At 59.1% G+C, this 57,671-nt stretch carries 52 protein-coding genes and 1 pseudogene (2 of these 53 only partly in view); 26 read left to right on the top strand and 27 right to left on the bottom strand.

Annotation, left to right across the window (positions count from 1 at the left end; translation table 11 throughout):
- Together E1748_RS14740 and E1748_RS14735 are read right to left on the bottom strand one after the other, a co-directional pair.
- Positions 1-69: the 5' portion of an arsenate reductase (azurin) large subunit gene (locus E1748_RS14740; RefSeq protein ID WP_133647953.1), read on the bottom strand. Its footprint begins 2,409 nt before the window's first position; only the first 69 of its 2,478 coding nucleotides appear in the window; its start codon is at positions 67-69; its stop codon lies beyond the left edge, outside the window.
- Between the two features lie 13 nt (positions 70-82).
- Positions 83-616 (bottom strand): arsenate reductase (azurin) small subunit, encoded by a 534-nt coding sequence (locus E1748_RS14735; RefSeq protein WP_133647952.1) that lies wholly within the window; start codon positions 614-616, stop codon positions 83-85.
- 165 nt (positions 617-781) lie between these two features.
- Here E1748_RS14735 and E1748_RS14730 point away from each other — a divergent pair, with 165 nt between their 5' ends.
- From E1748_RS14730 to E1748_RS14720, 3 genes are read left to right on the top strand one after another with little or no spacing between them, the layout of a single operon-like run.
- A complete protein-coding gene (locus E1748_RS14730; RefSeq protein WP_133647951.1) occupies positions 782-1,669 on the top strand; it encodes a substrate-binding domain-containing protein in 888 nt (295 codons plus the stop codon).
- Positions 1,670-1,676: 7 nt separating this feature from the next.
- Positions 1,677-3,146: a sensor histidine kinase gene (locus E1748_RS14725; RefSeq protein WP_166653567.1), complete on the top strand. Its 1,470-nt coding sequence runs from the start codon at positions 1,677-1,679 to the stop codon at positions 3,144-3,146.
- Positions 3,139-4,485, top strand: coding sequence for a sigma-54-dependent transcriptional regulator (locus E1748_RS14720; protein WP_133647949.1), 1,347 nt, complete (start codon positions 3,139-3,141; stop codon positions 4,483-4,485). Before E1748_RS14725 ends, E1748_RS14720 begins: the two co-directional genes overlap by 8 nt.
- A gap of 128 nt (positions 4,486-4,613) precedes the next feature.
- Here E1748_RS14720 and E1748_RS14715 read toward each other — a convergent pair whose 3' ends face one another.
- Together E1748_RS14715 and E1748_RS14710 are read right to left on the bottom strand one after the other, a co-directional pair.
- Entirely contained in the window at positions 4,614-5,897 is a 1,284-nt protein-coding gene (locus E1748_RS14715) for an arsenic transporter (protein ID WP_133647948.1), read from the bottom strand.
- A 136-nt stretch (positions 5,898-6,033) separates the two neighbouring features.
- Positions 6,034-6,552 (bottom strand): arsenate reductase ArsC, encoded by a 519-nt coding sequence (locus E1748_RS14710; RefSeq protein ID WP_133647947.1) that lies wholly within the window; start codon positions 6,550-6,552, stop codon positions 6,034-6,036.
- Between the two features lie 198 nt (positions 6,553-6,750).
- Here E1748_RS14710 and E1748_RS14705 point away from each other — a divergent pair, with 198 nt between their 5' ends.
- Positions 6,751-7,092, top strand: coding sequence for an ArsR/SmtB family transcription factor (locus E1748_RS14705; protein WP_133647946.1), 342 nt, complete (start codon positions 6,751-6,753; stop codon positions 7,090-7,092).
- Between the two features lie 103 nt (positions 7,093-7,195).
- On the opposite strand, the gene E1748_RS14700 is transcribed toward E1748_RS14705, so the two are convergent.
- Genes E1748_RS14700 through arsH form a run of 3 tightly spaced genes read right to left on the bottom strand, consistent with a single transcriptional unit; the run spans position 7,196 to position 8,707 of the window.
- Entirely contained in the window at positions 7,196-7,669 is a 474-nt protein-coding gene (locus E1748_RS14700; protein WP_133647945.1) for an ArsI/CadI family heavy metal resistance metalloenzyme, read from the bottom strand.
- Complete coding sequence (locus tag E1748_RS14695) at positions 7,670-8,008, bottom strand: ArsR/SmtB family transcription factor (protein WP_133647944.1); 339 nt, start codon at positions 8,006-8,008, stop codon at positions 7,670-7,672.
- A gap of 9 nt (positions 8,009-8,017) precedes the next feature.
- Entirely contained in the window at positions 8,018-8,707 is a 690-nt protein-coding gene (gene arsH / locus E1748_RS14690; RefSeq protein ID WP_476703866.1) for an arsenical resistance protein ArsH, read from the bottom strand.
- Between the two features lie 951 nt (positions 8,708-9,658).
- Here arsH and E1748_RS14685 point away from each other — a divergent pair.
- From E1748_RS14685 to E1748_RS14675, 3 genes are all read left to right on the top strand, one after another.
- Entirely contained in the window at positions 9,659-10,921 is a 1,263-nt protein-coding gene (locus E1748_RS14685) for an MFS transporter (protein ID WP_133647942.1), read from the top strand.
- Between the two features lie 35 nt (positions 10,922-10,956).
- Positions 10,957-11,436: an arsenic resistance N-acetyltransferase ArsN2 gene (gene arsN2 / locus E1748_RS14680; RefSeq protein WP_133647941.1), complete on the top strand. Its 480-nt coding sequence runs from the start codon at positions 10,957-10,959 to the stop codon at positions 11,434-11,436.
- A gap of 827 nt (positions 11,437-12,263) precedes the next feature.
- The gene (locus E1748_RS14675; RefSeq protein ID WP_133647940.1) at positions 12,264-13,295 is read left to right on the top strand and encodes a hypothetical protein; all 1,032 of its coding nucleotides are present in this window, start codon (positions 12,264-12,266) and stop codon (positions 13,293-13,295) included.
- A gap of 362 nt (positions 13,296-13,657) precedes the next feature.
- On the opposite strand, the gene E1748_RS14670 is transcribed toward E1748_RS14675, so the two are convergent.
- From E1748_RS14670 to E1748_RS14660, 3 genes are all read right to left on the bottom strand, one after another.
- Positions 13,658-14,668, bottom strand: coding sequence for a hypothetical protein (locus tag E1748_RS14670; protein WP_133647939.1), 1,011 nt, complete (start codon positions 14,666-14,668; stop codon positions 13,658-13,660).
- A 96-nt stretch (positions 14,669-14,764) separates the two neighbouring features.
- Positions 14,765-14,983, bottom strand: a complete 219-nt coding sequence (locus tag E1748_RS31765; protein ID WP_133647938.1) for a hypothetical protein — start codon at positions 14,981-14,983, stop codon at positions 14,765-14,767.
- Between the two features lie 73 nt (positions 14,984-15,056).
- A complete protein-coding gene (locus E1748_RS14660) occupies positions 15,057-15,266 on the bottom strand; it encodes a hypothetical protein (protein ID WP_133647937.1) in 210 nt (69 codons plus the stop codon).
- 146 nt (positions 15,267-15,412) lie between these two features.
- Here E1748_RS14660 and imuA point away from each other — a divergent pair, with 146 nt between their 5' ends.
- The 4 genes from imuA to E1748_RS14640 all read left to right on the top strand — a co-directional run bounded on the left by imuA (position 15,413) and on the right by E1748_RS14640 (position 21,701).
- On the top strand, positions 15,413-16,120 hold the full coding sequence (gene imuA, locus E1748_RS14655; protein ID WP_133647936.1) for a translesion DNA synthesis-associated protein ImuA: 708 nt from the start codon (positions 15,413-15,415) through the stop codon (positions 16,118-16,120).
- Entirely contained in the window at positions 16,050-17,519 is a 1,470-nt protein-coding gene (locus tag E1748_RS14650; protein WP_205965248.1) for a Y-family DNA polymerase, read from the top strand. Before imuA ends, E1748_RS14650 begins: the two co-directional genes overlap by 71 nt.
- Positions 17,520-17,525: 6 nt before the next feature.
- Positions 17,526-20,675, top strand: a complete 3,150-nt coding sequence (locus E1748_RS14645) for an error-prone DNA polymerase (protein ID WP_133647935.1) — start codon at positions 17,526-17,528, stop codon at positions 20,673-20,675.
- Between the two features lie 63 nt (positions 20,676-20,738).
- Complete coding sequence (locus E1748_RS14640) at positions 20,739-21,701, top strand: SOS response-associated peptidase family protein (protein ID WP_133647934.1); 963 nt, start codon at positions 20,739-20,741, stop codon at positions 21,699-21,701.
- Positions 21,702-21,768: 67 nt separating this feature from the next.
- Here E1748_RS14640 and E1748_RS14635 read toward each other — a convergent pair whose 3' ends face one another.
- The 10 genes from E1748_RS14635 to E1748_RS14585 form a co-directional block, all read right to left on the bottom strand.
- Positions 21,769-22,503 carry a hypothetical protein gene (locus E1748_RS14635; RefSeq protein ID WP_133647933.1) on the bottom strand — a complete coding sequence of 245 codons (735 nt, stop codon included), beginning with the start codon at positions 22,501-22,503 and terminating at the stop codon, positions 21,769-21,771.
- Between the two features lie 46 nt (positions 22,504-22,549).
- Positions 22,550-23,770, bottom strand: coding sequence for a hypothetical protein (locus tag E1748_RS14630; protein ID WP_133647932.1), 1,221 nt, complete (start codon positions 23,768-23,770; stop codon positions 22,550-22,552).
- Between the two features lie 957 nt (positions 23,771-24,727).
- Entirely contained in the window at positions 24,728-26,983 is a 2,256-nt protein-coding gene (locus tag E1748_RS14620) for a Mov34/MPN/PAD-1 family protein (RefSeq protein ID WP_133647931.1), read from the bottom strand.
- Positions 26,976-28,085, bottom strand: coding sequence for a ComEC/Rec2 family competence protein (locus E1748_RS14615; protein ID WP_240766628.1), 1,110 nt, complete (start codon positions 28,083-28,085; stop codon positions 26,976-26,978). The genes E1748_RS14620 and E1748_RS14615 overlap by 8 nt, the downstream gene beginning before the upstream one ends.
- 336 nt (positions 28,086-28,421) lie before the next feature.
- A complete protein-coding gene (locus E1748_RS14610; RefSeq protein WP_205965247.1) occupies positions 28,422-29,348 on the bottom strand; it encodes a hypothetical protein in 927 nt (308 codons plus the stop codon).
- Entirely contained in the window at positions 29,345-30,424 is a 1,080-nt protein-coding gene (locus E1748_RS14605) for a ComEC/Rec2 family competence protein (protein ID WP_133647929.1), read from the bottom strand. Before E1748_RS14605 ends, E1748_RS14610 begins: the two co-directional genes overlap by 4 nt.
- A gap of 684 nt (positions 30,425-31,108) precedes the next feature.
- Complete coding sequence (locus tag E1748_RS14600; RefSeq protein ID WP_133647928.1) at positions 31,109-32,335, bottom strand: tyrosine-type recombinase/integrase; 1,227 nt, start codon at positions 32,333-32,335, stop codon at positions 31,109-31,111.
- A gap of 2 nt (positions 32,336-32,337) precedes the next feature.
- Positions 32,338-32,859, bottom strand: coding sequence for a hypothetical protein (locus tag E1748_RS14595; RefSeq protein WP_133647927.1), 522 nt, complete (start codon positions 32,857-32,859; stop codon positions 32,338-32,340).
- Positions 32,856-34,697: a hypothetical protein gene (locus tag E1748_RS14590; RefSeq protein WP_133647926.1), complete on the bottom strand. Its 1,842-nt coding sequence runs from the start codon at positions 34,695-34,697 to the stop codon at positions 32,856-32,858. The genes E1748_RS14595 and E1748_RS14590 overlap by 4 nt, the downstream gene beginning before the upstream one ends.
- 215 nt (positions 34,698-34,912) lie before the next feature.
- On the bottom strand, positions 34,913-36,862 hold the full coding sequence (locus tag E1748_RS14585) for a hypothetical protein (RefSeq protein WP_133647925.1): 1,950 nt from the start codon (positions 36,860-36,862) through the stop codon (positions 34,913-34,915).
- A 250-nt stretch (positions 36,863-37,112) separates the two neighbouring features.
- Here E1748_RS14585 and E1748_RS14580 point away from each other — a divergent pair, with 250 nt between their 5' ends.
- Entirely contained in the window at positions 37,113-37,406 is a 294-nt protein-coding gene (locus E1748_RS14580; protein ID WP_338119592.1) for a helix-turn-helix domain-containing protein, read from the top strand.
- A 49-nt stretch (positions 37,407-37,455) separates the two neighbouring features.
- Here the strand turns inward: E1748_RS14580 and E1748_RS14575 are convergent, their stop codons facing one another.
- From E1748_RS14575 to E1748_RS14565, 3 genes and pseudogenes are all read right to left on the bottom strand, one after another.
- Positions 37,456-38,289, bottom strand: a complete 834-nt coding sequence (locus E1748_RS14575) for a thymidylate synthase (RefSeq protein ID WP_133647924.1) — start codon at positions 38,287-38,289, stop codon at positions 37,456-37,458.
- Between the two features lie 167 nt (positions 38,290-38,456).
- A pseudogene (locus tag E1748_RS14570) lies at positions 38,457-39,038 on the bottom strand (thymidylate synthase); the annotation flags it as partial.
- 210 nt (positions 39,039-39,248) lie between these two features.
- Positions 39,249-40,649: a sigma-54 dependent transcriptional regulator gene (locus E1748_RS14565; RefSeq protein ID WP_133647923.1), complete on the bottom strand. Its 1,401-nt coding sequence runs from the start codon at positions 40,647-40,649 to the stop codon at positions 39,249-39,251.
- Positions 40,650-41,179: 530 nt separating this feature from the next.
- On the opposite strand from E1748_RS14565, the gene E1748_RS14560 reads away from it, so the two are divergent.
- The 9 genes from E1748_RS14560 (at position 41,180) to E1748_RS14520 (ending at position 49,738) form a co-directional block, all read left to right on the top strand.
- On the top strand, positions 41,180-41,695 hold the full coding sequence (locus E1748_RS14560; protein WP_133647922.1) for a hypothetical protein: 516 nt from the start codon (positions 41,180-41,182) through the stop codon (positions 41,693-41,695).
- A gap of 110 nt (positions 41,696-41,805) precedes the next feature.
- Positions 41,806-42,306 carry a hypothetical protein gene (locus E1748_RS14555; RefSeq protein ID WP_133647921.1) on the top strand — a complete coding sequence of 167 codons (501 nt, stop codon included), beginning with the start codon at positions 41,806-41,808 and terminating at the stop codon, positions 42,304-42,306.
- Positions 42,303-42,947 carry a hypothetical protein gene (locus E1748_RS14550; protein ID WP_420819325.1) on the top strand — a complete coding sequence of 215 codons (645 nt, stop codon included), beginning with the start codon at positions 42,303-42,305 and terminating at the stop codon, positions 42,945-42,947. Before E1748_RS14555 ends, E1748_RS14550 begins: the two co-directional genes overlap by 4 nt.
- A 30-nt stretch (positions 42,948-42,977) precedes the next feature.
- Positions 42,978-44,369 carry a hypothetical protein gene (locus E1748_RS14545; protein WP_133647920.1) on the top strand — a complete coding sequence of 464 codons (1,392 nt, stop codon included), beginning with the start codon at positions 42,978-42,980 and terminating at the stop codon, positions 44,367-44,369.
- Positions 44,370-44,457: 88 nt separating this feature from the next.
- On the top strand, positions 44,458-45,180 hold the full coding sequence (locus E1748_RS14540) for a C39 family peptidase (protein ID WP_133647919.1): 723 nt from the start codon (positions 44,458-44,460) through the stop codon (positions 45,178-45,180).
- A gap of 7 nt (positions 45,181-45,187) precedes the next feature.
- Positions 45,188-46,012 carry a peptidase C39 gene (locus E1748_RS14535; RefSeq protein WP_133647918.1) on the top strand — a complete coding sequence of 275 codons (825 nt, stop codon included), beginning with the start codon at positions 45,188-45,190 and terminating at the stop codon, positions 46,010-46,012.
- Positions 46,013-46,116: 104 nt separating this feature from the next.
- Entirely contained in the window at positions 46,117-47,571 is a 1,455-nt protein-coding gene (locus tag E1748_RS14530) for a hypothetical protein (protein ID WP_133647917.1), read from the top strand.
- Between the two features lie 171 nt (positions 47,572-47,742).
- Positions 47,743-49,176, top strand: coding sequence for a sigma-54 dependent transcriptional regulator (locus E1748_RS14525; protein WP_420819324.1), 1,434 nt, complete (start codon positions 47,743-47,745; stop codon positions 49,174-49,176).
- A gap of 61 nt (positions 49,177-49,237) precedes the next feature.
- Positions 49,238-49,738 carry a dihydrofolate reductase gene (locus E1748_RS14520; RefSeq protein WP_133649366.1) on the top strand — a complete coding sequence of 167 codons (501 nt, stop codon included), beginning with the start codon at positions 49,238-49,240 and terminating at the stop codon, positions 49,736-49,738.
- Between the two features lie 103 nt (positions 49,739-49,841).
- Here E1748_RS14520 and pmbA read toward each other — a convergent pair whose 3' ends face one another.
- Positions 49,842-51,212: a metalloprotease PmbA gene (pmbA, locus tag E1748_RS14515; protein WP_133647915.1), complete on the bottom strand. Its 1,371-nt coding sequence runs from the start codon at positions 51,210-51,212 to the stop codon at positions 49,842-49,844.
- Between the two features lie 290 nt (positions 51,213-51,502).
- On the opposite strand from pmbA, the gene yjgA reads away from it, so the two are divergent.
- Positions 51,503-52,108 (top strand): ribosome biogenesis factor YjgA, encoded by a 606-nt coding sequence (gene yjgA / locus E1748_RS14510; protein WP_133647914.1) that lies wholly within the window; start codon positions 51,503-51,505, stop codon positions 52,106-52,108.
- A complete protein-coding gene (mog, locus tag E1748_RS14505; RefSeq protein ID WP_133647913.1) occupies positions 52,089-52,709 on the top strand; it encodes a molybdopterin adenylyltransferase in 621 nt (206 codons plus the stop codon). Before yjgA ends, mog begins: the two co-directional genes overlap by 20 nt.
- A 9-nt stretch (positions 52,710-52,718) precedes the next feature.
- On the opposite strand, the gene orn is transcribed toward mog, so the two are convergent.
- Entirely contained in the window at positions 52,719-53,351 is a 633-nt protein-coding gene (orn, locus tag E1748_RS14500) for an oligoribonuclease (protein WP_133647912.1), read from the bottom strand.
- Between the two features lie 129 nt (positions 53,352-53,480).
- Here orn and E1748_RS14495 point away from each other — a divergent pair, with 129 nt between their 5' ends.
- From E1748_RS14495 to E1748_RS14485, 3 genes are read left to right on the top strand one after another with little or no spacing between them, the layout of a single operon-like run.
- Positions 53,481-54,740 (top strand): M48 family metallopeptidase, encoded by a 1,260-nt coding sequence (locus tag E1748_RS14495; RefSeq protein ID WP_133647911.1) that lies wholly within the window; start codon positions 53,481-53,483, stop codon positions 54,738-54,740.
- Positions 54,737-55,696: a ribosome small subunit-dependent GTPase A gene (rsgA, locus tag E1748_RS14490; RefSeq protein ID WP_133647910.1), complete on the top strand. Its 960-nt coding sequence runs from the start codon at positions 54,737-54,739 to the stop codon at positions 55,694-55,696. Before E1748_RS14495 ends, rsgA begins: the two co-directional genes overlap by 4 nt.
- A gap of 31 nt (positions 55,697-55,727) precedes the next feature.
- Positions 55,728-56,048 (top strand): putative signal transducing protein, encoded by a 321-nt coding sequence (locus E1748_RS14485; protein WP_133649365.1) that lies wholly within the window; start codon positions 55,728-55,730, stop codon positions 56,046-56,048.
- 82 nt (positions 56,049-56,130) lie between these two features.
- Here the strand turns inward: E1748_RS14485 and E1748_RS14480 are convergent, their stop codons facing one another.
- Together E1748_RS14480 and E1748_RS14475 are read right to left on the bottom strand one after the other, a co-directional pair.
- Entirely contained in the window at positions 56,131-57,069 is a 939-nt protein-coding gene (locus E1748_RS14480) for a CobD/CbiB family protein (RefSeq protein ID WP_133647909.1), read from the bottom strand.
- 113 nt (positions 57,070-57,182) lie between these two features.
- Positions 57,183-57,671, bottom strand: the 3' portion of a protein-coding gene (locus tag E1748_RS14475) for a CoA pyrophosphatase (protein WP_133647908.1). The gene runs 192 nt beyond the window's last position; 489 of the gene's 681 nt are visible here — the last part of the coding sequence; its start codon lies beyond the right edge, outside the window — the gene reads right to left on this strand; its stop codon occupies positions 57,183-57,185.

The following is a 57,671-nucleotide window of genomic DNA, read 5'->3' as shown; positions in this document are numbered from 1 at the left end:
GTGGCACGTCATGTTCGTGCGTTGTGCGTTCACCGGCGGCAACGTGATGCGGTCGCTCTGGTTGTCCATGTCGCTCCCCTAGTTAGAGTACGTTGGCCTGACGGCCATACAACATGCCATCGATGCCTGTAGCCGATATCCGCCCCGTCTTCTCGTCGTAGCTAAGCCTGATGCGCGGCAGATTCTCGGTGGCTTGTCCGGCAATCATCTGGCCAGACTTCTCCGCGTCAAACATGCTGTAGTGGCAACCGCACTTGAACGTGTTGGTCCCCGAGTCGAACGCAACGGGGCAACCCATGTGCGTGCACATCATGCTGTACGCAACGATGTCCTGATTGGGGCCAACGCCTCCCGGCGCTGCGACACCAAGCTTTACCGCGACGCACGGAGAGGCGGCGTCCGGATAGCTGAAAACTAGCGGCTGACCCTGCGTCATTTGGCTAGCGCTGGCTACCGACTTCGGTACGTACGGCAGCAACGTGTGACTCGTTTGCGGCGCAGCGGCCGGCGCCGCAGCGGCGGCGCAAGCAGGCTTGACTATCACCGCAGCTGTCGCTGCGACGCTCGTCCCGCTCACCTTAAGAAAGGTGCGCCGACTAAGTGTTTCTTTGGACATGCCTGCTCCTTGATACCCATATGGGCAACCGTTACTATTCGATGACAAGGGCAAGCTCTATGCCAAAACGACCAGAACGCCGTCTGGTGCGGCAACCGACGATTCGACGTCGCTAGAGACGTCGGAATGAGTTTCGGACCGGTAACGGCTGGAGGGGACGGGGTAATGTCAGGGTTACCGTTCAGTAACGGGAGACGCAAGGTGCTTTGCGCCGCTGGTGCAGGGCTGGTCGCGGCGTGGAGACCAGCGCGTGCTATCGATGCTGCATCGCCACGAAAAATCCTGTTTGGAACCACAGCGGTTTTCCTCGACAACCAAGTGCGCCTGCTCGGCAAGTGGCGCGCGCGTCTCGAAGAGCAACTGGGCATGGAGGTTCATTTCGTTCAGCGCGGTAGCTATGGTGAAATCACCGAGATGCTACTTGCGGACCAGTTGGATGTTGCATGGGTGTGCGGATATCCGTACGTCACACACGCCGACCGGATGAAGCTTCTGGTTGTGCCGCAATACCAGGGAAAGCCTCTATACCGGTCCTATTTGCTGGTCCCCGCTTCGGATACATCTACGACGAACATTGTGTCGCTCGGAAACCGGGTTTTTGCATACAGCGACCCGCAGTCGAACTCAGGCTACCTGGTGCCTCGGACAGAACTTATCCGGGATGGCATTGACCCGCGACGCTTCTTCAGCAAGACCTTCTTCACGTTCGCTCATCGCAAGGTTGTAGAGGCCGTGAGCAGCGGTCTCGCTTCCGCCGGCGAAATTGACGGCTACGTATTTGACACGCTCGCCAAACAGGTACCGGATGCCGTGACCGGAGTACGGGTTGCGTGGAAGTCACCGCTCTATGGATTTCCTCCTATCGTTGCAAGGCGAAGCCTCAGCGTTGACACGTTCGCGCCGTTGCAAGCGGCACTGCTTGGTATGACAGAAGACACGGTGGGACGCGACCTGCTGAATCGCCTGAACCTCGACCGGTTTGTTATCGGACCAGATGCGCTTTTTGACGACATCCGCAATCTGGTCAAGCTGTCCGACACCATGCCTGTGTGAGACGACTATGCTGGAAAACGTCAGCTACCGATACAAGATTCCAGCCGCGCTGACGTTGGCCATCGTGCTCACTGAGGTCGCCGTCACGGCAGTGCTGATTTCTTTCATGATTTCAGACGCCCGCCGCAACGTGGAGAGTGGCGCCCGCAACCTTGCCAATGTAACGGCACTCTCGGTCCGGGATTCAATCGTACGAGATGACCTGTTTCATGTATTCGAAGTTCTTCGTGCGCCAGTCGCCGCGAAGGAGCCTGCAAACCCGTTGAAAGAGCTGATTGTCTTCGACGCGAATGGACGCGTGTACGCCGCGACCGACCCCAAGTACTACGCGACGCTGACTGAAGCGGCCAGATTGGGCTACACCATCAGTCATGCAATTAGCTCCGTGAAGGCGCAGCCACGCAATTTCTATTTTAGTTTTCCGAGCTTGCTGGGAGCGGACGACATAGTTGCTGCGCAAGCTGTGACGGCCGAAGACGGAAGCCCGCTCGGCTATGTCACCATCACATACGACCCGCAGAAACTTCGCGACAGCGTAAACACGCTCGTTGAGCGCATGGTCCTGATTAACCTCGCGAGCCTCCTGGTACTTTTGCCCATTGGCTGGTGGTGGGGCAATCGAATGGCGAATCCGTTGCATACGCTCAGCAATGCGATGGCACGGGTGCACAAGGAGGACCCTGAGACGCTCAAGCAGGAGGTCTCGGCGCAGGGCAGTGACGAAATCGGCCGTTTGTCCACGAGCTTCCGTGAAATGCTGGACGACCTGGCGGAGAAACAGCAACTGGAGCGCGACATGGTTGTGTCCGAGCGGCTTGCTGCAGTTGGGCGCGTGGCTGCGGGCATCGTGCACGAAATCAATAATCCGCTTGGCGGCATGATTAACGCTGTTGACACGCTTGTCACGCACGGCAATCCCGATGGACTGACCACCCGTACGCTCGCTCTGCTTAAGCGCGGGCTTGCCCAGATTCGAGCGACAGTCGGAGCACTTCTCTTTGAGGCCAGGTTGGATTCGCCCGCGATGCGGCCGGCAGACTGGGACGACCTGAACATTCTGATACAGCCGCAACTGGCCACCAGGCAGATAGCTCTTGAGTGGTCGATGCCAACTGATGAGGTCCCAATTCCGTCCCATCTGGTTCGTCAGCTCGTACTGAACCTGCTGCTTAATGCCATCAAGGCAGCCGAATCCGGCGGGAGCGTTGGATGCCATGCCACGATGAATGCATCCGAGTTGCGGGTGACGGTGGTGAACTCGGGCGAGCACATACCAGCCGACCTCGTGGGTCAACTATTCGAGCCTTACTGGCCGAGCCAGAAAACGCATGGCCTGCGTAGTTACGGGCTCGGACTCTGGGTGAGTTATCAGATTGCCACGCAGCTCGGGGGGGCAATCTCGGTCAGCAGCGTGCCCGGTGAGACGACATTCGAAGCCGTACTACCAATCAAAAGTATGGAGACCTGTCATGAGTGAATCAGTGATTTGCCTGGTCGAAGACGACCCTATCATGGGTGAATCCATGGTGGAGCGCTTCCGGCTCGAGGGGTTTGGAGTCGACTGGCATACCGGCGCGGCTGCGGCGTTCGAAGCGATTCTACGTAAGAGCTACGCAGTCGTGGTCAGCGACGTGCGCCTACCGGACTTTCCCGGCGATGAGTTGTACACACGACTGAGTTCAGCGATGGCGAAGGTTCCACCATTCATGCTCGTGACTGCGTACGCTTCGATTGATAAGGCCGTGTCCATGCTGAAGGCAGGTGTGGCCGACTACGTGACGAAACCCTTCGACATCGCGGAATTGATACAGAAAATCCGCGTGCTCTCGACGTCAGACATTCCCGAAGAGGCAATGCCCGCGCATAGCCCGCTCGGTGTATCCATGGCGATGCGAAAGCTCGCGGACACGGTCCCCAAAATCGCGAGACGCGCATCCTCCATCCTCATAAATGGCGAGTCCGGTTCAGGCAAGGAAGTGCTTGCGCGATATATCCACGATGTCGCAGCTTGTGGGCAGCCTGAGCCATTCATTGCCGTGAATTGTGGTGCCGTGCCCGAGACGCTGATGGAGTCAGAGTTCTTCGGCTACGAACGGGGCGCGTTCACTGGCGCAGACCGACAGAAAAAGGGCTACTTTGAACTAGCCCACGGCGGCACTCTGTTTCTCGACGAGATTGGTGAACTGCCGCTTGCAATGCAGGTAAAGCTGCTGCGCGTCCTTCAGGAAAAGCGTGTTCGCCGTGTAGGCGCCGAGCGGGACGTGGAATGCAATTTCCGCCTCGTGTGCGCGACGCACAGGGACCTGCAGTCGCTGGTTTCAGGAGGGCAGTTTCGGGAAGACCTGTTCTATCGCCTGAACGTCGTCACGCTGCGAGTGCCGCCTTTGCGAGAGCGCAACGATGATGTCTTGTGGATTGCGCGCCGATTTCTGTCTTCGTATGCTGAATCGAACGACGAACCTGTGAAATCGCTTCACCCGGCCACCGAGGCAGCGCTCGTCGGGTTCGGCTGGCCAGGAAACGTTCGGGAACTGCGCAACCGCCTGGAGAGGGCTTGTCTGATGTCGGCGGGCAAGCTCCTGATGCCGGCCGATGTCTTCAGCGACCACGCTGCTTACGGAGACGTCGAGTCAACGGGCACGCCGAGCCTGTCTGCCTATATGGAACGGTGTGAGACGCTGTACATCAACAATGCGCTAGTTCAGCACCACGGGCGCATTGCGGAGACGGCTTCCTCGCTCGGCATCTCACGCAAGAGTTTATGGGAACGCATGCGGCGGCATCGGATTGCCGGGGGGGAATCATCGAACCCGTAAAACAAAGCGACCGTCGGTCAAGAAAGACGGTCGCTTTTTTTGTCACAATCGAACAGTATTCGAGGCGCTCGTCCGGGTGAACACGACTCTTGTCCCCGAGCGCCTAGGACCGCGCGCGGCGTTTTGTATTAGCCCTGCAGCCGCACGGCAAGCGCAGCCAGCGTGACAACCAGAATGGGAAGCGTTAGCACGATACCCGTCCTGAAGTAGTAACCCCATGTGATGGTTACGTTCTTGCGAGCCAGCACGTGCAACCACAGCAAGGTTGCAAGAGACCCAATGGGCGTAATCTTCGGGCCGAGGTCGCTCCCAATCACGTTGGCGAAGACCATTGCCTCCCTGACGATTCCGCTGGCGTTGCTTGCATCGATAGACAACGCGCCAACAAGCACCGTCGGCATGTTGTTCATGACCGACGACAGAAAGGCCGTAAGAAGTCCGGTGCCAAGGGCCGCCGCCCAGACACCGTGAGATGCCAGGTAGTTAAGAATCTGCGCGACATAGCCTGTGAGTCCCTGGTTACGCAACCCATACACGACCAGATACATGCCGAGCGAAAAGATGACGACTTGCCACGGGGCTTCCTTCAGTACTTTCCTTGTGGAAATAATGTGGCCTCGTCCTGCAACGGCTAGCAAAACGACTGCACCGAAAGCGGCAACCGCACTGATGGGGACACCGACGCGGTCGAGACCGAAAAAGCCAACCAGCAGCAACGCCAGAACCCACCAGCCTGCCTTGAAAGTCGAGGCGTCGCGGATGGCCTGGCCGGGCTGCTTCAACTCTGCCACGTTATACGCTGCGGGGATGTCGCGGCGAAAGTAGAACAGCAGCATGGCGAGGGTCATCGCGACAGCGACGATGTCGACCGGAATCATGACGCTTGCATATTCGGCAAACCCAATTTTGAAGAAGTCGGCCGACACAATGTTGACGAGGTTCGAAACGACCAACGGCAAACTTGCCGTATCTGCGATGAACCCCGCAGCCATGACGAACGCGAGCGTCGCAGCTGGACTGAACCGGAGTGCGAGCAGCATCGCCATAACGATAGGCGTCAAGATAAGTGCGGCACCGTCATTTGCAAACAACGCCGCAACAGCTGCGCCCAGCAAAACAAGAAACGCGAACAGCTTCCGGCCGCTGCCGTTTCCCCAACGCGCTACATGCAGCGCGGCCCACTCGAAAAAGCCTGCTTCATCAAGCAGCAAGCTGATGATAATCACAGCGACAAACGTGAGGGTCGCATTCCAGACGATGTGCCAGACCACGGGAATGTCTGATACGTGAATCACTCCGGCCAGCAGCGCTACGACGGCGCCTGCGGCAGCGCTCCAACCGATGCCGAGACCCTTTGGTTGCCAGATGACAAATACGATGGTGGCGATAAATATCAGTACAGCGATGAGCATTAACAGCTTCCTTTTTTTTTGGAGGCGCGGCCGCCTAGCCGGTCAGCCGGCTTAATCGACGCGCGCGTATCGCCGAGGCACCATCGAGCACGATTGCATCCATGCCGATGGCTTTTCGTGCCGTTGATGCCGCACTCTATCGCTGTTCCTGTTCCCGCAACGACGTGCCGATGTTCTGCATTTCCCGCTGTACCGCAACCCGGTCAAGCTTTTCGAACGGCAGATTTGTGAAGAGCACAATGCGCTTCTTCATTTGCACATAGGCCTGAAGGAAAGCCTTGCGCTTCTCTTCGTCCGAGCCTTCGACCGTCGACGGGTCAGGCACGCCCCAGTGTGCTTTTGCAGGGTGACCCGGCCATATTGGACAAACTTCCCCGGCAGCGTTGTCGCAGACGGTGAAAATGAAATCAATTTGCGGCGCACCTTCTTCGGCGAATTCGTCCCAGCTCTTGCTACGCAGGCCCTCGGTCGAAATGCCTTGCGAGCGCAGTAGGTCGAGGGCGAAAGGGTTCGGCGCTGTTCCCGGGTGACTGCCGGCGCTGTAGCCGACGAAACGGTCACCTGCGAGCTCGTTGAGTGCCGCTTCCGCGAGAATCGAGCGCGCGGAATTGTGCGTGCAGAGGAACAGCACGTTGTATTTTCGGTGTTCAGTCAAGGGCTTCTCCTGACGACGTTTCGTCGCGATTGAATTTATAACTCTATATCTCCAATATAATGGAAATATGGAGAGGCGACAAGCAAGGGCGACTGCGGGTCGTCCGCCCCTGCAGCCGCGATGTCAGGCAGCCGGTGTTCTACCCGCCATTGGTGGCGTCGCGTTAGAATTGGTCAATAACTTGGAAAGCAGACGGGTATGAAGGAAAAAGACGCCATAAAAGCTTTGGCCGCGCTAGCACAGCCGACGCGCCTGGCTATTTTTCGCCTGCTCGTTACGGCTGGGCCGGATGGCCTGAACGTCGGCGTCATCCAGGAGCATCTGGAACTAGCCAGCGCGACGCTCTCCTTCCACCTCAAGGAACTGACGCATGCAGGCCTGGTGACATCACGCCAGGAAGGTCGCTTCGTTTATTACGGACCCGAAATTGACCACATGAACGAGCTCGTCGGGTTTCTGACCGAGAACTGCTGTCAGGGAGTGGACTCCGCGGCATGTAAGCCGGCCAAGAAGGTGAAGTGCAAACCTGTGGCCGCATGAACATGCGCTGGAGCGCATAACTCTAGGCCTGGGGCCCGCCAACTGTATCAACATTAAATCGGGTGGCCGCTTATGGGCGGCCACCGTGTTGGACACCACGCATTCAACAGCAGCCGACCTTTTTCTCAATCATCGCTGGAATCGAGGTAGCGGGTGCACAGCAGGCCCCGCCCGCTTCGGCCGCGGCCGCCCCTCGGCTGTCCGCTCCGAACATCGGGATGCCGCCGAGCGTGTGATACGTTTCCCACGGCACGCCCGCCGGGTCCTGCGTCCAGTACTTGTTCGAGCTGGCGTAGCAGCACTGCGCGCCGGGCTGGTCCTGTACCGCGACGCTGCCGGCGACAACCTGCTCGCGAAGAGCTGTCAGCTCCTCGTCGCTATCGACTTGAAATCCCAAGTGATTGACACCTGCCTCACCGCCACGCGCCGAAATGGCGAAGTTTACGCGCGGGTCCTCAAGCATCCACTTTGCGTAATCGTCTTTAAGCACCGAAGGGTCCGCGCCGAACATGCTGCTATAGAAACGCACGCTTTCGTCGAGCTTCGGGACAACAACATGCACGTGAAATCGCTTCATTTACGCCTCCGTTTCATTGGCCGCGCAGCCGCATTGCTCTGTTTGCTCCGCCGCGCAGCAGTTTTCCATCAGGAAATCCATGAGCGTCTGCATGTGGTCATAGCTGGCGCAGTAGATGATGAACCGGCCCTGGCTCTTGCCCTCGATAAGCTCTGCGTGGGCGAGCTCCTTCAGGTGGAATGACAACGTGGGCGCAGGAAGCCCAAGCTTTTCGGCGATGGCGCCAGGACTCATACCTGAGCGTCCGGCTGTCACAAGAAGGCGGAACACCGCGAGCCGCGTCTCGTGCGCGAGAGCTGCGAGCGCCTTGACCGCTAACTTCGAATCCAGGGTTGCCATCACTGTCCTTTATTGGTTGCTCGCCTGCGCTTCTTCGCGGGAATGACCAGCGATTGCTCGGGAGGCCAGGTCGGTCGCGGGGTCGAGCGGCCTATCTTCCTTCACGCGCTCGCTGTAGCGGTCGACGAGATAGTCGGCACGACCGCGAAGCAGCAGCGTGAACTTCACGAGTTCTTCCATCACGTCGACCAGGCGGTCGTAGTAGGACGACGGTTTCATGCGGCCATCCTCTTCGAACTCTTCGAACGCCTTGGCAACCGACGACTGATTGGGGATGGTGAACATACGCATCCATCGTCCGAGCTGCCGCAGTTGATTGACAGAGTTGAACGACTGCGAACCGCCACTAACCTGCATGACGGCAAGCGTGCGTCCCTGCGTCGGACGGATGCCGCCGCTGACCAGCGGCAGATGGTCAATCTGCGTCTTTATCAGGCCGGTGATGGTGCCGTGGCGCTCCGGGCTGCACCACACGTGCCCCTCTGACCACAGCGACAGCTCGAGCAGTTCCTTCACCTTGGGATGGTTCTTCACGTCGATGTCGTCCGCGTGGGGCAGACCGCGCGGGTCGAAAATTCGCGTTTCCGCGCCGAACGTCTGCAACAGGCGAGCGGCTTCCTCGACGAGCAATCGTGAGTACGAGCGCTCACGGAGCGAACCGTAGAGCAGCAAAATCCTGACCGGCGGTTGCCCCTCCATATCAAGGCGTGCAGCAATATCCGTGTCGAAAAAATCTGTCTTGGCGGCCGGAAAGCTCCGGTCGCCATTGATTGCGTGAACTGTCATCTCATCACTCTGCTATTTGACATTTCCAATTATATGGAGGCATTCGGCCGATTCAAGGCGCTTTGTGGCGCCCAACTAATACGACCTTCCTCGCTTCGTTGCTTGCATTCTACAACATTTCCGGTATTCTAGAAATATGAAATCTTAGGAGGCAGCCATGGACTGCGTAGACCAGGTATCGACCGGTTCGCTCTTGCCAGTATCGGGAGGGTGGCATTGCCGTTCCATGCAGGGATTCATCATGCTGATGGCACACGGGCGAACCGCTAACGCAGCGACACATCTTGGCAGCGGTCGCGCCACGACGGAGTCATGGCGCGGGTCGCTTCCAACCGACGTGGCAAGGGCGTTTGAATCTCAAACCGGATACGCGACCTCGGCGATTGCGTTGACAGCCGCAGTTGACGACAAACTCGAGCTAGCGCGATTCCTGGCTGTGAATGGCTCGGCTGCTGCTGTCCTTGTCATGGATGCACAAGTCCTGAGCCATGTATGGCCGCTGCGTGACTGGAAGACACCGTTGCTGCGAGTCCACAATCGCCTCGCCGACGAAGGGTCTAAGTTTTTTGTCGCATTGACCACGCGTCATGAGAAAGGCGATGTCACTCGGACGATTGCGCGCCTGAGAGATTGGCTCATCGCGCGACGTGTTCAGCGGTATTGCGAACACGAAGGAATCGGCTTTCTCGGCGCCGTCCAGACGATTCCGCCGCGGGCTGCGACACGCCGTAGCGGCCCCCTCCATGAGCGGGTCGGCACTGTAATCGCCCACAGACTCGCTTCAACTACATTCTTTTGCTGCGACGCCTTTCGCACCAGCGCTGCCGGCGTCAACACACTGAGCTAGATGAGAGGCTGAAGAAATTGAGCACGATTTCGAGTCAGGACGAGACCGCAAGTGGTGAGACCGCACCAACGGAAAGTCAGGACAGGCTTGTGACGTGGGCCTTGGCGGTGGCTCAACTTGTTTCCTGGGGTTCTGTCTACTATTCCTTTTCCCTATTGGTTGTGCCCATGGAGCAGACCATGAGCTGGAGCCGGACGGCAATGAACGCCGCCCTCTCGGTAGGGTTACTGGTTTCAGGATTCGCTGCCTATCCCATCGGGCGCTGGATTGACCATGGATTGGGGCGCCGCATCATGGCCATCGGGTCGGTAATCGCCGCGGCCATGCTGTTGCTCTGGGCAGGCGCGCATTCGCTGACGGTCCTCTTCGTTGTATGGATAGGCCTCGGGATTTCAATGGCTGCCACCTTCTACGACCCCGTCTTTGCCGTTGTAACGCACCGGTATCCACGAAGCTTCCGTAACAAAATTACCCTCATTACGCTGGTGGCCGGGTTCGCGAGCACGGTCTTTATTCCGTTGACCCAGTTCCTCGTTGGCTCAGTCGGTTGGCGCACGTCGCTTGTTGTCCTTGCTGCACTGAACCTCCTCGTCTGCCTGCCTATCCACGTGCTGGCAATCCGTTCGTCGAAGTCTGACGTGGGGTCACGGCCTAACAGTACCGAGGTCAAGCTGGCGAATGATGCGGCCACCCACCGCGCCCTTCGTTCGCCGATTTTCTGGGCGCTCGCCGTCTGCTTCACTGCCTACTACGCGACGTTCGCAGCGCTCACATTTCATCTGGTGCCACTCATGGTTGAACGCGGCGTGACGAACGCTGTGCTGGTAACGACCATGGCACTGATTGGTCCAGCTCAGGTAGCCGCACGGGCGATTTGGTTCACCTTCGGCCGAACGGTGCATGTCAGTACCGTCGGCATAATTATCGTGACGCTATTCCCGCTCTCGACCGTTATCCTGATAGGTGCTGGTCACTCGGCTGCGCTGTTATGGCTATTCGCGCTTTGTTACGGCGCCGCGAATGGCATGATGACAATCCTACGCGGCACCATCGTCCAGGACCTGATGTGGACCGAAGGCTACGGTGCAGTCAGCGGCATGCTTTCGTTCCCGTCGAATGTCGCCAAGGGAATAGCGCCGATTGCCGCGGCCAGCATCTGGAGCTTTACTCACGGTTATGTAGCTGTTGAGTGGACCGTGTTTCTCGTCTCGATACTGTCAGCAATCGCCTTCTTCGTGGCCGTCCGGGTCAGCCGCCACCCGGCAACCAGAGCGGCCTGACATTGCTTCAGAAATCATCAAAGACAACACCGATTATGAAAATACGTCCCGCGCGAAACGAAGACCTTGACGCCATCAAAGCATTGCTCGCAGAAAATGAACTGCCGGTCGCTGATGTGGATGAAGCCTTGCTGGTGGACTTCCTGGTGGCGGAAGACGCCGGTGGCAAGATTGTTGGCAGTGTTGGACTGGAGAGGTTTGGTCGCATCGCGTTGCTTCGGTCACTGGCTACCGCCAAGATGGCCCGAAAGGAGGGGCTCGGTACGAGACTGCTGGCCCACGCCGAGCTAATGGCGCGAGCGTCAGACGTGTCTGAGTTGTGGCTGCTTACGACGACAGCGGCGAACTTCTTTTCGAGGGCCGGCTATGCATCCGCCGAGCGGGCCACAGCGCCCGTCGAGGTTCAAGGCAGCACGCAGTTTGCGGCGTTGTGCCCAGCGTCTGCGGTTTGCTTCAATAAGGAACTGGACAATTTCTTGCCGCGAGGCGCCAATTCTGCGCAGAACTGCGGCTAGCACACCTAGAAATTCTCTGGGAGAGGCCGGCGCTATTGGGTGACCTACTTTCCAACAACCGGCCCTCCCCCGAACATCGCAGCGAGTGGTCGACGAACGGCCGGACCGGAGTTAGTCTGCGACGGACCTAATTAAAAACTCAGCCTCTTGCTACACGACCAGCCATCCTTCGCGCAAAAGCCGTACGACTTCCTCGACCACCTCATAGCTCAGTCGGCAGCTATCGATGTCCGTGACGCCCATTTACGCGAGTCCGAGGCCGAGGCCTCTCCGTTGGAAATTCTGAAGAACAGGGTATCAGCCATAGCGCCGGTATCGTCCGTCTCGCCGCTCAGAATGTCCTCGGCCAACAGGCCAGCCAAGCCGACGAGTATCTTCCAGTTCGCGGGTAGCTCGGAGCGGCAAATCCATGGTTCAATGCCGTCTTGCGCGTCACCTCAGGGCACGTGCGGGGACAGAACTGGCCGAGCCACGCAGTCCTCTGGATTCCCACTCCCGTTTTCCACACGACCGTGTCACCAGCGCCGCCGAAGCGCTCATAAAGCATCTTGTGACCCGCTTCGTGGTCGGCGGTGTTGCGGAGCTCTCTGGCTGCTATCTGTTCGTCCGTAAAATCAATCATGTTCGTTGAATGTGGTCGGTGTCGTTAGACCACGGTATAGCTCAGTGAAACGGCTGCGCTTCCGAAGGTGTCGTCTGTGTTGTGCTCACGGTGAGCATGGTCGGATAGTCGGCTTTGTACGCTAGGGCACGGACTACAACTTTTATGCAGGTCAGGCTGGCGAAACGCCGTCCATTGCAGCTTCTGCCAAGGTGGAGTCCACAAGATGAAATGGAACCACATTCATTCGGCCTGGCTCGTAATCATACTCACGGGCTGCGCGGTGCTGCCTGATGCGACCATAACTTACTACCTGCCCAAATCCCAAACTGCGATAACAGCCACGCAAACCATCGCGTGCGATTCACAGAAAATTCTAAGCGTCACGACGGTGCTCAACGCTAAGCCGGCCTATATGGCCGATTACACTAGGAAGGCGGAGCCCTTACACATTCAAAAGCTCGACGGGATGATGTCTGACACAGATGTGGCAGTGACGCTCACCGACGACGGCCGGCTTAAAAGTATCAATTCCACCCAGACCGGAGAGGCAGAAGCCGTCATTAAGGAGGCCGTGACGGTGGCGGCGGGAGTCGCCGCTGTGGCCTTTACGTCAACCAGGTGGTGCGACGGACCGAACTCGGAAAAGCCCGTGACAATCACTTATTCGGCGGGACCGCTCGATTACAAACAGATGGCAGTCGCGCAGGATACGAATAAGGACATGAAAATCGACGATGCAAGTCAGGCTCTTTATAAAACAGTAAGCGCCTCAACGCTCGACGGAGAACCCATTGGCGATAGCCTGATGCCAACCTTGGTAATTCACCCTGCACAGCCCATTCAGACAGTCGAGCAAACGGAGATAAAGGATGGTGTTCCGATAACCCTTCCGAAAATGCAGAAGATTCGGGTTGAATTGCTTTGGGGCCTAAAGAGCAAAACGAGTGTCGGTACCCAGGACCTGTACCTGCCTCGTGAGGGAGAGAACAGCACGTTTTCGCTTGACATCCCATCCTCTGCGTGGTTCGGGACCCAGAAGTTCATTCTCTCAATAGCAGACTCGGGCGGCATCACCAGCATCGAATACGGAAAAAACACTGGCACTGCGAGCGCGCTAACTGCGACGCAGGACGTCCTCTCGGCGAAGTCAGACGTGACTACTGACCGCATAGCCAATCTCAAGGCGCAAGCCGACCTCATTGCTGCGCAGCAGCGACTCGCGGGCTGCAAAACAAAGCCAGCCGAATGCAAATGACCGACTGAGCGGCCAACTCGTCTCGCGACTTCTCCACAGCCTTCCAGCCCGGGAGGCTTTTTCATTCTGGCACTCGGCGCGGTCCCCGCACATAGCAGAATCACGATAGATAGATGGAAGACCGCGATACGACGATGCCGATTGTCTTAGCGTGCACGTTGCGTCCGACCGTGAGCCATAACGCACGAGCCGCTAACCGAAACCTCGCCATAACGGCAACCGGGAGCTGAAAATGTCTCTTGAAAATGCGTTGGGGCGATAAAGTTCAAGTCAGCGTATGGCACCGCGAACTGACGTCAACCGGGTTACTAGCATCCATAAATTGCTATTACGAGAGTCGCGGACACCAATATGAAGACGGTCTATAGTTTGTCGAGAAAGCGAACAAACGCCTCCGACGTCATGAGAATCCTATGCTTTGGTTTCCACAGGTCATCGAATGCATGCTTGAGAAAACCTTGCTCGTTTGATACCAGAATGTCCGCGTGAAGGAGATGCGTCATCAAGTCAAGGTCCGCCTGTGCATTGAGGTCAAGCGGCTGATTCGCCTGGAGCATCGAGTAGCGTGCCATGTAGACCATGTTGATGACGAACATCGTAAAAAATGGGTACATGTGCTTCGCTCGTGCCCATCGTGATGCCACCTCTCGAGGATTGTGGGCCTTAATCAAGGCCATCGCGAACTCTCGCCCAGTTATCTCTACTTCTGTCCCAAACAGGTCCTGAACCGGCAGCGTACCGTGTCGCTTTGGTTGGTAGCGCGTCGCCTTACGCCAGTCAGCGACCTGCTCACGCATTTGCGCCGAGATTTTTCGTTGCGCGTCGCGTTTCGCATTTTCGCGAGCAATCTCAACCTGTGCCGAATGCCACGCACGCCACGAGCCGTCGAGAGGAATATTGGGCAGGCGACTGACCAGTAACGCGCGGTCGCGCTCCGGCATAAATATGCGGGCGTGTACGCCCCTTGCTTGAACGAGTTCCTCATGCCAAATAGTCAAGAAGTCGTTGCATAACCTATCAGCGCTTTTCACTATGAACGGCAACCAGCGTTGTACTAGGTCGTCGCGCCTTCTCAAGGAGCCGTACGCGCGCAGTGTTTCCTCAATGAATACGTGACTGTATATGGGAGTGACGCGGCCGCTGTGGCAGTGCCTAAGCATGGAGCTGCGCTCCAGCAGTTCGAAGGTTCCGGGCTGGAATGCGTTAGAGTCGAAGACTACGCGCAGGGCCGCCATTGAAGTTTTCCCGAAGAAGTTGCCTCGATTCTTGCTCGTCGCCAACCGGGCACTGGTGCTCGTGCGCGGTTGCCTTGGGATTTCACCAGCAATATGGGTACAACGTGAAAACGGAACGCCTGGTTCCGGCAAATCCATCGTGGTTCGGGTGATGACCGGGGCGCAGGCGCACGGGTGGCTGTCTACACCATCGCAATCTGGTGCAACGTGTTTTGCATGACAGTCGCCTCCGCCCTAGCCGTGGCTGTCGACCCACGCCCGACACCACGAGAGGCCTGTCGATTCTGCTTCTTCATCAGTATCGAAACTGCCAAGAACGCCAGACGCGTCTACCACCTTGTTGTCTCGCATGACTGTGCCGCTTCCTGCGAACCGTGCCGGTTGCAGGATGTCTTCCTGCTCCAGGATGGAATGACCCCACAGCGTATATCCACGATATTTCTCAGTTTGCATCTGCTGACCTCTGAAGGTCCTCCACACCGCTTCACATCCGTAATTGCCTCGACTTGAGCGGCTCGACAAGTATCTACTGCTTAAGGCGCTGGGTGTCGATTCCGGCCATCTTCAATGTAGCGTCAATCATTTTCAACTCCTGGCCAAAATCGAGCGCCCATTCCTCGCCGTCGCACCGCACGGTCATGCCATCGTGCATCGAAATAAGATGACGCGCCTTGTACAGGGCGTCGACAAGTTTCGATTCGCGTTCGGCCTCCCGAACCCATTCATCTGCTCTCATGTTGGACCTCCTTTGAGCAACGAAAGCAGGACATGAGGCCGAGCGATACACGTCGCACGACCCCGTTCCTTTGAAAAAAGTGACAGTTCACATCTACGGATTTGCGTGTAGGATACTGTATAAATATACAGGTTTTTCGATTCCACATGTCCAGCGCTACCGTTACGGCCGAAGAGATACATCCGTCCTTGTGGCGTGCGTCCCAGCTCGCGCGTGGCCGTGGCCGGGTGGTTGAGACTGGGTATCCCGCGTTGTCGGCCGAGCTTCCCGGCGGTGGCTGGCCGGTCGGAGCCCTTGTCGACCTGATGGTCCAGCAAGCCGGAGTCGGTGAACTGCGACTCTTGCGCCCGGCGCTCAGTGGTTCGGGCAGTCGGCCGGTTGCGTTCCTGCAGCCGCCGCATACCCCGGATGGGCTCGGACTCAGCTACATCGGACTTCCCATTGACCAGGTGTTGCGGGTGAGAGCGCAAAAGACCGCAGATGCTCTTTGGTCGGCTGAGCAAATTCTGCGGGCAGGCAGTTGCGGTGCGCTCATCTTCTGGGCGCAATACGCGCAGGCCGCATCGCTGCGGCGCCTGCATCTGGCTGCGCAATCATCCGAAACACTCTTCGTGATGGTCAGGCCTCTGGCAGCGGCACAGGATTCATCGCCCGCCCTGTTGCGGCTTGCTTTAAGACCATCAGCCGACGGTTTGACCCTCGACATTGTGAAACGACGAGGGCCAGCGCGCGCAGAGCCTCTGTCGATTCCCCTTCAACCCACTCCTGTATTGCTTTCCCGACATGCGCGTCTTTCTCGCCGTCCACTTGCCGAAGTTGCCGCTCGAGGTGTTCCGACCGAAGTGGTCATCTGAGGCGGCGCACGGAAGTGCTGTACTGGAGAAAGACAAAGTGGTCATTACAGACAGCACAGCTCGTGCAGCTGGCGTGCGCCTTGGGATGAAGCGCGGCGGAGTGCTGACACTGTCGCCGGAAACGGAAATGCATGAACGCGACGCCGGCAAGGAAGCGGCGGCGCAGCGCGAGGTGGGTGTTGCCCTGATGCGCTTCTCGCCTGAAGTCGCCTTGCTTGACGAAGCGACCGTCGTGGTGGAGGTGGGTGCGAGTCTGCGTCTTTTCGGCGGGTTGCTCGCATTGTGCCGGGAAGCGAAGTCTGTTCTCGGAACGCTTGGGCTCACGGCGCGCATCAGCGCCGCGCCCACCGGTCAGGGTGGATGGCTACTTGCGAAGTTCGGAAACCGCCGCGTGCTCAAGCTCGCATCGCTTGAGCAACGACTGGCCGCATTACCGATGCTGGCCGTTCCGGAAGTTCGTCCGTTCGGAGACTGGTTCTCCGGACTTGGCTGCGAGACCATTGCTGACATCAGGCGTTTGCCACGCGCCGGCCTGCAGCGGCGCTGTGGTGAACATCTGCTCGACTCGCTCGACCGGGCGTTCGGCACCGCGCCCGAACTCTTTGATTGGCTAGAACTGCCGCCGACTTTCTCCGCACGTATTGAAATGCCGGACCGGCTTGAAGATGCCGACGGCGCAGTCTTCGGCGCCCATCGACTCATCGTGCAACTGTGTGGCTGGCTTTGCGCCAAGCAACTGGCGGTCACGGCTATAAGGCTGCTGCTCGAACATGAACGTGGGCGCGACGCTATTGAGCCGACAACCATCGACATCGCGCTGGGCGAGCCGACCTGGAAGGAGGAGCATCTCGTCAGGCTGTTGAAGGAGCGGCTGCATCGGATTGAGCTGGCTGCGCCGGTTATCGCGCTACGGCTCGATGCATCGAAAGTGGAGTCTGCGGCACCGGCTTCCGACACGCTGTTCCCGGAACCGGGAGGTTCAAAGGAAGACCACGCCCGTCTTCTTGAGCTGCTCGTTGCGCGGCTCGGCGAAGACAACGTTCTTCGTCCCGCGCCGACCGCTGACCATCGCCCGGAGGTCGCCAACCGTTGGGTGCCGGTGACGCTCAAGTCGAAGCAGGAGGCACTTCCGCCAGGCCTTCCACGACCGACCTGGCAGTTGGACAGCCCGGTGCGACTCCTGATGCGTCAGCATCGTCCCTTCTATGGGTCCCCGCTGCGGATGGTGTCGCCAGGTGAACGTATCGAAGCTGGCTGGTTCGATGGCGAACTGGTGACGCGCGACTATTTCGTGGCGCAGGGGGAAGACCAGAGTTGCTACTGGATATATCGTGAGCGTGTCAGCAGCCGTGACGCGGAGGAAGAGCAGCGGTGGTTCCTTCACGGATTGTTCGGCTGATGCGCCATGGACACAACGTTCAACGTGCTGCCGGCGTACGCCGAGCTTTTCTGCCTTTCGAATTTCAGCTTCCTTCATGGCGCTTCGCATGCCGAGGAACTGTCTGAGCGCGCGGCACAACTTGGCTATTCGGCGCTGGCTGTCACGGACGAATGTTCGCTAGCTGGTGTTGTGCGCGCGCACGTCGCCGCGAAGGAAGCAAAGCTTCCGTTTATCGTCGGCTCGTTCTTCAGATTGGTCAATGCCGACGGCTCGCCTGCGTTCAAAATTATCCTGCTCGCCAAAAACCGCGAGGGGTACGGCAACCTGTCCGAGCTGATTACGCTTGCGCGCACCCGCGCAACCAAGGGCGAATATCGCCTGACGCCGCAGGACCTCTCCCGTCCCGAGAAAGAATATCGGCACCTTCGCGGGATGCCGGACTGCCTCGCCATTCATGTACCGGATTTCCCGGCCAACGAGGATGTCCTTGCTGCACAGGTCGAGTGGCTTGACGATACATTTACCGGCCGCGCCTGGGTAGGTTTGGTGCTTCACCAGCGCGCCATGGATGACATTCACCGTGGCTCGGTCGAGTTCGTCGCGCGCGGTCAGGATGTCCCTGTTGTGGCACTGGGTCACGTCGTCATGCACGTGCGCTCCCGCAAGCCACTGCAGGACACGATGACCGCCATCCGGGTCGGCAGGCCAGTACACGAATGCGGTTACGACCTCGCACCGAATGCCGAACAACATCTGCGTTCGCGGCTCCGACTTGCGAATCTGTACCCGGCCGAAGCGCTCGCAGCGACCGTCGACATCGCGAGCCGCTGCACGTTCTCGCTCGACGAGCTGCGCTATGAATATCCGGACGAACTGGTGCCTGCGGGCATCACCCCGAAAGCTTACCTTCGGCAGGAAACATACATCGGAGCGCAGCGACGCTTTCCTTCTGGCATCCCGCACAACGTGCAGGGGCAAATTGAGCACGAGCTTGAGCTCATAGCCGAGCTCGAATACGAGCCGTACTTTCTGACTGTGTACGACATCGTTCGCTTCGCGCGCAGCCAGCACATCCTTTGCCAGGGGCGCGGCTCCGCCGCTAACTCTGCGGTGTGCTACTGCCTCGGCATTACCGAGGTCGACCCCGCGCGCGGCAACATGCTGTTCGAACGGTTCATCAGCAAGGAGCGCGGTGAACCTCCAGACATCGACGTCGACTTTGAACATCAGCGACGCGAAGAGGTCATCCAGTACATCTATAGCAAGTACGGTCGCGACCGCGCGGCAATCGCGGCGGCAGTCTCAACCTACCGGCCTCGGGGGGCATTGCGTGAAACTGGCAAGGCACTTGGCGTCGACCCACAGATTGTCGACCTCGTCGCGAAGAGCCATCACTGGTTCGACACGAGCCAGGACCTGCTCAAGCGCTTCGCCGAATCTGGGCTCGACCCGGAGAAGCCGCTCATCCAGGCGTGGGCGCGACTCGCGTCCCAGCTCCTTGGCTTCCCGCGCCACCTGTCCCAGCACTCTGGCGGATTCGTTATCAGTCGCGGCAAGCTCACACGGCTTGTCCCCGTCGAGAACGCGGCAATGGCGGACCGGTCCGTCATTGAGTGGGACAAGGATGACCTCGAGGCGCTCGGTCTCCTGAAAATTGATGTGCTCGCGCTTGGCATGCTGTCTGCCATCCGCCGCGCGCTGGACATCGTGTCGGAACAGCGGGGCGAGCGCTTCGAAATGCAGGACATTCCGCCGGAGGATTTGAAGACGTACGAGATGATTTCCGCCGCGGACACTGTCGGTGTGTTTCAGATTGAATCGCGAGCGCAGATGAGCATGTTGCCCCGGATGAAGCCCCGTACGTTTTATGACCTCGTCATTGAGGTAGCCATCGTGAGGCCAGGGCCGATTCAGGGTGGCGCTGTCCATCCTTACCTGCAGCGCCGTCAGGGATTCGAACCTGTGACGTATCCAAGTGAAGCGCTGAAGACAGCGCTTGGGCGAACGCTCGGGGTGCCTATTTTTCAAGAGCAGGTCATGCAGGTGGCCATTCTGGCTGCTGGCTTTACAGCTGGCGAGGCTGACCAGTTAAGACGGGCGATGGCCGCCTGGAAACGGAAAGGTGGTCTTGAGAAATACTACGACCGTATCGTCAATGGGATGCAGGAGCGCGGCTACGACCAAGTTTTCGCGGAAGGCATCTTCGAGCAAATCAAGGGCTTCGGTGAGTACGGTTTCCCTGAAAGCCATGCTGCCAGTTTCGCGCTGCTCGTGTATGCGAGTAGCTGGCTCAAGTGCCATGAGCCTGAGGCATTCCTTGCTGCCATGCTCAACAGTCAGCCGATGGGATTCTATTCGCCGTCGCAGCTTGTGCAGGACGCACAACGCCACGGCGTGAAGGTGCTGAAAGTTGACGTTGCTGTCAGTGGCTGGGACTCTGTCTTGGTGTCACTACCCGACAACGACCGCCCGGCGGTTCGGCTCGGCATGTCGCTCCTGCGCGGCATGAAGGACGGCACCGCAGAGCGGATTGAAAACGCCAGAGCCGTGCGTCCGTTCGATACCGTGGCTGACCTGGCTCGTAGAGCGCAACTGGACCGAAAGGACCTCCACGTTCTTGCGGACGCCAACGCTCTCGCTTCGCTGGCCGGCAATCGCCGCGAGGCGCTATGGCAATCGGTCGCCGCCGTGCCTGACAAGGACATGCTTGCCGTAGCGGTGGTCCAGGACGAGACACCGCAGTTGGGCGCGCCGACGGAAGCGAACGACATCGTTGCAGACTACAGGTCTGTCGGGTTGACGTTAGGACGGCATCCGCTGGAACTGCTCCGGCCGCAACTGCTCGCAAACCGGCTAATGCCCGCGTCAACGCTGCGCGCCTATCGCGACGGACGGCTCGCGCGAGGCTGCGGACTTGTAACCGTGCGCCAACGCCCCGGAACAGCCAAAGGGGTCATGTTTGTCACGCTCGAGGACGAGACAGGCAATGTCAACGTCATTGTCTGGCCGAGCTTGCTGGAGAAGCAAAGGAAGGAGGCGCTTGGGGCGTCGTTGCTTGCGGTGTACGGCACGTGGCAATGCCAGGGAGAGGTTCGGCACCTGGTCGCCCAGAGGCTTGTCGACATGTCCCATCTGCTCGGCGGGTTGACGAGCACGAGTCGGGATTTCTGCTGAGCCGGAGAAAACCAGGATGTGCTAGCTTCTGGATTGTGGCTCCGCTATTACAGGAGGACGGTGATGTGCTATTCGGCTCAAATTCAGGCTGACTACCGGAAGTTCGTGCGGACCTTTGGTGCTCTCATGGACATCGACGAATTTGCGCGGCTGTTCTTCGAGCGCGCGGAGGGTGTCAGCAAGGCGAAGATACCGAAAGCAATGGAGGTCGCCTTTGCCGCGCCGGAGACCGACGCCGAGCGTAAAATCAAAGGCTTCATCGACCAGTTCAATCGCGACCAGACGAATAAGCTTGAACAGGACCTGTTCAAGCAACGCAAAAGGCTAGCGGACGCGGAGCGGTCACTGCTGACGAAGGTGACCAAGGCAGCGACCGAAAGCCAGCGAATCGCCACCGATAAAATCGCCTGGATACGCGGCAAGCTTGACGACATGCAGCGCACCGAGTCCAAGCCGAGAGACTCGCGCATATTTCCCGGCCACTACGCCCCCGTTATGGTCATGGAAAACGGCCGGCTCGTCGTCAAACCAATGCGCTACCAATGTCGAATCGCGGGCAAGCCGGCGTCGTACGATGTGAAGTATCCCGGGACCTACAACGCCCGCCGCGACAATCTGGAAGGCTTCTGGAAGCCGTGCTTCGGCTACACGCATGGCGTCATGCTCGTCGATGTTTTCTACGAGAATGTCAGCAAGGCGAAGTTCGAGGGGACCCTGAGTGAAACTCACAAGCGAGATGAAAACGTCGTCTTGGAGTTCCGCCCGAGCAACGGTCAGTTGATGTTGGTCGCATGCCTGTGGTCTCGATGGACCGCCCCGGGCGAGCCAGACCTGCTATCTTTTGCAGCCATCACAGATGAACCGCCACAGGAGGTCGCGGCTGCCGGCCACGACCGGTGCATCGTGCCAATAAAGGCGGAAAATATGGATGCATGGTTAAACCCAAATCCGTCTCAAATCGCAACTTCTTACGCAATCCTTGACGACCGGGACCGGCCTTTCTATGAACACCGCCTTGCCGCATGACTACGATGTAGTTGCCGAATCGCGGCGGCGCCGCGCCCACCGTCAGTCCCTAAGATGAAAGCAGGACTTAGAAAGGCCGATGGGTGACCCACCGCCGCTTGATTTCCATTTGGGATGTGAGGTAAGTCAGGAGTGGAAGAGCAAGGCTGACTGGCTCAGGGAAGCTGAACAGATGCTCCCACACGGTCCCCCTTCCGTCGCCATTGACGTTTTGGTCTTTTGACTTCATGTGGATAATCCGGTCGCGCATCCCCTCGAGACGGCAGAATTTGTTCCAGCCTTTGTGCCCGACCGGGTTTGTCAGCGCAAGCGCAGAAGGCAAGACACTGCTGAGCTTTTCGTTCAGCGGAAACCGCCGCTCAATATCGCTCTTTTCGAAAACTTCGTTGACCCCTGCTTTGCTTCTTTCGAATTTAAAATCGTCCGGGATGCTTTGATTTACGAACGCCTCGACGGCCGTGTATGCAGAAACAATGGATGTCATCATATTCTCCAGCCAAGTGAACGCATCGGCGTCGGACCCGAACATGACAGTCGGCGTGTGCCCGGCAGAAATCTTGTGCCGCTTCAGAATCGCGGACGCGTCCGCGAAGGCGCGATGCGACGAATTCAAAAACAGCGCTGTTGCGTTAGGAACATGCAACACAAGTGTTTTTTTATCTGGAAGCTTAATGTTCGCAGCCTGCTTTATAACCGTTCCCTTCGCATACACCTTCCCCCAAAGATTTGCGTCCTCCGCCAATTCTGATGTCGCTTGAAGTCTCCAATCCTGAACGTTCATCTCGTTCGTTGCGCCGCCCATTCATTCTCCAAGTTCCATAGACATGTCTATAACGTTAGCCAGTCTGTTAGGCATGACAGCGTTCCATCATCTTTTCCAAAAACGGCGTATAAATATCAGTAATGTGCTTCGGCTGCTCCCTCAGACGATATGGCTCGTAGTTCAGCAGCTCAGAGAGCGCGAATAGTCTGTCGGCAGGCTTTTCGCGTCTCTGTGTAAAGTCGTTAAAGAAAGAGGCAAATCCGCACTGTCCAAGCCGTACCGCCTCAACGAGTCTATCCATGTGGTCGACGCTCATAATGAATACCGGCTCCTCCGACTGGAAGCCGCTCGATTGCTCGTCGAAAAAGTGGTCAGCCTCGGCAGCGAAGAGGTCGCCATATGTGACCGTGACCCGGTGGACTGAAGCAGACGGTAGAGCTCTATGAACAAAGCGCTCGGTATTTCGTAGCTGGTCTGCAGCTTTGAACACCGTGGTCTTCAATTTTGACCGATACGTCCGCACTGTGGCGGATGCTGGAAATGTGTGGGCTAGAGCCTTGTTCTTAACCTCAAGCAGGACAACGGCGTTGCCATCAAGAACAGCGTAATCACAGCAGGCACCGTCGACGCCGAATCGCGCACGCACCTCGTTTTCCTTCAGGACGTCAGTGCCCATTCGCACAAGACTCCGGCCCACGTATTCTTCGAACATGTCCTCAAACAAACGTCGCGCCGCTACGTCATCGCTGGCGCCAACGATGTCACTGAGAGCGAACTCCAGGTGTCGGTCCAAGCCGCATCGGCCCCAGAAAATCCACTTACCGTCGTAGACCGTGAAAGGCGACCGGTATAGCAGATTCGGCTGGAACCATTCGTCGGGGTCAACTTCGCGCATCTGTTTTGCTGTCGTTTCGCGAGGGACAAGCAGTGTGTTATAGAACTGGTCCGCTACTTTCTCTCCAAAAACTCCTCTCATCTCGCCGCGGTACTTGCCTGAAAAAACACGGGACATATCGTTCAAGGAATTCAATCGAAAAAGGACAGCCATTGCTAGATAGTCCATTGGCGGTATGCCAAGTTTTTGCTCAAACAACTGATACAGACGAGAGTTGGTCTGAAGCCTGTTCACGAGGTCAATTTGTCGACCAAATGGGCCCATCTCTTGACCTCTTTGATGCGGAATCTGCGCCAACAGGAGTGAGCGGACGGAAAGGTGCAACGGCGCGTTCGGAGAGAACCACTGGAACTCCGAGTCCATATCGTTCCATGCCATATTAAGACACTTGGCTAAGTCGTCAAACTGCATGGGACGACGCTCGTACATTCGAACATCGTCCCGGATGGCCCAAAGTGCCAAGCGCTCAGCAACCCAGGGCGCTCTCACCGTTTCGGTTTCTTGCGCCCTCGCGTAATGTATGTAACTTGAAAGCTGAAACAACACACTCGCGTATGAAAACTTGCGCATGTAGTTGCGAATCGGTCGTATAGCGTCCGCGTATGCCATTGCAATAATTGGGATGGTAGGAAATTCTCTGCGATTAGTGAGTTGCGACCGGCGCGTGGAATCCGCCTCGGTGACCGAGCGCGCTTTAAGGACCTGTATCACCATAGGACCGACTTTCCGCACGTAGAGCAATACGAGGCAGCGTGCAGCCAGCCCGACATATCCTCATGTGTTTATCAGGTACAAGTCATCTACAACGCCATCGGCAGATGTTGCCTCAAGCGTTTGTGCGCGAACTTGCGCTCTCTTCGTCCTCGACGAGGCCCCCCTTTCTTTCCTCATTAGAAGCTCGTAAGCGAGATTTCTCAATGCCCCATGTCGTCTGCGCAATGCCCTCAACTTTCCCCAAAAACTTATCGACGTTGAACCCCGCGATGAAGGCGAATGCGTAGTATCCTAAATGCGAGGCACCCGCCTTCGTTCCTGCATCCAGGACGAGCAGCCCCGCCTTCAGAAAAAGCAAGCTGAGACCACCACAGATTACGCTTGCCAAAGGCCTCAAAAAAATACCAGCAATGCCACTCGGGCTTCCACTCGTTACGGGCACTACGATTCACATATACGGCCCGCACGCAATACAAGGCTCCGCCCAGCGCACCAAAAAGGCCACACATCAGACCTAGTCGAGCGACTCCCATCCAAGCCGGCAGCAATCCAATGAGGATTGCCCCAATGCTAATTGCGCTCATCACAACCACGGTGAACAGATAGAAGATAATCAGAAAAAACATGCAGTGCTCCTAGACAGACCGCTTGAGTTCACTCCACCAGGCCCTCGCGGACGACAGCTGAATACCCTGTCGGATGGCGGATGAGCAACAATGCCGCGTGCCGCAACTGGCCGTCCAGAAGAGCCGCAGTATCCAGGTCCATCTGCGAGGGTCCGCTCGGCTCAAGGTGACTGTGCCATGTGCCGAGACACCAAAGCGTCCCGTGCGCCGAATCCTGGTAAGCTCGAATCGTTTGCGCTCTACCCTCAATGCCGAGGACAAAGCGGGCCGCCGACCGTGTGCTGTCGCTCGGCGCGGGCAACGTAGCAGTGACGAAAATTTCGCGGGTCAGCGTTGACACGCTTCCTACGATTAGGCCGCCAGTTTCCAAGCCGGGGTACAACGATACATCGGCAACCATCTCATCATGCGCCCGATTTAGCACACGAACTGTCCACCCTTCGGAGTGGTAGACACGCGCGACATGCGTGGCGCCGACGTTTTCGCTACGCCACTGAATCGACATACCATCGTCGCCGACGGTGGCAATCGCGACGATTCCGGCGTCGGGCGCACCATCAGAGTCGATGCGTAGTAATTTTTGGCCGACACCGCCAGCGACTAGCGAGACGGTTGCATCGGACATGGCAATCGTCACTGAGTGACACCCGACGCCGACATCGAGAATATGATTCTCGCGGCTCTCGATGGATGCCAGCAGTCCAGCCCAGCGCATCTGCTCGTATCCGTGGTACATCAGGTCGGTTGTGCTTGGAGACCGCCCTGCCCCCTCAATGGTCAGGTATGCCCCCGTACCTCGATTTACCAGTGCGGCTTCCACAACCCTAGCCGAGAACTGGCCCCGGGTCAGGTAATGGCGTACGGCAGCCGACCCGGTGGTGTTGACGACGAACGCGCCCTCGGACTCAAAATTCGTCCGGTAGCGCTTGTCTGCGAAGTCAAGTTTTCGCAGGTCATTTCCGAGGGTGTCTGGGGCTCCGACACCGAACGTTCTCACTATCGACGCCAGACGGTCAGCCTTTCCACACTGGGCATCGGCGTCAAGAGGCAAAAGAGCATGCCGGGCCGTGTTGTGCGGCACCATGATTTTGCCGTCTATCAACAGGCTTGGTTGGAGCCCCGCTCGGGCCACATGCATCACAACCTTTGAGCCCAAACTCCCGCATCCAACGAATGCGAACTTTGCCTTATGTGGCAGGTCTGCAAGGCCGGACGTCCTTCGTAAAAGAGCCGTGCCGAGAGGGGTCCAAAACGCAATTTGCGTGACAGGCTCCTCGCTAGTGACTTCGAGTTGCCCCGGCATAGGTAATTCGACACGGTACGCCAACAATTCGTAGGGCGTGTACTGCCCCATGACGTTCAACGGCCGTCGAATTGGAAAAACAAAAATGATGGGCAACGTTCCGCGTGAGTCCGACGACTTGGCCACCCGATTGAAATTGCTCAGAAAATCATCAAGGGCCACCCGACATCGTAATTCCAATGCGCGCTCAGCCATTTGAGCGAACGTCTGAACAGTATCAGCCTTATACGTGTCATCAATTCTCGCGCCGTCGACACCGTCTTGGGACGGCCAGCACACCACGAGAGACGCAACGCCCTTATGTCCAAATTCCCAGCGCGTTTGAGCCGCAAGCAACCGTTCGAGCCACCCCCTAGACAGTGCGGCAGCGATTCGCTGCCCCTTCGAGGTACGTGAACGTTCGCCGTCGTCAGTCGAGATAGTCGGACATGCATACATCCGCCAACCGCCCCAAGGCGGATTGGCTGGCACGAGTGAGTCCGATTCTATTTCGAGAAAGTTGTACTTGGCATCTCGCCGACTCGGCTCCCAACCCTGCTCATTGTTCGTTAGTTGCCCGACTGCAGCCTTGTCAAGCCAATCGGAGAGCTGCACAACTAGCCGATAGATGCCTTCTTCGTGCAACACATCCCGTTGGTCACCGACTGTTATGCACGGCGGAACAAGGTCGCCAGGCGCGTGGCGATATATATGCGGGAGGTTTGTCGGAAAATCTGCGCGCAGCTTGAACTGCGGTGCGGACACCGGGAAGTTCTTCGGAAAGAAAATGAAGACCTCCTCCGTCTCACGTACGCCGTTCTCGCTGTGACCTGCCGCTGCGGCGCGTGAAGGAAGGTTCACCGAAAAGTGTGCGACCACGCAAACCACCGCCTCGTGGTTACCTGCTATCTCGAGGCTGACAACTGCGCGGTGCGCTTTGATGGTTTCAATGGCCGCAAAAATTTCAGGCGTGAGCAATTCGTTTGCGCCCGCGTTAGCCATGCGACAGAGGCTTTGTTGCAAGGATGGAGGCAACGGCAGCGCGAGGCGTCGCTGAAGATTTCCATTTCGCTTTCGCTCCCCAAGACGTGACTTCAAATGTCATAGGCTCTGGCGACGTCGAATTTGGATGAACTGAAGTGTTCAAGAACGTGCCAGATACGCCCTTCACAATGGATTCATACTCACGTTTCGCACGAATACATGGTGGGTCATTGTCGTCGTCCTTGATGGGACAACTGCTCGCGACGACATATGCGCCATCCCTTGCTTGCGCCAACGCGCTACGAGCGTCCGCCGAGACCTTGGCATCCTCCTTCTTCCCGCTCCAGCTGTCGTAAGAGAGGGTGTGCCACGAGCAATGATGTGGTGTCGATAACAGGTCGTAAGTCAGGGCGTCGACGTTGTTCTTGTGGCGACCCCACTGCTTTTCCCAGATATAGACCTCGGCATCACCGCCAGACAAGAATTTGACAGCATCAAGCCTTGCGCCAGTACCAATCGAGTAATTCATGATGACGCTCGACTCGTTTTTGGTGAGTTCTTCAGCGTCATCAGCATTGTCTGCGTTCATCGGCGCTAGTAGAAGCGCACTGAAATTTTCTTCGGACCGGCCGGCCACTTTCGTGATTGTCGAATCTGTCCGAATGACAATCGCGCCCAGGTCGTCAGTCTTACCATCGGCATCTTCGCCCAAGATAAGGATACGGTCCCCGTCCTCGCCCAGACCTTCTTCCCTGTACAAAGCAACACGGCGCTTCGCTTCGCTGTTCCATGACCGGGCGTCATCCGACAGCGTGTGGTACTTCGATGCGCGCCGAAACACGAGCGGCGACGACCACATCTCGCGGATAACAATTTTCGAGGGCTCGCCCGTGGTTGGGTATTCCATAAGCGGACCGGTCCAAAAATGCTCTTTGAACCCGCGACAGTGGTCTTGGTCCGGATGGCTCAGCACCATGACGTCAACATATGGACGCCCCTCGTCGTCCACCTCAAGACGGTCACGCAAGTCGGCTAAAACATCGCGAACATCATCGCCGGGTTGGCGAACGTTGATGTCAATCAGGATTCGCCGACCGCTCGACAATTTGATAAGCGTCATATCCCCGTTCCCAACGGGGAAAAATGTTATTTCAGGTGTCATGTTTTTGGTCTCTCAGAACTGGTTCGTATATCCGCCGACGCGCATACCCCTGAGCGCGGAAACTGGATTTCTAATTATTGCCCACTTAGTATAGCGACAAAAACACTATATATTGTGTTTTTTCAACAAATAATTCCATATATGGTGTTTTAAACGTCTGGGCACCGGCAGCGAGGAGTCGCTGAGCGTGAGCCTCCGATTTAACCCGAGGGAGGTCCACCCACCACTTCAATAAAAATGCGCCGTGCATATGGATGTCACCGTGGACCTCAGGTGCTGCGCTGTTGGGCCTGCCTACTTATCTTGGGTCGCTCCGACCCGTTTGGAACGCGAACGTCGGGGAGCCGTCGCATTCTGGTCAGCGGCTGACGGCGCTGGCGGGTTCGATGTTGTTGCCTCCGCTTTCCTGGCCGCGCGCCCTGAGGTCGGCGCACTTCGTTGTGAAGTCGGAGCCGCGATGTGCTCACATGCGACTACGAGCTTTTCGGCATAAGAGAAAGCGGCGGTGCGTACAACTCCTTCAGTAAAGAAGCCTATCCAGGCGAGAAGCATGATGAGTGCAACGGCAAGCGAAACCCACTCGCCCCCCGAAAACATTCGCTCGACATCGCCGGCAACATGAAGGCGAGCCGCTAACGATGTGATGCCATGCCGCAGGAGTACCCAGCCGATGCAACCTAAGGACACTGTCATGCCAAGCCATCTCAGAGCGTGGCCGTTGCGGCGAAATCCGTAAGCGATGTTGTCGTTCTTCAGCAGCGGATACTTTTTTTCGTCGCGTGTGTGTTCGCGCAGCCAATTGCAAGCGGAGGCATATAACACATCGGCGGCCTCCGGGTCCGACGCCTCCGCTGCCTTCGACGCTGGAAACGGCCTACCAACTTTTTTCTGCAGCAATTTGTGATACCGCGACTTCGACAGGTCGTCGAAGGTCTCGTCTTTGTATCGCAGGACTTGGGTGCTAGGCGGCCCACCCCATTTTCTCCAGAGCGCCTGCTCCGTTGCCTTGCCTCGACTTCGCGCCCAATCCGCGAGCATTACCCAACCGCCGCAAAGCCCAATAGTCGACACCACTGTCCCAAGTATGCCCAGCGACTTCCCATACAACGCGATGATTGCAACGACTGCGGGCAGCAGGACAAGCAGCGCGGGCGCTAATCGCGCGTTGCGGTCGTACCGGTCGCCAAACTGCGTCAGAATTTTATCGATAGCGATAGTCACTCTTCCACCTCTTCATAGAATGGCACAGTTGATGCAGCCACCCACCCGCTACGAGCTGGCATGCCAATGAAGTGGCGGAGAGGCACGCCCTTCGTTTGCGCAACGTTGAATCCGCGACGCTTGAATGCGTTTGTCACCTTCCTTTTCGGATGACGCGGAGCACGCTCGGCCGCCGAAACGAACGCTGTCTTAGTCGGCGCCGCTTGCGAATTAGTCGACGGCGCTCCGAAAAGCAGATTCAGGGTTTCGGTCGAAACATTGTGGCGGCCACCGTGGTGAGGAATCTGGGCGAACGTAACCCGTGTCGGCAGGTCAATCCCGATGCTGCTCGCATACATTGCGCTTGCGCGCAATGTATCGACCCCGGCGTCACCGGTTAGCAAATAACCGCGCTCGCCAACTGAAGCAAAAAGCACGGCACTGCTTTCGTTTTCAGCCGATGTTGAAACCGTCTCGGGGAGGTTCTCCCCCGTCCACAACTCGGTTACGAAGCCCACAGCATCCATCACAAAGTTCGCTGCGGACTTCAGCATTTCCTTTGCAGCCCGGAGCTCCGGTGACTTTTCAAACTCCGGAATCAGTCCATGAACATAGCGGTGCTGCCCGGGCGAAAGGACAGTGAAAATACCAATGCGCGACCCGGCGAAGGGTTCAGATACGGGGATTTTCTTTTGTTCCGCAAGCTTTTCGAGCGCATACGCAGCTCCCATCTTGGCCTGCAAACGCTTGACCAAGCTTTCACTGGTGATTCGGCCATCGCGGAAGTAATGGCGAATCTCTTCACTGTAATTCCACGGCTGGTGCATCCACAGTTGCCCGACCGACAATTGCTCTAGCACAATCGAAAGACCACCCGCATGGTCGTTGTCCGGATGGGAGTTAACCACGAAATCGACATGGGTCGTGCCGTAGTGAACCTTCACATGGTCAACCAACACTTGGCCGGTTCCCCGGTGTCCGCCGTCGTACACGAGCACTTTGTATTGACCATCTTCGAGCCACCGGACGGCGATAGCATCGCCGCTATGCTCGCCATCACCGACCGGCAAAAAATCAATCTCAATGCCACTGGCCATCCTCTCTCTCCATCATCAAAATTTTTTTGAATCGCCGCGCACTCAGCCCTCACTGAGCGAAACAAACCGCACGGCCGATGCGCAAAGTACGCAACCGCCGACGTCATGTTGGGCGGACCATTCGCGCCTTCAAGAGAAAGGAACGGAAATTTTTTCCGCGCTGTGAATTGGGCGAGTAAGCACAATAACTTTTTTGCTCAGCGGGACAACCGCAAACGTTTGCTTTTTTACATTCAATCGTTCATGCGAGACGTGAACCCAACCACCGGTGTTCCTACCGGTTGAGACATGAGCCTACTACATCGGGACAATAGTGCTGGAGTCACCATCACGTCCGGTATGAGCATTTTGATTTATTGGACGTCCGGACCGTGCAGGTACACGACATGACGTCTACTGCTAAAGACGGGCTTTACCTGTGATGGAAGTGGTCACTTCCCGCCAGACTTTGCAAGCCACCTCCGTATGGGACAGTACCGCACGGTCGTCATGTGTATGCGAGTCAACAAACCCCGGCAGGACAAACTCTCCACCCGCCTTGATGCCCATCCGCGCCTTAGGTTCGGATTGGTCTCCAACAATTGCGATTCTCCCGTTCGGACATCGGCGGAAAATTGTGTTTGGCAGGTTACTTGCGCGAGAGATATAGCAATCTACATGCGCTAACGACCGGCGCGCTGATTCTTAGATGGATGCCTTCCGCGAATCGACTGACCTCCGGCGCTTCATATCTTCTTCGTACTTCATCGCGAGTTCTGTGTCGAGATAGCTCTTCAATGACCCCAAGTGCGTCTGCCCCATCAACTCCATCACCTCCGTGAGAATCTTTTCCTCTCTTACGTTAAATAAACCGCGTGCCTCAATCTCAGCTTTGAGTTTTATTTCTATAGCAACCGACGCGTATCTAGCCCGGACCCGGTGATATGTCAGCCCGCGTCGCTTCGGAGCATCTCGGAAAATGCGTGAAAGTCTCCTGCTCATGTACTGGCGATTCAGCGGAGCGCCCGAAGTGTGACTTACGAAAATGCGGTCATGGCCCTGCGCCTTGGCTCGCCCCTTAACTATAACCGCACGTACGTCATCAATGTAGTCTCGTAGAGCGTTCAGAATCCACGCAGGGAATGGAACTTCATGCTCTGCCCCACCCTTTCGAACGACCAGCAAGACGATTTCACGGTCAACGTCACTGGCGGCTTCTATTTCTGCTCTTGCAGGCAGTTGCCGTATTCTCAGGCTAAGAACCTCAGACAATCTCAACCCAGTTTCCTCGGCAGCGTTGACCATCAAGACGTCCCGATGAGCAATATGCCACTGCCCCTCAGACGCCCGAACGTAGGCGTCCTCCATCTCGTCGAGCGTTGGCACACCTTTCCGCCTGGACTTCACTCCCTTTCCTCGATACAGCAGGTCACTCACGATTACCTTGCGTCCATAGCGATAGCGCTTCTCGTACCATATCTTCACAGGAGCGTTCGGGTCTACCGAAACATCGGCAATCCGATGGGGAAACCCTTCCTTCCTCGAGCAATGCAACAAGAAACGCAACGCAGTTGAAACCTTTCCGTTCATAGTGAGAGAACGGCGCCCCAAACGCTCATCCCTGTCCCTCCACCTCTCAAGCTGCTCGTCATCAATTTGATGAAGCAACCTGTCGACGTCGCGCTCGACTGGCCGTCGCTCCAGCCTTGCCGAATCCTTCTCTTCTTCCTCGAGAAAACTGCAGAGATTCGTGAGCGTGTGTGAATTCTGACGAACGCTATCCGTTACCAGGCGTCTACTCCGCAGCGAAGCGCGGATGAAAGAATTCACAGCATCGACCGGTCGGTGTCGAGCTGACATAGCTACCGGAACGTTGTCGTATGGATTGTCATTGAGCACACACCCTGACTCAGATGAAATCAGATAGGCCATAGTCAAGATTCCTCCGGGTCAACAATACGCATTGCCCCAAACTTTTTACTTCCTCTCAGTTCACGGACCTCTTTCGTAAGTAGTGAATTCCGCTCGTGAAAAACTTTGAGTTTCCTGCTTTGACTTTCTATAACAGACTCCTGCTCTTGATACCGTCTAGCGAAGCCAGCAATAGTCAGCTTTTGCATCCTTATCGTTCGCCTAAGCCCTTTGTTTGTCTCGCTAAGCGACTTCTTCATCCTCTTCTTTGCGCAATGGCTTTTTGCCGCGTCAAGAAGCTCTTGAATCTCTTCGATTTTGTCGTGAAGTTTCGGCGTCTGCTTTGCATTGAGAGTGGACGGGCTTGATATACGAAATATTCCCAACTCAGGAATATTCATATTTCGGAAAGCAAGCATCGTCTTCGGCAGGAGGAAATCGACCGGTTTTCCCTCTTCCATGTACATTGCCATATGTCTAAGGCGGGCATCGATGGTCTTCAACAGCTCGTCTCGCCGCTCCGTATTCGACCCTGTGTTCTTCATGTAGGCTCCCTTTTCAGCGTGGAGGTGAACGAATCCAAGATTTTTTGGCGCTTCTCCAAGCGAACCATCCGGAGCAGTGCGACATGTGGCTCTTCCATTTCGACTCGATTGCCGGCGCAGGCGCCTTCCCAGTGCGGAACTCGCGTCGAATCCGCATAGAAAAAGAAACATCTGCTACACCGCTCTTCGTCGGAACCGGTTGGGTCTGGTCGTCCGTCAAAATCGATTGCTCGTGAAGCACAATCTTTTTGTTGACACGCTGCCCGTCGGCGATGCGATGGCGCGTTCGAGCACCCACAAAAGCCCCACGGGGTTGCCTTTAGGTGCAGCTTTTGTTCTTTAACCATGCGCGTAATCTTGCGCCCCAACTCTCGTTCTGTGGTCAGCTCGATACTGGGAATCATCCGTCGAATCAGTTTCGCCAGCTTCTTTCCGTACACTCCTGCAAAATTAACAAGTCCAAGTGCGATGTTTGCTATTTTTTGCTCGGTGAAGACCGCCGCCTGCACCCCGATTTCCTCGAACAAATCACGGTCCCCGCAGTATCGAATCGTCATTCGAAGTGCGAAGTGCCGAAGATGGTAACTCAGCGATTCGAGGTCTCCACCGTCGTAGCGCCAAACATAGAGCACCGCGAAACATTTTCGCAATTGATGCGGCGCAATTTTCCACGGCACGCCGTTGACTGCGCCTATTGCTGATGCACCGACAAAATCGCAGAAAGTTTGCAAGCTAGCTCGAGTGGCAAATGGTCTCGGTTTTGCTGAGCTGCTGAATGTTGGAAGCTCGAAAATCTGGCCGACTCGACCGTTAGGTCCGAAGAGCCGGTTGCGTTCCATGTTTTTTACTGCTTCGACTACAAGCGCAGAACACGGAGTCTCATCGGGTTTTTGAAGTGTCTTCCCAATGTCACTCGTTATCCAAAATCCTGTTTCAAACGTGCCCGTCCAAGCGCCAACGAGCATGCTCTCTACTTCACCGCAGCGACGCGCGGTCAACGAACCTATGACAACGAATGAGGCCGCGGGCATCAAGACGTTCCACATCTTCTTCAAGAGTATCCCTTCGTCCCGGTAAGAAAGCACGATGGGATAAGCCAAGATACCTTTCAATTTCTTGTTTGCCTCGGACACAGCCGCATGTCGTTCCACGGAAATTTTTCCGTCTCTCCAATTCTTTGTTTTGGACTCAATTTTTGAGAGCCTGTCGCGAAGGTCGAGCAGAACTGGAGCGACATGTAACGTCCAATAAGCGGCCTGCTCCATCAAATGTAGTGCCGCTTTTATCGGCATGAGCCGCGTCCGCCCTGCGTCACCTTTTGCTATTTGACTGACGGTGTTATAGACGTCGTCGGTGGGGTCAAACAGCAGTCGGGAGTCATCCGGATGTGCCAACCGTTGCAGAAGTAAAACGACGCTGCCTCGGCCATAAAGTACGTGACGGCCGCGACCCTTTTTGTTCCACGCACCATCAGCCTCGGCAATGCCATTTCGAATGTTTTCCAAAGTCGCACGGGCCTCTGGAAGTTTCGCTAGCGCCCCCGCTGCGCTTGGTAGATTGGCGTAGTCGAAGATTTCTCGTATCGGCGTCGTTTTTAGGTCAAAGCCTCTGTCCCTCAGAAGCTTGCACGTTTCGACAATCTTGCGCTTACTGTCGAGCACGTAGTCCCAACCATCGGCGCAGCTGCCGATGTATTCGATGACCTCGTCAGGGTCGACAGTTTCAAAGCGTTCGTGACCGTGGTCGATAAGCCAATATATCCACGTGTAACCATTTAACTGAATTGCCAGCAGATTGTTTGCGCTTTGCTTCGGAAACTCCTCCTCGTCTTGCCACATTCGGCGCAGCGCATTTCGCAGAGCTCGGTCGAAGCTCGCGTTACATGGCTGATAGAGGAACGTTCCATTTGGAAGTTTCCTATCGAAATTGAGAGCGACCCTTTCACCTTTCCGATTTAGGATGTACCAAGTCTTCCTGTCAGGCGACTCTTCGATGTCTCGATTGCTACGCGGAGGTTCGCTTGATTGGCCGCTCGACACTGCGTTTTTTTGGGTCATTCGGCAACCTCACGCTCAGAGTTGCACTTCTTTTGGACACGGCGCAGCAGAGATGCATGTGGAGAACGAGCAAGCTTCTGTATCAACGCCATCACAAACGCTAGCTCCGGCAGAATTTCACCTTCCCATCTGGCAGGCGACGTTGCTTCGAGCTCCTTCATCTTGCGCTCAAGGCGTAACTTTGTTCTGACCGCGTCTTCCACAGTGTCTTCGTCGACCACGAATAGGCGCTGCTTACAATCAACACAAGGCAGCCCCGCGTCTTCGCAAGTGTCTCCAACATGGGACGTAGGGCCTTCACCAGCTTTGGAATTGCGACAACGTAAGCCATTTCCTGTTCTCTCAGCCGCTGCGAGCATTTCAAGACCTTCAGCTCGAGTTCGCCCAAGGGCTTCATCAAGCTTGAGTCCATTGAATAGCAGGTCCGTTTCAAGGATGTGCTGGAAGGTGCGAATCCTTGCGGCGAGCAACAGCTTGACCGGAAATCTCGATGTGTAGATTCGCGTCGTTTGGCCACCACGCTCCTGATGCTTTGCGAGAATTTCAGCAGGCCGAGGTCTCGCGTCCGTGGCAAGCGTCCGGTCGATGATGTAGGACTGTCGAATCGAGCTCGGAAGCATTTCTTTCGCGACGTTATGACCAGCGTCGCGAAGCAGGTGACGCAGCCTATCGCCTATGAATTCGTAACCAACCGCGGACGGTCCTTCATCAAACCAGTAAAACATCAGCAAGGTTTCGGAAAACTCAGGAAAAATCTTGCGCATCTGGTTGGTCGTACGAATTGCGAACTCAAGGGCCTGTGGTACGGTGACCTGCACAGCGGGGTCCACAACGTCGAAAGTGTCCACAATCGGCTTCCAAGCGCTTCTACCCTTCTGTGACACCACCTTGACTCTGTTAGGCTCGTCAGTCGGCTCTATACAACGCGGAGTCAGTTCAATTGCTGTTGAAACGTTGTCTCCCGAATCAACGAGGTACAGCAGCGCCACGCCAGCAATTCCATCAGGGTCGCCGCTGAGCATCGACGTTAACCTGCGCCGACCGCCAAGCCGCTGACAGAGACGCAGCATGAAGGTCGCAGCGTGCTGTTTTGAGAACTCCTTTTTCCGTGGCACGCGGCCGCCGTGCGCGTCGACGCAGTATTTCAACAAGTTGGCCGTAGCCTGAGCATGGTCATCGAGAGGGAAAATCTTCGCCATCGCTACATCTCGTTGGGGCCCCGTCTTACGGACGGCGCGCTGAAATTTATCGACGATACGTGGGTCGCCCTGAGCGACTAGCGCTTTCCCCTCTTCGAACAGCTCGCTCGCCTTGATGACCGCCCGCTCAGCAACTGACCGAATAATTTCCAATCGCTTCCAGTTCTCGCGCTGAATTGCCTTTCTGAATACTTCTTCGTTCGGAAACTGCGAAAGAGGTATAGCCTCGGCGAGACCCGCAATGTATCCAGCAGCATCAGATGGCAACTCCATCCCCATCTCTTTAGCGAGTTTTCTCATTTCGGCAACAATCTCAACGCATAACGTGTCCCGCCTCCCGGTCTCCACGAGCGACGGCTTGTGCGAAGCGTAAGCATGATAGTTATGAGGCATCCTAGGGAATTTGACCTGCGCGATGAGGCCAATCGACTGCAACGGTCGGAGGACCGCTCTGAGCGAGCCCAAGTTCGCCGCTAGTGTCATCGCTTGAGCAGGGTAATATTTCTTCTTCTTCGCGGCGAACCACTGCCCTATAACTTCGCTTAACGCTGTCGAATCGGGGATTCTCTCCGACGACACAGAATTTATTAGTTTTACTAAATGTTCGTGACATGATTCAGCAAATTCTGCGAAGTCACGTAGAGCGAGGATTTTGTCCTTGTTGTAATCGACCGAATAGCCAGGGAAGGTTCGAGCTATCGCTAGCGCAGCTACAGTTCCAAACGCAGAGGCGAAAAGTGTTGCCAAGCATTCGAAGTCGTAAGTTGCTCGGAGACTCGGTATCTCGTATTGATACGGGCCCCTTCGTATGACCAGCGCAGACGTTACGCCGTCTTCAGACAGTGGGACTGGCGTGGGCTTTCTCGGCTGGGTCATATACCATGAAATGCGTCATTGCCACTAAAATGAGGAAGTCAGCCTCTGCCCACCAGCACAGAAGCTTTAACCAGCAACCGATGTGTCTCGCGCCTCACTGATACTTTAACGTATCATTTTGATGCCGAGCGTTAACATGCAAAAATTGCATGGAGAGATGAGATTGAGTACGAGTGCGCATGACGATAGCAACTTAGCGGCTAGACAGTTGCTCGCTGCGAATTTGAGGAGCGCTCGCGCGCACAAAGGCCTCAGCCAAGAACAACTCGGCGATTTGTCTGGGCTGCACAGGACATACATTGGCGGATTGGAACGTGCCGAACGAAACGTAACAATTGACATCGTTGCTCGCTTGGCACGGGCGCTCGGATACGAGGTGCATGAGCTTCTCAGCCCTACCCTGCTCATACGTTAAGAAAAGGGCCGCGTGAGGCGGCCCCATTTATATCGCGAGCAATCGGCGGTCAGACGGCAATCGGAGCCTTAATGGCTGGGTGATGCTGGTAGCCTTCAACTATGAAATCTTCGTACTTATAGCTAAAGACGTCCTCCGGCGTACGTATAAGTTTCAGCTTCGGTAGGGGGTAAGGGTCGCGGCTGAGTTGCTCGTTGACCTGTTCCAGATGATTGAGATAGATATGGCAGTCTCCACCGGTCCAGACCAACTCGCCCACTTCCAGATTGCACTGCTGCGCCAACATATGTACTAGCAGCGCGTAGCTCGCAATGTTGAACGGCGTGCCCAAGAACACATCCTGACTCCGGCAGTACAACAAGCAACTCAGCTTTCCTTCATTAACATAGAACTGGGCCAAGCAGTGACAAGGGGCAAGCGCCATCCGACCATGCTCGACGTTCGCCACTGGCGACATGCTTTCGTCGGGGAAGTCCGCTACATTCAGCGCCGTCAGCAAGAGCCGTCGCGAGTTCGGCCTACTCTTGACTTGTTGGACAAGCGACGAGATTTGGTCAACGGTGGTGCCATCCGGACGCGGCCAGAAGCGCCATTGGAATCCGTAGACAGGTCCCAAGTCTCCATTGGCATCGGCCCACTCGTCCCAGATGGTTACACCGTTCTCGTTCAGATACTTGATGTTGGTGTCACCGTTCAGAAACCACAGCAGTTCATGAATGACGCTTTTGAGGTGGATTCGCTTCGTTGTGACCAAGGGAAAACCCTCGGACAAATCAAAACGCATCTGGCGCCCGAATACACTTATCGTTCCCGTACCCGTACGGTCCATCTTGCGGGCACCGCTGGAAAGTATGTCTTGGAGGAGTTGTTGGTACTGAATCATCGCTGAAGTCGGGTTCGGTGTTGATATTCGCTGCCGCTATTGAAGCACATGTGGCGTCAGCCCAAGGCTGGCGCGCAGAAGCCCGTAACATTACGGGCTCGATTTTGGGCGAGATGCCCCACCAGGTATAGCTTCACACTGCGCGCGTAATCAGACAATGTCACAAAAACATGCCACGCAGGCAGCGCGATCTCTTCGAGCACAGCGGGGTTCCATGCATGAAACAAAATGCGTCGGTCCGCGGGGTTCTGCATGATCGTGTCGAGACATTGACGCAGCTGATCGACTGCCTTGTACAGCAGCACCTTCTGCTCACCGTCCTCTTCGAATGCGGTCACCGTGCGATAGCCGCGCGCGGTCGCGTCGGCGATCTGCGCGGACGCGTTCGCGTCCAGCACCTTGTACGCGGGCCAGCGGCGCCACTGCACGCCGTACACGTCGCCGAGATCGTCGGGGCCCGTGCGATACGGATTCGCGAGCCACTGCGGATTGTCGTTCGCGTTCGCGTCCCACACCTTGCAGCCGAGATCGCGGAAATCGGCGGCGCTACGGCTCGCGCGCAGAAACCCGACCAGCTCGCCGATCGCCGACTTGAACGCGAGTTTCTTCGTCGTGACAGCGGGAAAACCCTGCTGCAGATCGAAACGCAGCATCGCGCCGGGCATGCTGATCGTGCGGATGCCGGTACGATTTTCCTGCCACGCACCGGTGTCGAGAATCGAGCGGACGAGGTCGAGGTATTGTTTCATGCGAGCTTCCTTCGGCCGGGCGTGAAACGCCCATGGAGTGGCGACGGTCTGACGTCAAACCGTGATTTTACCAAGCGGGAGGAGGATGTGTCCGGGACGCATCCAGCGCAGCGCGCGACGTGAAACGAAGCGCGGGCTGAGACGACGCGAACGTCCATGCAGACACATGACAGGCACGCACGGATGACGACCCGTGCGCCACCCGTCACGTCACAGATGAGGCATCGGCGTCGACAGATCGTTGCTGTGTTGCGCGAGCGGTTCGGCTTCGATGTGCCGCATCCCGTGCGAACACAGCAGGCGATACAGCGTAACGCGCGAGATGCCGAGTTCCTGCGCGGCATCGCCGAGGCGTCCGCGATGACGCAGCAGCGCTAGTTCGATCGCTTGCCGCTCGGCGGCTTCGCGTGCCTGTGCGAGCGACACCGGCACGATCTCGACGTACTCCGCGAGTTCGAGATCGCGTGCAGTAATGGCACGACCCTCCGACATCACGATCGCACGACGCACGCGATTGATCAGCTCGCGCACGTTGCCCGGCCAGCTGTAGTTATGCAATGCCGCGATCGCATCGGGAGAAAAGCCGCGCAGCCGACGGCTTGCATCTTTTCTGAAACGTTCGAGCATGTGCCGCGCGAGCAGTTCGATGTCCTTGCCGCGTGCACGCAGCGGCGGCTCATCGATCTGCAGCACGCACAGACGGTGATACAGGTCCGAACGAAAACGCCCTTCGATCATCGCTGCCGTCATGTCGACGTGCGTCGCCGAAATGATGCGGACGTCGACCGGAATCGAGCCGTGACCGCCGAGCCGTTCGACCTTGCGCTCCTGCAGGAAGCGCAGCAGGCTCGCCTGGCTTTCGAGCGGCAGGTCGCCGATTTCATCGAGAAAGAGTGTGCCGCCGTTGGCCGCTTCGACGCGTCCGATCTTGCGTTGGTTCGCACCGGTGAACGCACCGCGCTCATAACCAAACAGTTCGGATTGCAGCAGATGTGGCGGAATCGCACCGCAATTGATCGGCACGAACGGTGCATCGCGCCGCGACGAACGCTCGTGAATCGCGACCGCCGTGAGTTCCTTGCCAGTACCCGATTCGCCCGAGATGAACACCGGCGCATCGGTCATCGCGACCTTGCGAATGGAGCGGAACAACGCGAGCATCGCGTCGCATGAACCGACCATCTCGCCTTCGGTGCTGCCCGGTGTGGTGGCGTCGTTCGATGCGGGTTCGCCGAGCGACACCATGCCGTACGCGTGGCCTACCGAATCGACGATGCGGTCGCCCGAATACGGCACCGTCACATAATCGAAACAGTAATCGCGCACGAGGCGGCGTAGCGCTGCGTCCTGCAATTGACCGGCCGTCGTTGCAGCAACCCAGCCGACGTTCGGCATCGTGAGGCACGCTTCGAATGCGGAGATTTCGTGCTGCTGGAAACGGCTCGTGAGATCGAGCAGGCCGCCCGCTGCCGTACCGGCGCGAACGGCGCGACGTACGTCGCGCGCGGAACCGACGACTTCGACATGCCAGCCGCGGTCATGAAACTGGGTGTGCAACTCCACGCTCGGGTCGCGCGAAACGTAAATCAATTGGCGCGTAACGGATTCCATTATTCAGATCCTTTCGTCAACGAACGTTTAGGATGACGGCACGTACCTGAACAGGTTTTCAGACACGCTGATTCGCATCGGATTCGCGCAGCGCGAAAACCGAACGGCCACTCCATTCGTGCGAACAGCGGATCCCCGAAAAGCGGCGTGTGTGTATCGAGACGGCCCAGCGAGGGGCGTTTTTAAATTGGAAGCTCTTTTCGAGAGCTTACTATACGCCTGCCGCTTCGAAAACACATATGCAAATTAAATACGCGGTAACCCACACAGCAAGGCCCGCGCAGCCTGACGGCAAGGCCGCGCAATCCGGTTAAAGTTTCCATAGTGCTATTGCGAGAGCGTTTCCATCGCCGTGTAATAGCCAATTGCTTCGCCATCGGTATTTTCTGCCTGCCGTTTCAGCGCTGAAACGTTTTTTCCCATTTCATCTTTTCGCACGCTTGCGAATCTCCCGCAAATCCAGACACATCAATGGATTGCGCGTCATGGCACACGTTTCGCTAAATGCCTCGCACCAAGGGAGAGACATCATGCGACTCGCTTTCCGCATTGACCTGAATGCCGCCGCACTCCGTACCGCACTGTATGTGGCATTGGCCGCCGGCGCGTTGCCGTGCGTCGGACATGCTCAGGATTTCAGCATCGGCGGCACCAGTGGCGTCGGCTTCTTCGCGATGAACGGGATGAATGCGGCGACGGCCACGAGCATGCCGGCAGTTGATGTCCCTGCAACGATTGCGGGTCTCGCCTGGTTTGCACACGGTAATGCGCGCAATACGTCAGGTGAAAGCGATTCCACTGCGGCGCGGGCACTGCTCGGCGCAGGCCATGCTGCATCGATGAACGATATTGCGCTCGACGATCAGGTGCTGTCGCATCAACGCGGCGGTGCTGCCGGAATGGTGATGGTCGCCGCGACGCCGCAGCTGATGCACGGCAACTCGGTGACGCTGTGGGACGAGATCGCACCACCGACACCGTTGCCGATACCGGTCGACGCCGCACGGGCCGCGCAAAGCAACATCGCGAGCTACACCCGAAAGTAGTCAGGCTTCAGTAACACGACATTCAGCTGGACGACATCCAGTTGCAAAGAAAGAACGAAGCAGAAACAAAGCGGAAGCGGCCACATAGCCGCCCGCAACCGGAGGAGACCATGACAACCCTGACCAAGTCGTCACGCGCGCGCGCATCGCTGCGCCCGCTTCTGCAGGCGATGCTCGGCATCGCCGCAGCGACCGGCGCAGGCGCCGCCCTCGCGCAACAGGTCGTAAACCCTGGCGACATCATCGTGCAACGGGAAATCACACCGCGCAGCGCGTTCGTGCCGGTTCCCGTCGATCAGGATCCGGTCGCCGTGCGGGCCACCACCTTCCCTGCCAACACGTTCAACCCCGCGATCGCGCAGGTCGTGTCCGACGCGGACCTGACGAGCGCGCACGGTTCGAGCGGCGTCGCACCGGCCGGTGCGATGGCAAACGGCATGCAGACCATCACGCGGATCCTGAGCGGCAACGCGACCGGCAGCAACGTCGCGCTCGGTGCGGGCATGGGTCAGGCAGGCCCCGGTATCGGCGGCACGATCGCGCAATCGGTGACGAGCTCGCTCGCGCCGCTGTCCACTGCATTGAGCGGCGCACTCGGAGGTCTGAAATGAGCGCGTCCCCGATCACACGCATTGCACGTCGCGTGCCGCATCCGCTGCTGTGCGCACTCTTCTTCGCGAGCGGCATCGCACTCGTCACGCTCCCGGCCCACGCGCAACGCGTGCCGGTGATCAGCGGCGACGCAACGATCGGTGCCAACGCGGGCGTCGGCGCGACCGGCGGTATCACGGTGAACGAAGCAGCCGGCCTCGACAACGCGCAGGCCAACCAGTTGACGATCACCACCGGCGGCGCCGTTGCGAACGACAACGCCAGCGTGCAGAGCGCATCCGCGGCCGCGAAGGTCACGAGCGCGCGTGCATCGATCGGCAGCAACGCATTTTCGAATTCGTCCGGAGCCCTGATGATCAATCAGGCTGCGGGCGCAGCAAATCTCCAGCGCAACAGTGTGCAGCTCGGCACTGCGGCGCCAGGAGTCTCGACCGTCTCGGATGGGGAGCTATCCGCGACGGCCGCGAACAACGGCGGTTTGGGGCCATCCATCGGGGTTCATCAGCAACGCGAGGCGACCATATCCAGCGACGCCTTCAAGAACGTCAACGGAATTGTCCAGATCAACCAGACAGCCGGTGCCGGTAATGTCACGGCCAACAGTTTTGTGCTCCGTCCCCCGGCGGGCACTCTTTTTTAACTGACCACACTCGTAAATCGGAGCGATATCATGAAGCGCACAATCATTGCAGCCGCTGTACTCGCTGTCGCCTCAGGCAGCGCATTCTCGGCCCCGCTGAAGAACCCGTTCATCTTCAACGCGACGCTCGTAGGCGAAGCGGTCGGCGTCGAAGGATGGGTCACCCTGTTCGGCTGTGTCGGCGTATCGAGCACGGCAGGCGCCGTCGTCAACAACAACCAGAACGTCTCGGTTCACGCTTCGCTCAGCCCGAACGCGCAGAACTACACGTCCGGTTACGTGACGACGACGATCAACAACAACTACTCGTCGATCAAGGGCGGCGGCGTTGCCTTCGCCACCGCGACGACGAACCACTCGTCGGCCTCCTGGGGCGCTCAGGGCTATCAGGAATCGTCGGGCTATTCGTATGGCAACCAAAGCAGCTCGATCACCGGCGGCGGCTATCAACATAGCGAGCAAAGCGCCGGCATCGCGGGCGGCTTCAGCAGCACGAGCCACAACGAAGGCGGCCACATCGCAGCAGGCGGCCAGATCGGCGGCAGCTACAACTACCTGGCTCTGAATACGCCGATCGCGGGCTTCGGCACCGCGCACGCGCAAGGCGGCTTCTCGGCCGGCTACAACGAATCGAACTACAGCAACTCCGCGGGACTCGCAGGCGGCTTCCAGGCCTCCGAAGGTTCCAGACAGGGTTCCGTCTGGGGCTTCCATGCCGATCAGGGTTCGGGCGGTCAGGCGTTCGCGGAACAGTCGTCCGGCTATCAGGCCGGCGCATCGACGACGACCAATAGCGCCTCCGCAGCATGGGGCATCGACGCCAGCCTCGCGACGACCGACGTGTCGGTAAACGGCAAGGTCACGCAGCACATCAACACGCAGAAAGCAGGCACGCTCACCGCGACGACTGGTACGAACGCCGCACAAAACGTGTCGGGCAACGTCGGCGTGAACGTCGCGGAAGGCATCGACAACGCGCAGAGCAACGAAGCGTCGCTGGCATCGGTCGATGCAGGCAACGTGTTCGGCAACGCGCAGGTCTTCAACAACCAGGCGTCGAGCGGTCTTGCCAACGTCAACAACTTCAATCTGAACGCTTCGGTCGGCGATAACTCGCTGCAGGGCGCGTCGGGCAACGTCGGCGTGAACATCGCGTCCGGCGTCGGCAATGTGCAGAACAACAGCCTTGCCGCTTCGACGTCGACTGTGTCGAACCATCACTCCGACGGCGCGATGGTTGCGACCGACGACAGCACGCAGCAAGCCAACCTCGCCTTCATCGGCACGTTCGAAGGAACGGCGTCGCTGGGAGCCGGCGCGCTTAGCGGTGCGAAGGGCAACATCGGCGTGAACATCGCCGGTGGCGCAGGCAACGTGCAGCACAACGGTCTCGCAATTGCTTCGATGAGCGTCAGCAAGTAACGACGGCGCGCGAAGCATCAGCGATATCGCTTCAAGGGGGAATGCGCCGGCGGCCACCACCGCCGGCGCACACAGGCAGGAGACCATCATGTCCGGTTCGAACCGGTCTTTCGCGCGACGGCTCGCGGTACGTTTCGCCGTTGCGCTGGGGGCTTGCACATTCGGTGCAGCGACACACGCACAGTCGACGATCGATACGTCGACGCTCGCGGGTGTACCGCTCCATAAGACCGTGCGCTCGATGCGCGACATCCGCTACAGCCACATCGTCAGCCAGCAGTTCGACTACAGCTGCGGCGCCGCCGCGCTCGCGACGCTGCTGAAGTACGGCTACGGAATCGATATTCCGGAAACCGAACTGATCCGCCGGATGATGGCGTTCTCGACGCCGGAAGTGGTCGTGAAGAACGGTTTCTCGATGCTCGACATGAAGAAGTTCGTCGAGACGATCGGCCTGCGCGGCAGAGGGTTCCGGGTCAATCCGGACGCGCTGTATCACCTGCAGATTCCCGTGATGGTTCTGATGAACATCGACGGCTACGAACACTTCGTGATCGTCAAGCATGCCGAGAACGGCCGCATCTTTATCGCGGACCCCGCGCTCGGCAATCGCATCGTGCTGGAAGAGGATTTCTCGAAGACCTGGAACGGTCTCGTGTTCGCCGTCCTCGGAAAGCCCTTCAGGGAGGATTCTCCGCTGCTGCAAAACAACGAGTCGCTGGCCTTGAAGTTGCGCGCGAATGCGCTCGCAAACGGCTCCGCTGCGACTCCCTTTGTCGAGTACGGCTTGATCAAGGCAGAACTGTTCTGACTCCACCATGAAACGCCAGATCTCACAGCTCGGCTTCGCGTTATGCGCCACGACGTGCAGCCTGACGAGCGGTGCGTTCGCCGCGGAAACCATCGGCTCGCCACCGATGCCCGAAAACCCTTCGGTCCGCGACGTCGCGCCGCTTCCCATCCAGTGGCAAACCGTCGACGACGACGTCCTCGCGCATCAAACCGGCAAAGGCGTCGGCGGAGACATGATCTCCGGGTTCGTCCTGAACCTGCTGTCGCAATGGCATCTGCCCAACGGAGCGACCGCCATCGCCCAGGGCACGCTTGCCGTCGCGCAGAACGCCGTCAACCAGCTGGGCGCGACCGTCAACACGCTCGCGAAGGTCGTCGACGGCAACGGCAACAGCGGTGCCAATCCGAATGCGGTCGCGACCGGCGGCCAGGGCATCTCGGTGAACGGCGTGTCGCAGGTCACGCAGGTGGCCGGCAACAGCAATAGCGGCTTCAACGCCGCGCAGATCGACTTCAGCAATAACCCGCTCGCCGGGCTCGCAGGCGGCAACAACGCAGCCAGCGCCAACGCATCGAACGCAGCCGGCACCATCAAGGCAGCCATCTCGTTCGGTACCGGCGGCGTCACGCTCGCGTTGCAGACGCCCGCCGGCCTCGCGACGCAGAGCATCGTGCCGAGCAATGCGCAACAGGCCGGTGCCATCGCCCAGTTACTCCAGATCGCAGGCAATAACCAGCAGGTCGCCAACCAGCTGCAACTGCAGCTGCAAACGCAGCAGATGTCGTCCGCCATGCTGCGGCAGACCGGCGTACTCCAAGCCCTGCAGAACGCAGTCAACGCCAGGAGATAAGGCGGGCCGCCACCCGCGAGGAAGCACAGGCAGTTTGCAATGAACGAGGCCACGCAACGCCAGGGAAAGACAGGCGTGACGCGGCCGAGACCGGGGGAACAAAAATGAACAACGTATCAGGGACCAGGACACCGCGCATCAGGCTCGCGGCCATTCCGGCCGCCGCACTGCTGTTCGCGCTGTCGCAGGGGGCGGCCGCGCAGGCGCTCGCCAGTCAATCGGTGGAAGATCGGCTCAGCACGCTGATGCGCGTCGTCGACGAGCAGCAGCGGCAGATCCATTCGCTCGAACAGCAGGTCACGAATCTCGAGATGGCGCAACGCGGCCGAGGTGTGCCGGGCTCCGGCGCGCCCGCCGGCAGCGAAGCGGTCGCGCAACAGCCCGGCGCCGACGGTCTGCCGATGCCGTTGCCGCCGCTCGCGCAACTCGCGCAAGTCAATCCGGGCTCGCTCGCGCCCGGCGGTGCAACCGGCACCGCGACCGGCGTGCCGGTCAACCCGCCCGCGCCCGGTGGTCCGAGCGAAGCATCGCCTGGCACGAGCGGCCCCGCGAGCATGCCCGACGGCACCATCGGCCAGACGCAGAAAGCGGCCGAACCCGTGCGCACCCAGGCCGAGGAAGCGGTCGTGCAGCGCGAACACGCGCCGCTCTTCGACCACAAGCTGACGTTCGACTGGGGCATCAGCGATACCTACTACGATCGTCGTCAATTGCAGCTGTCCGGCTTCCTCGCACTCGACGCGATCTTCCTCGGCAACATCAACCTCGGCGAGACGAAGTCGCACCAGGTGATGGCCGATCTCGACACGCGCTACGGCATCACCGACCGGATCAGCATCGACGTCGACGTGCCGTACGTGTATCGCCACAGCAGCTTCATCATCGGTGGCGCGGGCGGTGCGGCGAACACGTTGTCCGATGCCTCGCTGAATTCGAGCGGAATCGGCGACGCCAACTTCGGGATCTACTACCAGTTCCTGAAAGAAACGAACAACATGCCGGACGTGGTCGGCAGCCTGCGCGTGAAAGCACCGACCGGCTCGTCACCGTTCGGCGTCAAGCTCGTGCAGCTGACACCCGACAACACGAACCTCGTCGCACCGTCGAAGCTGCCTACCGGCACTGGCTTCTGGAACGTCACGGCCGGTCTGTCCGTGCTGAAAACCTATGATCCGATCGTGCTGTTCGGCAGTCTCTCGTACACGTACAACATCGCGCGCTCGTTCGCGGACATCTCGTCGGTGGTCGGCCAGACACAGCCGGCTTCGGTGAAGCTCGGCAACATCATCCAGTTCGGCGGCGGCGTCGCGCTCGCGTTCTCGGACAAGGACTCGGCCAGCATCTCGTACACGATGGCGCTCGAGCCCGAGTCGAAGACGAAAGCACCCGGCGAAGGGTGGGCAGGCGTACCCGGCAGCGAAACCACCGCGTCGGTGCTGAACTTCGGGCTCAACCATGTGGTGAACAAGCATCTGACGATCAACGGTTCGGTGTCCGTCGGCCTCACGCCCGACGCGCCGAACTTCGTCGTCGGCGTGCGTTTCCCGTACACCTTTTGATGCATCACCGACATGAGGCCGATCGTGCGCGATTCATCCCATCTGACCAGTGTCACACCGTTCGCGAGCCCGGGCGGGCATCTCACGCTCGCGAGTTCGCAGGACTTCGCTGCCCCGTGTCCTGCTTCGAACGGGCAGCGAACGGAACCAGCAGATCAAGCGGAGCAGGACATGCCGCAGGCACATGACGGCGGCACGCAGACCGCCGACGCCGGCCGTGCGCTGCTGTACGTGACGCGCGCGGCGGACAGCGCGCTCGTTGCTCATCTGAAGAGCCGTGGCTGGGTCGTATCGATCGCGCGCTCGCCGCACGAGATCGCGCGGCAGTTGAAGCCCGACGCGCCGTGCGCCGGCATCGTCGATCTCGCGAGTTTGCCCACGCGCGAGCTGGCTGCGTTCGAAGCGAGCCTGCAGCAGGAGCAGGTCGGCTGGATCGCGCTCGCCACCGAAGAACAGCTCGCCGATCCGCAGGTACGGCGACTGATCCGCCAGTACTGTTTCGACTACGTGAAGACACCGGTCGCCGACGCGACGATCGACTACCTCGTCGGCCACGCGTTCGGAATGGTCGCGCTCGGCGATCTCGATTTCATCGCGGGCATCGCGTCGGCCGGCGACGACGAGATGGTCGGGACCTGCGACGCGATGCAGCAGCTGTTCCGCACGATCCGCAAAGTGGCGAACACCGACGTGAGCGTGTTCATCTCCGGCGAGTCGGGCACCGGCAAGGAACTCACCGCGCTCGCGATCCACGAACGCTCGCCGCGTCGCAAGGCGCCGTTCGTTGCGATCAACTGCGGCGCGATTCCGCATCACCTGCTGCAGTCCGAACTGTTCGGCTACGAACGCGGCGCATTCACCGGCGCGAATCAACGGAAGATCGGCCGCGTCGAAGCCGCCGCCGGCGGCACGCTGCTGCTCGACGAAATCGGTGATCTGCCGCTCGAAAGCCAGGCGAGCCTGCTGCGCTTTCTGCAGGAAGGCAAGATCGAACGGCTCGGCGGACGCGAGTCGATCTCCGTCGACGTGCGGATCATTTCGGCGACCCACATCGATCTCGAAGGCGCGATGCGCGAAGGCCGGTTTCGCACCGACCTGTTTCACCGGCTGTGCGTGCTGCGCATCGACGAGCCGCCGTTGCGCGCGCGCGGCAAGGACATCGAGATTCTCGCGCATCACATCCTGCATCGCTTCAAGACCGACAGCGCGCGCAAGATTCGCGGCTTCACGCCGTCGGCGATCGAGGCGATGCACAACTACAACTGGCCGGGCAACGTGCGTGAGCTGATCAACCGCGTGCGGCGCGCGATCGTGATGGCGGAGAACAAGCTGATTTCCGCCGACGATCTCGACCTCGCGCACTTCAGCGAGCAGCAGACGATGACGCTCGCGCAGGCGCGCGAAGCCGCCGAGAAACGCGCGATCGAAGTCGCGTTGCTGCGGCATCGGCATCGGTTGAACGAAGCGGCGACGGACCTCGGCATTTCGCGCGTGACGCTATACCGGTTGATGGGCACGCATGGTCTGCGCGAAGTCACCGAGCAGGACGACCGGCTGCCGTCCGACGTGCCTGACGTACCCGACGTGCGCCACGGTCCCGAGTGATGCGGCAAGGCGCGGGAGGGCCGTCAGGTACAATCACCCGATGACTACTCCCGCCCTTTCGATGACGACGCTCACGCTGATCGTCGCCCGCGCGCGTAACGGTGTGATCGGCCGCGACAACCAGTTGCCCTGGCGACTGCCCGAAGATCTCGCGTTCTTCAAGCGCACGACGATGGGCGCGCCGCTGATCATGGGCCGCAAGACGCACGAGTCGATCGGCCGGCCGCTGCCGGGCCGGCGCAATATCGTCGTTACGCGCGATGCGAAGCGCCGCTTTCAGGGCTGCGATGCTGCGACGAGCCTCGACGACGCGCTCGCGCTCGCCGCGACCGATCATGCGCCCGAGGCGTTTCTGATCGGCGGCGCACAGCTTTATGTCGAAGGATTGCAGCACGCGGACAAGCTGATCGTCACCGAGATTTCCGCCGACTTCGACGGCGATGCGACGTTCCCGGCGCCGGATCCGCAGGACTGGGAAGAAACGGCGCACGAGACGCATCGTGCGCACGCGCCGAATGAATTCGATTACGCGTTCGTGACGTATAAGCGCAAGGTTCGCTGACCTGCTTCGGGTCGTTCTATCTCGCGCGTCGCTGCGCCGCGCCAATAAAAAAGCCGCGAGACCTTTCGGGTCCCGCGGCTTTTTTTGATCCAGACCAGCGGCTTTACTGCCCCGCGATCGTCATCCGTTCGATCAGCACCGAGCCGATCTGCTTCGTACCGCGCACGAGCGTATCCGCGCCGATCGCGACGATGTGGTGGAACATCTCCTGCAGCGTGCTCGCCACCGTGATTTCCTCGACCGGGTACTGGATCTTGCCGTTCTCGACCCAGAAGCCCGACGCGCCGCGCGAGTAGTCGCCGGTCACGTAGTTGACGCCCTGCCCCATCAGTTCGGTCAGCAGCAGGCCCGTGCCAAGCTTCTTCAGCATCGCTTCGAAGTCGTCTTCGGGGCGCGTGTTCGAGCTGCGCATCGACAGGTTGTGCGAGCCGCCCGCGTTGCCGGTGGTCTGCATACCGAGCTTGCGCGCCGAATACGTCGACAGGAAATAGCCTTCGACGACGCCGTCCTTCACAACCGAACGCTGCTTCGTGCGCACGCCTTCTTCGTCGAACGGTGCGCTGCCCATCGCGCGCGCGACATGCGGGTCTTCGACGATCTGGATGTGCGGTGCGAACACCGGCTTGCCGAGGCTGTCGACCAGGAACGTCGTCTTGCGATACAGCGCGCCGCCGCTCGTCGCCTGCACGAACGCGCCGAGCAGGCCGGCCGCGAGCGGCGCTTCGAACAGCACCGGCACCTTGCGCGTGTCGAGCCCGCGTGCACCGATACGCGCGAGCGCGCGCTGCGCGGCATAGCGGCCGATGGCTTCCGGTTCGGCGAGTTCGGACGCGCTGCGTTTCGACGTGTACCAGTCGTCGCGCTGCATGTTGCGGCCGCTGCCGGCGATCGGCGCGCACGCCACATAGTGACGCGAATACGGATAGCCCGACAGGAAGCCGCGTGAGGTTGCGAGCACGAACTGCGAGTGCTGCGCCGATACGCTCGCGCCTTCCGAGTTGCGGATTTGCGGGTCCGTCGCGAATGCCGCGTCTTCAGCGCGGCGGGCGATCTCGACCGCTTCGTCGGCGGAGAGATTCCACGGGTGATACAGGTCGAGGTCGCGCGGATCGGTTTCGAGCAGTTCCGCTTCGGCGAGGCCGGCGCAGTCGTCCTCGGCGGTGAAGCGCGCGATGTTGTACGCCGCGGCCACCGTGTCCTTCAACGCTTCCGTCGAGAAATCCGACGTGCTCGCGTTGCCGCGCTTGTTGCCGATGAACACCGTCACGCCGACCATCTTGTCGCGGTTGTGCTCGATCGTTTCGACCTCGCCTCGCCGCACCGAGACGGACAGGCCGTCGCCTTCGGAAATTTCCGTCGCGGCATCGCTCGCGCCGAGCGACTTCGCGTGGCGGAGGATGTCCGAGGCGATTTCCTTGAGTTGGTCCTGCGTGTGCGGGAAGAAACGCTGTCTGACGTCCGTGTCTGCTGCCATTGTCTTTGCCGTCCTGGATTGCCGTTCGGTCGGGGGCCGGTATTGGTGGTACTGGCCGGCCCGTCGGGAAGTCGGTTCGCCGGCGCGGTTTTCGGCGTCGAAGAGTTCGACGGACCGGGGCCGCGCTGCGCATCCCGCGATCATAGCAAGGTCCGCGCATGCGCACCTGCGATTCATTCGGCCGGGAATCTGCTGCTTGCGACAGGCGACGGCACCGGTGCGCGCGTGCAACTGAGGAGAACTCCCGCTGCGCCACCGGCCGACGGGACGCGGCACGCTACAATATCGGCATGACACGCAAAACCCGCACTCAACCGATGGAAACAGCCGTCGAAGTCGACGAAAACGGCTACGACCGTCCCAGTAAATCCCAGCTGAAGCGCGACATGCACGCGCTGCAGGAACTGGGCGTCACGCTCGTCGAGCTGCCGAAAGACGCGCTCAAGCGCATGCCGATGCCCGAGAAGCTCGACGAAGCGGTTCGCGAAGCGCGCCGCATCACCGATCACGAAGGCAAGCGCCGGCAGATCCAGTACGTCGGCCGCGTGATGCGCACGCTCACCGACGAAGAAACCGCCGCACTGCGCACCGCGCTCGATTCGTACAACGGCATCAACCGGGCCGAGACCGCGCGCCTGCACTGGATCGAGCGGACCCGCGAAAAGCTGCTCGCCGACGACGCGGCGCTGACCGAATTCATCCGCACCCATCCGGCCGCCGATCCGCAGGAAGGTCGTACGCTGATCCGCAATGCGCGCAAGGAAGCGCTGCAGAGCCGTGCGCCGCGCTATTTCCGCGAGCTGTTCCAGTGGATCAAGACCGCGAGCGGCACCGGCGAGGACGACGATGCCGACACGCCCGACCAGGAAGACGACGATGACGACGAGCGCGCCTGACGCCACCGCGACGCTGACCATCGGCCTCGTGTCGATCAGCGACCGGGCGAGCAGCGGCGTCTACGAAGACAAGGGCATTCCCGCGCTGCAGGAGTGGCTCGGCGCCGCGCTCACATCGCCGTGGCGCGCCGAAACGCGCCTGATCGCCGACGACGCGCCGACCATTTCCGCGACGCTGATCGACCTGGTCGATACGGTCGGCTGCGATCTCGTGCTGACCACCGGCGGCACGGGTCCGTCGCGTCGCGACGTGACGCCGGAAGCGACGCTTGCAGTGGCGACGAAAGAGATGCCGGGGTTCGGCGAGCAGATGCGGCAGATCAGCCTGCATTTCGTTCCGACCGCGATCCTGTCGCGGCAGGTCGCGGTGATCCGTGAAACGCCGGGACGCGCAGCGCTGATCGTCAACCTGCCGGGTCAACCGAAGTCGATCCGCGAAACGCTCGAAGGGTTGCGCGACGATACGGGCGCCGTGAAGGTGCCGGGCATCTTCGCGGCGGTGCCGTATTGCATCGATCTGATCGGCGGGCCGTATATCGAAACGAACGCCGCCGTAGTCGCGGCGTTCCGGCCGAAAAGCGCGCAGCGGCCGCCGCGCTGACTGCGGGCTTTATGCCGCAGACGGCGGCTCTGCGATCGGCACGCTCGCGGCCGGCACGAGGAAATGCTCGCGGTAGTAGCGCAGTTCGTCGATCGATTCGTGGATGTCCGCGAGCGCCGTGTGCATCGCGCGCTTCTGGAAGCCCTTATACGTGGCCGGCTGCCAGCGGCGGCACAGTTCCTTCAGCGTGCTGACGTCGAGGTTGCGGTAGTGAAAGAAGCGTTCGAGATCCGGCATCCAGCGCGCCATGAAGCGGCGATCCTGGCAGATCGAATTGCCGCACATCGGCGACTTGCCCGGCGGCACGTAGTTACCGAGAAACGTGCGGATCTGTTCGGTGGCTTCGGCTTCGGTCACCGTCGATGCACGCACCCGGTCGATCAGACCCGAGCGGCCGTGCGTGTTCTGGTTCCACTGGTCCATCTTCGCGAGCGTTTCGTCGCTTTGATGGATGGCCAGCACCGGCCCTTCGACGAGCCGGTCCAGATTCGAATTCGTGACCACGACGGCGATCTCGATGATGCGGTCGGTGTCGGGTTCGAGCCCCGTCATTTCCATGTCGAGCCAGACGAGATTCATGTCGCTGCGCACGAGCGTGGGAGCGCCGGCTGGATCGACGGGATGCGCGAGGGTGTCAGTCATGTGAGGCAACCTTGGTTGGCCGGGGCGCAGCGTACTCCGTATTCGCAATCGACCCGTAGGCCCGTACGCTCCCGCCCGGCTGACGGGAAGAAACATATAATTCTCGCATAGTTACCACGGATCCCCCGGATGCCTACCCTGTACTTCACCATCCTGTTTGCCGTCGCCGTGCTGGCGATGGTCGGCACCCGACTCTGGCTCGCGTCACGGCAGATCCGCTTCGTCGCGGCGCATCGCGGCCAGGTGCCCGCGCAGTTCGCAACCACCATCGCGCTCACCGCGCACCAGCGCGCCGCCGACTACACGGTCCAGCGCACGCGCCTCGCGATGTTCGAGATCGTCGCGAGCGCGGCCGTGCTGATCGCACTGACGCTGCTCGGCGGCATCGAGGCGCTCGATCTGTCGCTCGGCGGCTGGCTTGGTCGCGGCTACGTCGGCCAGATCGTGCTGGTCGCGGTGGTCCTCGCGGTCACCAGCATCGTCGATCTGCCGTTCGACTACTACCGGCAGTTCGTCATCGAAGAGCGGTTCGGCTTCAACCGGATGAGCAAGGGCATCTTCTTCGCCGATCGCATCAAGGGCGTGCTGCTCGGTGCCGCGTTCGGTCTGCCGCTGCTGTTTGTCGTGCTGTGGCTGATGAATCAGGCGGGCAGCCTGTGGTGGCTGTGGACGTGGATTGTGTGGGTCGTGTTCCAGATGCTGGTGCTGATCCTCTACCCGAGCTTCATCGCGCCGCTCTTCAACAAGTTCGAACCGCTGAAAGACGAAGCGCTGCGTTCGCGCATCGAAGCGCTGATGAAGCGCTGCGGCTTCGCGGCCAAGGGCCTGTTCGTGATGGACGGCAGCCGCCGCTCCGCACATGGCAACGCGTATTTCACCGGCTTCGGTGCGGCCAAGCGGATCGTCTTCTTCGATACGCTGCTGGCCCGGCTGTCGGGTAGCGAGATCGAGGCTGTACTCGCGCACGAACTCGGTCACTTCAAGCGCCGTCACGTGATCAAGCGGATGGTCGTGATGTTCGCGATCAGCCTCGTGATGCTAGCGCTGCTCGGCTGGCTGTCGCAGCACACGTGGTTCTACGAAGGACTCGGCGTGCGGCCGTCGCTGACCTCTGCAGACAATGGGCTCGCGCTCGTGCTGTTCTTCCTCGCGGTGCCGGTGTTCCTGTTCTTCGTGACGCCGCTCGGCAGTCTCAGCTCGCGCAAGCACGAGTTCGAGGCGGACGCGTTCGCGGCCACGCAGACGGACGCGCAGGATCTCGTCAACGCGCTCGTCAAGCTGTATGAGGACAACGCATCGACACTCACACCCGACCCGCTCTACACGGCGTTTTACTACTCGCATCCGCCGGCGTCGCAGCGCATCGACCGTCTGCTGCGGCACGCATGACGGGCCGCGCATCGAAGGCGGGGCGCGGGGCTTCTGCGTCGGGTAACAGCCGGGCTGTCGGCGAGCGGATGCATGGCCTCGTGGTCGCCGCGCATGGTCGTCACTATCTCGTGGTTCCCGAAGACGGCGGCGCCGCGTTGCAATGCTTCCCGCGCGGCAAGCGCAGCGAGGTCGCTGTCGGCGATCGCGTCGCGTATGAATCGACATCGGCGGACCAGGGCGTGATCGTCGAGATCGGCGAGCGGCGCAACCTGCTCTATCGATCGGATCAGTACAAGTCGAAGCTCTTCGCGGCCAATCTGGATCAGCTGCTGATCGTGCTCGCCACCGAGCCGCATTTCAGCGAAGACCTGCTCGGCCGCGCACTCGTCGCCGCCGAGGCGAATGAACTCAAGCCGCTGATCGTCCTCAACAAGATCGACGTCGAGGCGCAGCTGGACGGTGCGCGTGCGCGTCTCGAGCGATATCGCGCGCTGGGTTATCCGGTGCTCGAAGTGTCGATCAAGGCACAGCCCGATGCGGCGCACGCGATCCTCGCCGAGCATCTGCACGATCACTCGACGCTGCTGCTCGGGCAATCGGGGATGGGCAAATCGACGCTCGTGAACCTGCTGATCCCGGACGCGGAAGTCGCCACGCGCGAAATCTCGACCGCGCTCAACAGCGGCCGCCATACGACGACCTTCACGCGGCTTTATCCGTTGCAGGGCGGCGGTGCGCTGATCGATTCGCCGGGGTTCCAGGAGTTCGGGCTGCATCATCTGACCGAAGGACGGCTCGAGCGAGCGTTCCCGGAGTTCAGGCCGCTGCTGCCGCACTGCCGCTTCTACAATTGCCATCATCTGCAGGAACCGGGCTGCGCGATTCTCGAAGCGGTCGCCGACGGCCGGATCGCGCGCGAACGGCATGCGCTGTACACGCAGCTTGTGCATGAGGCGAGTCAGATCGTCCGCTGATGCGGCTCCTCCTTTTATTCTGCGACCCATGCTGAAGCTGACGCGCGCACCGAATCTGCTGATCGGCCAGCACTGGATCAACCTGCTGGCGACCGCGGGCATCGCGTGCGAGTTGCACAACCGCTATCTGAACGGCGCGCTCGGTGAAATTCCGGCGGATCAGTGCGCGCCGGAACTGTGGCTCATGGACGATCGCGACGAAGCGCTTGCGCGAAGATTGATCGACGCGGCGTCGCGCGGGCCTGCCGATGGTGCGCCCAGCTGGCGTTGTGAAGGATGCGGCGAGACGCTGGAGGCGCAATTCACCGTGTGCTGGCAGTGCGGGACCGCGCGCAATCCGCTGCGGGACTGAATTCGTTTGCACATTCGTTTGCAGAAAAGAGAGAGGCCGGACAAGCCGGCCTCTCTCTTTTTTTCGTAGCGCGTTGCGTGTTCTACGCGAGCCACACCGCGATGGTCAGCATCAGCAGCAGGATCATCCACAGGATCACCGCGCGCCACACAAGCCCGACCGCCGATTGCAGCGTGCGCGGCGTGCAGTCGTCGCCGACCTGCATCGGGCCGCCATCGCCGGTCGCGAGTGCATCGAGACTCGACTGCTCGGCGAGCGGGCCGGAGAGCCGCGCGCCGAGCGCACCGCTACCCGCCGCGAGCAGCACGCCATCGTTCGGATCGGGCCACTGCCGCGCGTGATTGCGCCACGCGTAAATCGCATCCTCGAAATTACCGACGATCGCGAAGCCGAGCGACGTCAACCGTGCCGGTATCCAGTCGATCACGAAGAACGCGCGCTGCGCGAACGTCGAGAACGCGGCGGTGCGATCGACCGCAGGCTCCGACCATGTACGCGCCAGGTATTCGGCGATCCGGTACAGCACCGCGCCGGCCGGTCCGATCGGCACGAGGAACCAGAAGAACACACCGAACACATGACGATGCGACGCGACGACCGCGTGGATCAGCGTGTGACGGACGATCTCGCTGACGGGCATGTCGACGGTATCGATACCGGTCCACTCGGCGAGAACTTCACGCGCACGCGGCACGTCGTCGTTGTTCAGCGCGAGATGGATGTCGGTGAAGTAATGGCTGAACTGCCGGAAGCCGAGCGTGAAGTAGACGATCACGACGTTCCACAAGAACGCCAGCACGAAATTGATCCGGTACAGCACGTAGTAGATCAACGCGACGGCGAGCGTCCACGGCAACACGACCACGAGCCACGCGAGAATGCCGTGCTTCGGCTTACCGGCATCGAACCCGTGCGCCGCCGACTCCGCGTGATAGTGAAGCAGCGCCGACACCGGATTGTTCGGCGACAGCGCACGCATCTGTTCGATGATGAGAGCCAGCAGTACGGAGAAAAAAGTCATGCGATGCGCCGTGCCATTCGAGTATTAGCGATTGTGTTGTAACGATAGCACAGGGTCGGATGCCGCTGAGCGGTGCACTTACAAACCTGTCGTACCCAGTCACACCGCACGGATCACGCGGCGAGAAAACGATAGAAATTGCGCAGCATGCCGGCCGTCGCACCCCAGACGAAGTAATGACCACCGCCTTCGCTGCGCGGATACGGCATCGCGAAAAAGCGGCGCTCGCCGCCTTCCCAGCGAAACACCCTCACCTCGTGATGCCCGGGGTCCATCAGGAAGCTGAGCGGCACTTCGAAGATCTCAGCGACTTCAAGCGTATCGGCTTCGACTGTGAACGGCGGATGAACGAGGCCGACCACGGGCGTCACGCGAAAGCCAGTGCCGGTCAGATAGTCCGGCAACGCACCTAGCACTTCGACGCGGGCCGGGTCGAGACCGACCTCTTCGCGCGCTTCGCGTAGCGCGGTCGCGGTTGCATCGGCATCGTGCGGTTCTTCGCGGCCACCGGGAAAGCTCACCTGGCCAGCGTGATCGTTTAGATGGTCGGCGCGCTGGGTCAGCAGGACGGTCAACCCGGTTTCACGGACGACGAGCGGCAC

Origin of the sequence: Paraburkholderia flava (assembly GCF_004359985.1) — a bacterium.
Taxonomy (GTDB): Bacteria; Pseudomonadota; Gammaproteobacteria; order Burkholderiales; family Burkholderiaceae; genus Paraburkholderia; species Paraburkholderia flava.
The sequence above is the reverse complement of the archived record's forward strand: the minus strand, read 5'-3'. Positions and strand labels throughout refer to the sequence as shown.

Bases quoted from the DNA above. Each gene is read 5' to 3' on its own strand.
- E1748_RS14575 (WP_133647924.1), bottom strand. From the start codon at position 38,289: ATGATTCAGTACCAACAACTCCTCCAAGACATACTTTCCAGCGGTGCC.
- E1748_RS14535 (WP_133647918.1), top strand. From the start codon at position 45,188: ATGAAACGCCAGATCTCACAGCTCGGCTTCGCGTTATGCGCCACGACG.
- E1748_RS14650 (WP_205965248.1), top strand. From the start codon at position 16,050: ATGCGCGTCTTTCTCGCCGTCCACTTGCCGAAGTTGCCGCTCGAGGTG.
- E1748_RS14540 (WP_133647919.1), top strand. From the start codon at position 44,458: ATGTCCGGTTCGAACCGGTCTTTCGCGCGACGGCTCGCGGTACGTTTC.
- E1748_RS14595 (WP_133647927.1), bottom strand. From the start codon at position 32,859: ATGAAGAACACAGGGTCGAATACGGAGCGGCGAGACGAGCTGTTGAAG.
- E1748_RS14635 (WP_133647933.1), bottom strand. From the start codon at position 22,503: ATGGGCGGCGCAACGAACGAGATGAACGTTCAGGATTGGAGACTTCAA.
- E1748_RS14645 (WP_133647935.1), top strand. From the start codon at position 17,526: ATGGACACAACGTTCAACGTGCTGCCGGCGTACGCCGAGCTTTTCTGC.
- rsgA (WP_133647910.1), top strand. From the start codon at position 54,737: ATGACGGGCCGCGCATCGAAGGCGGGGCGCGGGGCTTCTGCGTCGGGT.
- E1748_RS14640 (WP_133647934.1), top strand. From the start codon at position 20,739: ATGTGCTATTCGGCTCAAATTCAGGCTGACTACCGGAAGTTCGTGCGG.
- E1748_RS14605 (WP_133647929.1), bottom strand. From the start codon at position 30,424: ATGGCCAGTGGCATTGAGATTGATTTTTTGCCGGTCGGTGATGGCGAG.
- E1748_RS14735 (WP_133647952.1), bottom strand. From the start codon at position 616: ATGTCCAAAGAAACACTTAGTCGGCGCACCTTTCTTAAGGTGAGCGGG.
- E1748_RS14615 (WP_240766628.1), bottom strand. From the start codon at position 28,085: ATGACGCTTATCAAATTGTCGAGCGGTCGGCGAATCCTGATTGACATC.
- E1748_RS14530 (WP_133647917.1), top strand. From the start codon at position 46,117: ATGAACAACGTATCAGGGACCAGGACACCGCGCATCAGGCTCGCGGCC.
- imuA (WP_133647936.1), top strand. From the start codon at position 15,413: ATGTCCAGCGCTACCGTTACGGCCGAAGAGATACATCCGTCCTTGTGG.
- E1748_RS14520 (WP_133649366.1), top strand. From the start codon at position 49,238: ATGACGACGCTCACGCTGATCGTCGCCCGCGCGCGTAACGGTGTGATC.
- E1748_RS14670 (WP_133647939.1), bottom strand. From the start codon at position 14,668: ATGGATTTGCCGGAACCAGGCGTTCCGTTTTCACGTTGTACCCATATT.
- E1748_RS14660 (WP_133647937.1), bottom strand. From the start codon at position 15,266: ATGAGAGCAGATGAATGGGTTCGGGAGGCCGAACGCGAATCGAAACTT.
- E1748_RS14630 (WP_133647932.1), bottom strand. From the start codon at position 23,770: ATGCAGTTTGACGACTTAGCCAAGTGTCTTAATATGGCATGGAACGAT.
- arsH (WP_476703866.1), bottom strand. From the start codon at position 8,707: ATGGAGGGGCAACCGCCGGTCAGGATTTTGCTGCTCTACGGTTCGCTC.
- E1748_RS14715 (WP_133647948.1), bottom strand. From the start codon at position 5,897: ATGCTCATCGCTGTACTGATATTTATCGCCACCATCGTATTTGTCATC.
- mog (WP_133647913.1), top strand. From the start codon at position 52,089: ATGACGACGAGCGCGCCTGACGCCACCGCGACGCTGACCATCGGCCTC.
- pmbA (WP_133647915.1), bottom strand. From the start codon at position 51,212: ATGGCAGCAGACACGGACGTCAGACAGCGTTTCTTCCCGCACACGCAG.
- E1748_RS14695 (WP_133647944.1), bottom strand. From the start codon at position 8,008: ATGGCAACCCTGGATTCGAAGTTAGCGGTCAAGGCGCTCGCAGCTCTC.
- orn (WP_133647912.1), bottom strand. From the start codon at position 53,351: ATGACTGACACCCTCGCGCATCCCGTCGATCCAGCCGGCGCTCCCACG.
- E1748_RS31765 (WP_133647938.1), bottom strand. From the start codon at position 14,983: ATGCAAACTGAGAAATATCGTGGATATACGCTGTGGGGTCATTCCATC.
- E1748_RS14565 (WP_133647923.1), bottom strand. From the start codon at position 40,649: ATGGAATCCGTTACGCGCCAATTGATTTACGTTTCGCGCGACCCGAGC.
- E1748_RS14495 (WP_133647911.1), top strand. From the start codon at position 53,481: ATGCCTACCCTGTACTTCACCATCCTGTTTGCCGTCGCCGTGCTGGCG.
- arsN2 (WP_133647941.1), top strand. From the start codon at position 10,957: ATGAAAATACGTCCCGCGCGAAACGAAGACCTTGACGCCATCAAAGCA.
- E1748_RS14730 (WP_133647951.1), top strand. From the start codon at position 782: ATGTCAGGGTTACCGTTCAGTAACGGGAGACGCAAGGTGCTTTGCGCC.
- yjgA (WP_133647914.1), top strand. From the start codon at position 51,503: ATGACACGCAAAACCCGCACTCAACCGATGGAAACAGCCGTCGAAGTC.
- E1748_RS14545 (WP_133647920.1), top strand. From the start codon at position 42,978: ATGAAGCGCACAATCATTGCAGCCGCTGTACTCGCTGTCGCCTCAGGC.
- E1748_RS14700 (WP_133647945.1), bottom strand. From the start codon at position 7,669: ATGAAGCGATTTCACGTGCATGTTGTTGTCCCGAAGCTCGACGAAAGC.
- E1748_RS14580 (WP_338119592.1), top strand. From the start codon at position 37,113: ATGCCGAGCGTTAACATGCAAAAATTGCATGGAGAGATGAGATTGAGT.
- E1748_RS14550 (WP_420819325.1), top strand. From the start codon at position 42,303: ATGAGCGCGTCCCCGATCACACGCATTGCACGTCGCGTGCCGCATCCG.
- E1748_RS14600 (WP_133647928.1), bottom strand. From the start codon at position 32,335: ATGGCCTATCTGATTTCATCTGAGTCAGGGTGTGTGCTCAATGACAAT.
- E1748_RS14720 (WP_133647949.1), top strand. From the start codon at position 3,139: ATGAGTGAATCAGTGATTTGCCTGGTCGAAGACGACCCTATCATGGGT.
- E1748_RS14590 (WP_133647926.1), bottom strand. From the start codon at position 34,697: ATGTGGCAAGACGAGGAGGAGTTTCCGAAGCAAAGCGCAAACAATCTG.
- E1748_RS14560 (WP_133647922.1), top strand. From the start codon at position 41,180: ATGCGACTCGCTTTCCGCATTGACCTGAATGCCGCCGCACTCCGTACC.
- E1748_RS14480 (WP_133647909.1), bottom strand. From the start codon at position 57,069: ATGACTTTTTTCTCCGTACTGCTGGCTCTCATCATCGAACAGATGCGT.
- E1748_RS14620 (WP_133647931.1), bottom strand. From the start codon at position 26,983: ATGGCTAACGCGGGCGCAAACGAATTGCTCACGCCTGAAATTTTTGCG.
- E1748_RS14725 (WP_166653567.1), top strand. From the start codon at position 1,677: ATGCTGGAAAACGTCAGCTACCGATACAAGATTCCAGCCGCGCTGACG.
- E1748_RS14705 (WP_133647946.1), top strand. From the start codon at position 6,751: ATGAAGGAAAAAGACGCCATAAAAGCTTTGGCCGCGCTAGCACAGCCG.
- E1748_RS14525 (WP_420819324.1), top strand. From the start codon at position 47,743: ATGCCGCAGGCACATGACGGCGGCACGCAGACCGCCGACGCCGGCCGT.
- E1748_RS14555 (WP_133647921.1), top strand. From the start codon at position 41,806: ATGACAACCCTGACCAAGTCGTCACGCGCGCGCGCATCGCTGCGCCCG.
- E1748_RS14675 (WP_133647940.1), top strand. From the start codon at position 12,264: ATGAAATGGAACCACATTCATTCGGCCTGGCTCGTAATCATACTCACG.